58 protein-coding genes (1 of these 58 running past the window's edge) are annotated in these 57,671 nt (G+C 34.0%); 57 read left to right on the top strand and 1 reads right to left on the bottom strand.

The features are described 5' to 3' along the window. The 57 genes from JK636_RS18460 to JK636_RS18180 form a co-directional block, all read left to right on the top strand. Positions 1 to 376: the final stretch of an ROK family protein gene (locus JK636_RS18460; protein WP_202750458.1), read on the top strand. 575 nt of this gene lie to the left of the window's left edge; only the last 376 of its 951 coding nucleotides appear in the window; its start codon lies beyond the left edge, outside the window; its stop codon occupies positions 374 to 376. Between the two features lie 406 nt (positions 377 to 782). Then, positions 783 to 2,732 (top strand): OPT family oligopeptide transporter, encoded by a 1,950-nt coding sequence (locus JK636_RS18455; RefSeq protein ID WP_202750457.1) that lies wholly within the window; start codon positions 783 to 785, stop codon positions 2,730 to 2,732. A gap of 266 nt (positions 2,733 to 2,998) precedes the next feature. Then, positions 2,999 to 4,903 (top strand): OPT family oligopeptide transporter, encoded by a 1,905-nt coding sequence (locus tag JK636_RS18450; RefSeq protein ID WP_207751779.1) that lies wholly within the window; start codon positions 2,999 to 3,001, stop codon positions 4,901 to 4,903. Positions 4,904 to 4,997: 94 nt separating this feature from the next. Further along, a complete protein-coding gene (locus JK636_RS18445; RefSeq protein ID WP_202750456.1) occupies positions 4,998 to 5,387 on the top strand; it encodes a PqqD family protein in 390 nt (129 codons plus the stop codon). A gap of 183 nt (positions 5,388 to 5,570) precedes the next feature. Then, positions 5,571 to 8,027, top strand: coding sequence for a hypothetical protein (locus JK636_RS18440; RefSeq protein ID WP_202750455.1), 2,457 nt, complete (start codon positions 5,571 to 5,573; stop codon positions 8,025 to 8,027). Further along, positions 8,027 to 8,956 carry an ABC transporter ATP-binding protein gene (locus tag JK636_RS18435; protein WP_202750454.1) on the top strand — a complete coding sequence of 310 codons (930 nt, stop codon included), beginning with the start codon at positions 8,027 to 8,029 and terminating at the stop codon, positions 8,954 to 8,956. Before JK636_RS18440 ends, JK636_RS18435 begins: the two co-directional genes overlap by 1 nt. A 2-nt stretch (positions 8,957 to 8,958) precedes the next feature. After that, entirely contained in the window at positions 8,959 to 9,891 is a 933-nt protein-coding gene (locus tag JK636_RS18430; RefSeq protein WP_202750453.1) for an ABC transporter permease, read from the top strand. 34 nt (positions 9,892 to 9,925) lie between these two features. Beyond that, entirely contained in the window at positions 9,926 to 11,542 is a 1,617-nt protein-coding gene (locus tag JK636_RS18425; protein ID WP_202750452.1) for a hypothetical protein, read from the top strand. 20 nt (positions 11,543 to 11,562) lie between these two features. Further along, positions 11,563 to 12,549, top strand: coding sequence for an AAA family ATPase (locus JK636_RS18420; RefSeq protein ID WP_202750451.1), 987 nt, complete (start codon positions 11,563 to 11,565; stop codon positions 12,547 to 12,549). Positions 12,550 to 12,556: 7 nt separating this feature from the next. Continuing rightward, entirely contained in the window at positions 12,557 to 13,444 is an 888-nt protein-coding gene (locus JK636_RS18415; RefSeq protein WP_202750450.1) for a DUF58 domain-containing protein, read from the top strand. Positions 13,445 to 13,484: 40 nt separating this feature from the next. Next, complete coding sequence (locus tag JK636_RS18410) at positions 13,485 to 14,039, top strand: histidine phosphatase family protein (RefSeq protein ID WP_202750449.1); 555 nt, start codon at positions 13,485 to 13,487, stop codon at positions 14,037 to 14,039. Positions 14,040 to 14,080: 41 nt separating this feature from the next. Beyond that, positions 14,081 to 14,479, top strand: a complete 399-nt coding sequence (locus JK636_RS18405; RefSeq protein ID WP_202750448.1) for a VOC family protein — start codon at positions 14,081 to 14,083, stop codon at positions 14,477 to 14,479. A 160-nt stretch (positions 14,480 to 14,639) separates the two neighbouring features. Next, positions 14,640 to 15,452 carry a VanW family protein gene (locus tag JK636_RS18400; protein ID WP_202750447.1) on the top strand — a complete coding sequence of 271 codons (813 nt, stop codon included), beginning with the start codon at positions 14,640 to 14,642 and terminating at the stop codon, positions 15,450 to 15,452. Between the two features lie 9 nt (positions 15,453 to 15,461). Continuing rightward, complete coding sequence (locus JK636_RS18395) at positions 15,462 to 16,658, top strand: hypothetical protein (protein WP_202750446.1); 1,197 nt, start codon at positions 15,462 to 15,464, stop codon at positions 16,656 to 16,658. Between the two features lie 17 nt (positions 16,659 to 16,675). Then, positions 16,676 to 17,395: a hypothetical protein gene (locus JK636_RS18390; RefSeq protein ID WP_202750445.1), complete on the top strand. Its 720-nt coding sequence runs from the start codon at positions 16,676 to 16,678 to the stop codon at positions 17,393 to 17,395. 18 nt (positions 17,396 to 17,413) lie between these two features. Next, positions 17,414 to 17,698, top strand: coding sequence for a ribosomal protein L7/L12 (locus JK636_RS18385; RefSeq protein ID WP_202750444.1), 285 nt, complete (start codon positions 17,414 to 17,416; stop codon positions 17,696 to 17,698). Positions 17,699 to 17,721: 23 nt separating this feature from the next. Next, positions 17,722 to 18,327: an NUDIX hydrolase gene (locus JK636_RS18380; protein WP_202750443.1), complete on the top strand. Its 606-nt coding sequence runs from the start codon at positions 17,722 to 17,724 to the stop codon at positions 18,325 to 18,327. Then, entirely contained in the window at positions 18,317 to 18,886 is a 570-nt protein-coding gene (locus JK636_RS18375) for a GNAT family N-acetyltransferase (protein ID WP_202750442.1), read from the top strand. The genes JK636_RS18380 and JK636_RS18375 overlap by 11 nt, the downstream gene beginning before the upstream one ends. Positions 18,887 to 18,909: 23 nt before the next feature. Further along, positions 18,910 to 19,320, top strand: a complete 411-nt coding sequence (locus tag JK636_RS18370; RefSeq protein WP_202750441.1) for a YkvA family protein — start codon at positions 18,910 to 18,912, stop codon at positions 19,318 to 19,320. 85 nt (positions 19,321 to 19,405) lie between these two features. Further along, positions 19,406 to 20,014: an HD domain-containing protein gene (locus JK636_RS18365; protein ID WP_202750440.1), complete on the top strand. Its 609-nt coding sequence runs from the start codon at positions 19,406 to 19,408 to the stop codon at positions 20,012 to 20,014. A gap of 14 nt (positions 20,015 to 20,028) precedes the next feature. Beyond that, positions 20,029 to 20,550, top strand: a complete 522-nt coding sequence (locus JK636_RS18360; RefSeq protein ID WP_202750439.1) for a 2'-5' RNA ligase family protein — start codon at positions 20,029 to 20,031, stop codon at positions 20,548 to 20,550. Positions 20,551 to 20,570: 20 nt separating this feature from the next. After that, positions 20,571 to 21,347, top strand: a complete 777-nt coding sequence (locus JK636_RS18355; protein ID WP_202750438.1) for an rRNA adenine N-6-methyltransferase family protein — start codon at positions 20,571 to 20,573, stop codon at positions 21,345 to 21,347. 13 nt (positions 21,348 to 21,360) lie between these two features. Beyond that, complete coding sequence (locus tag JK636_RS18350; RefSeq protein ID WP_202750437.1) at positions 21,361 to 21,783, top strand: NUDIX hydrolase; 423 nt, start codon at positions 21,361 to 21,363, stop codon at positions 21,781 to 21,783. A 58-nt stretch (positions 21,784 to 21,841) separates the two neighbouring features. Then, on the top strand, positions 21,842 to 22,498 hold the full coding sequence (locus tag JK636_RS18345; RefSeq protein WP_202750436.1) for a hypothetical protein: 657 nt from the start codon (positions 21,842 to 21,844) through the stop codon (positions 22,496 to 22,498). Between the two features lie 44 nt (positions 22,499 to 22,542). Then, entirely contained in the window at positions 22,543 to 23,070 is a 528-nt protein-coding gene (locus JK636_RS18340; protein ID WP_202750435.1) for a GNAT family N-acetyltransferase, read from the top strand. After that, positions 23,063 to 23,965: a class I SAM-dependent methyltransferase gene (locus JK636_RS18335; protein ID WP_202750434.1), complete on the top strand. Its 903-nt coding sequence runs from the start codon at positions 23,063 to 23,065 to the stop codon at positions 23,963 to 23,965. Before JK636_RS18340 ends, JK636_RS18335 begins: the two co-directional genes overlap by 8 nt. A 173-nt stretch (positions 23,966 to 24,138) precedes the next feature. Continuing rightward, positions 24,139 to 24,606 (top strand): YdeI/OmpD-associated family protein, encoded by a 468-nt coding sequence (locus JK636_RS18330; RefSeq protein ID WP_202750433.1) that lies wholly within the window; start codon positions 24,139 to 24,141, stop codon positions 24,604 to 24,606. A gap of 78 nt (positions 24,607 to 24,684) precedes the next feature. Beyond that, positions 24,685 to 26,487, top strand: coding sequence for a vWA domain-containing protein (locus JK636_RS18325; RefSeq protein WP_202750432.1), 1,803 nt, complete (start codon positions 24,685 to 24,687; stop codon positions 26,485 to 26,487). A 24-nt stretch (positions 26,488 to 26,511) separates the two neighbouring features. Then, the gene (locus JK636_RS18320) at positions 26,512 to 26,832 is read left to right on the top strand and encodes a putative heavy metal-binding protein (protein WP_021655675.1); all 321 of its coding nucleotides are present in this window, start codon (positions 26,512 to 26,514) and stop codon (positions 26,830 to 26,832) included. A gap of 134 nt (positions 26,833 to 26,966) precedes the next feature. After that, a complete protein-coding gene (locus tag JK636_RS18315; protein ID WP_202750431.1) occupies positions 26,967 to 29,726 on the top strand; it encodes a VWA domain-containing protein in 2,760 nt (919 codons plus the stop codon). Positions 29,727 to 29,741: 15 nt separating this feature from the next. Beyond that, positions 29,742 to 30,536: an SDR family oxidoreductase gene (locus JK636_RS18310; protein ID WP_202750430.1), complete on the top strand. Its 795-nt coding sequence runs from the start codon at positions 29,742 to 29,744 to the stop codon at positions 30,534 to 30,536. 127 nt (positions 30,537 to 30,663) lie between these two features. Beyond that, positions 30,664 to 31,368 carry a superoxide dismutase gene (locus JK636_RS18305; protein ID WP_202750429.1) on the top strand — a complete coding sequence of 235 codons (705 nt, stop codon included), beginning with the start codon at positions 30,664 to 30,666 and terminating at the stop codon, positions 31,366 to 31,368. Between the two features lie 94 nt (positions 31,369 to 31,462). After that, positions 31,463 to 32,164, top strand: coding sequence for a DUF1287 domain-containing protein (locus JK636_RS18300; RefSeq protein ID WP_202750428.1), 702 nt, complete (start codon positions 31,463 to 31,465; stop codon positions 32,162 to 32,164). Between the two features lie 137 nt (positions 32,165 to 32,301). Next, positions 32,302 to 33,537 carry a competence/damage-inducible protein A gene (locus JK636_RS18295; protein WP_202750427.1) on the top strand — a complete coding sequence of 412 codons (1,236 nt, stop codon included), beginning with the start codon at positions 32,302 to 32,304 and terminating at the stop codon, positions 33,535 to 33,537. A 117-nt stretch (positions 33,538 to 33,654) separates the two neighbouring features. Further along, positions 33,655 to 34,887, top strand: coding sequence for an MDR family MFS transporter (locus JK636_RS18290; RefSeq protein WP_202750426.1), 1,233 nt, complete (start codon positions 33,655 to 33,657; stop codon positions 34,885 to 34,887). A 210-nt stretch (positions 34,888 to 35,097) separates the two neighbouring features. Then, positions 35,098 to 36,174: an NAD(P)H-dependent flavin oxidoreductase gene (locus JK636_RS18285; protein WP_202750425.1), complete on the top strand. Its 1,077-nt coding sequence runs from the start codon at positions 35,098 to 35,100 to the stop codon at positions 36,172 to 36,174. Between the two features lie 23 nt (positions 36,175 to 36,197). Continuing rightward, positions 36,198 to 36,665, top strand: a complete 468-nt coding sequence (locus JK636_RS18280; protein WP_202750424.1) for a MarR family winged helix-turn-helix transcriptional regulator — start codon at positions 36,198 to 36,200, stop codon at positions 36,663 to 36,665. Continuing rightward, complete coding sequence (locus tag JK636_RS18275; protein WP_202750423.1) at positions 36,665 to 37,642, top strand: beta-ketoacyl-ACP synthase III; 978 nt, start codon at positions 36,665 to 36,667, stop codon at positions 37,640 to 37,642. The genes JK636_RS18280 and JK636_RS18275 overlap by 1 nt, the downstream gene beginning before the upstream one ends. A gap of 122 nt (positions 37,643 to 37,764) precedes the next feature. Then, the gene (acpP, locus tag JK636_RS18270) at positions 37,765 to 37,989 is read left to right on the top strand and encodes an acyl carrier protein (protein ID WP_202750422.1); all 225 of its coding nucleotides are present in this window, start codon (positions 37,765 to 37,767) and stop codon (positions 37,987 to 37,989) included. A gap of 14 nt (positions 37,990 to 38,003) precedes the next feature. Then, positions 38,004 to 38,936, top strand: a complete 933-nt coding sequence (fabK, locus tag JK636_RS18265; protein WP_021655651.1) for an enoyl-[acyl-carrier-protein] reductase FabK — start codon at positions 38,004 to 38,006, stop codon at positions 38,934 to 38,936. Positions 38,937 to 39,043: 107 nt separating this feature from the next. After that, positions 39,044 to 39,985, top strand: a complete 942-nt coding sequence (gene fabD, locus JK636_RS18260) for an ACP S-malonyltransferase (protein ID WP_202750421.1) — start codon at positions 39,044 to 39,046, stop codon at positions 39,983 to 39,985. Positions 39,986 to 39,988: 3 nt separating this feature from the next. Then, a complete protein-coding gene (gene fabG, locus JK636_RS18255; RefSeq protein ID WP_202750420.1) occupies positions 39,989 to 40,729 on the top strand; it encodes a 3-oxoacyl-[acyl-carrier-protein] reductase in 741 nt (246 codons plus the stop codon). Positions 40,730 to 40,752: 23 nt separating this feature from the next. Beyond that, positions 40,753 to 41,994, top strand: coding sequence for a beta-ketoacyl-ACP synthase II (gene fabF, locus JK636_RS18250; protein WP_202750419.1), 1,242 nt, complete (start codon positions 40,753 to 40,755; stop codon positions 41,992 to 41,994). A 12-nt stretch (positions 41,995 to 42,006) separates the two neighbouring features. Further along, on the top strand, positions 42,007 to 42,477 hold the full coding sequence (gene accB / locus JK636_RS18245; protein WP_202750418.1) for an acetyl-CoA carboxylase biotin carboxyl carrier protein: 471 nt from the start codon (positions 42,007 to 42,009) through the stop codon (positions 42,475 to 42,477). A gap of 13 nt (positions 42,478 to 42,490) precedes the next feature. Then, positions 42,491 to 42,913, top strand: coding sequence for a 3-hydroxyacyl-ACP dehydratase FabZ (gene fabZ / locus JK636_RS18240; RefSeq protein ID WP_034570701.1), 423 nt, complete (start codon positions 42,491 to 42,493; stop codon positions 42,911 to 42,913). 44 nt (positions 42,914 to 42,957) lie between these two features. Then, a complete protein-coding gene (locus JK636_RS18235; protein ID WP_202750417.1) occupies positions 42,958 to 44,307 on the top strand; it encodes an acetyl-CoA carboxylase biotin carboxylase subunit in 1,350 nt (449 codons plus the stop codon). A gap of 26 nt (positions 44,308 to 44,333) precedes the next feature. Then, positions 44,334 to 45,224, top strand: a complete 891-nt coding sequence (accD, locus tag JK636_RS18230) for an acetyl-CoA carboxylase, carboxyltransferase subunit beta (RefSeq protein WP_202750416.1) — start codon at positions 44,334 to 44,336, stop codon at positions 45,222 to 45,224. A 12-nt stretch (positions 45,225 to 45,236) separates the two neighbouring features. Beyond that, entirely contained in the window at positions 45,237 to 46,187 is a 951-nt protein-coding gene (locus JK636_RS18225) for an acetyl-CoA carboxylase carboxyltransferase subunit alpha (RefSeq protein WP_202750415.1), read from the top strand. A 130-nt stretch (positions 46,188 to 46,317) separates the two neighbouring features. After that, positions 46,318 to 47,157: a methyl-accepting chemotaxis protein gene (locus JK636_RS23950; RefSeq protein WP_202750414.1), complete on the top strand. Its 840-nt coding sequence runs from the start codon at positions 46,318 to 46,320 to the stop codon at positions 47,155 to 47,157. Positions 47,158 to 47,311: 154 nt separating this feature from the next. Further along, positions 47,312 to 48,553: an aminopeptidase P family protein gene (locus tag JK636_RS18215; RefSeq protein ID WP_202750413.1), complete on the top strand. Its 1,242-nt coding sequence runs from the start codon at positions 47,312 to 47,314 to the stop codon at positions 48,551 to 48,553. Between the two features lie 252 nt (positions 48,554 to 48,805). Then, complete coding sequence (locus tag JK636_RS18210) at positions 48,806 to 49,474, top strand: tyrosine-type recombinase/integrase (protein WP_202750412.1); 669 nt, start codon at positions 48,806 to 48,808, stop codon at positions 49,472 to 49,474. Positions 49,475 to 49,637: 163 nt separating this feature from the next. Beyond that, positions 49,638 to 51,008 (top strand): alpha/beta fold hydrolase, encoded by a 1,371-nt coding sequence (locus tag JK636_RS18205; RefSeq protein WP_243428272.1) that lies wholly within the window; start codon positions 49,638 to 49,640, stop codon positions 51,006 to 51,008. Positions 51,009 to 51,409: 401 nt separating this feature from the next. Beyond that, entirely contained in the window at positions 51,410 to 52,090 is a 681-nt protein-coding gene (locus JK636_RS18200; protein WP_202750411.1) for a hypothetical protein, read from the top strand. A gap of 299 nt (positions 52,091 to 52,389) precedes the next feature. Continuing rightward, the gene (locus tag JK636_RS18195) at positions 52,390 to 53,214 is read left to right on the top strand and encodes a C45 family peptidase (protein WP_202750410.1); all 825 of its coding nucleotides are present in this window, start codon (positions 52,390 to 52,392) and stop codon (positions 53,212 to 53,214) included. Between the two features lie 372 nt (positions 53,215 to 53,586). After that, the gene (locus JK636_RS18190; RefSeq protein WP_202750409.1) at positions 53,587 to 54,888 is read left to right on the top strand and encodes an alpha/beta hydrolase family protein; all 1,302 of its coding nucleotides are present in this window, start codon (positions 53,587 to 53,589) and stop codon (positions 54,886 to 54,888) included. A gap of 389 nt (positions 54,889 to 55,277) precedes the next feature. Next, positions 55,278 to 56,012, top strand: a complete 735-nt coding sequence (locus JK636_RS18185) for a TraX family protein (protein WP_202750408.1) — start codon at positions 55,278 to 55,280, stop codon at positions 56,010 to 56,012. A gap of 425 nt (positions 56,013 to 56,437) precedes the next feature. Next, positions 56,438 to 57,181 (top strand): alpha/beta hydrolase family protein, encoded by a 744-nt coding sequence (locus tag JK636_RS18180; RefSeq protein WP_202750407.1) that lies wholly within the window; start codon positions 56,438 to 56,440, stop codon positions 57,179 to 57,181. Between the two features lie 162 nt (positions 57,182 to 57,343). Here JK636_RS18180 and JK636_RS18175 read toward each other — a convergent pair. Next, positions 57,344 to 57,671 (bottom strand): transposase (locus JK636_RS18175; protein ID WP_202750406.1); only part of this gene is annotated, 328 nt, incomplete at its 5' end.

Raw genomic sequence — 57,671 nt, 5'->3', positions numbered from 1 at the left:
TATTGCAAGACAAGCTAGGGAAGCTCTAGAAAACGGTGAAGAAACCTCACTTAAAAACTATGAAAAAGTTACTTCTTATGAGGTGTATAAAGAGGCGGAAAAAGGTGATAAAGTAGCCATAGAAATACTTGATAGGAGCTTTAACTATCTTGGAATTGCTGTAGCAAATACTATAACAAGCTTTGATCCTGAAATGTTTGTAATTGGCGGTGGAGTTTCTCAGATGGGTTCTGTACTATTTGATAAAGTTAAAGAGGTAGTAAATAAAAGATGCTTCAAAGCTATGTCAGAGTTTTGTGAAATTGTTCCTGCTGGATTAGGAACAGATGCCGGAGTAATGGGGGCAGTTGCTTTAGCATTGCTTGAATCAAAATAAGCTTACATTAAAATTTATACAAACTTTGTTTTTAAAGGATACCCTATAGAGTAGATAAATAAAAAGTCTGCTATATAGGGTATTTTTACGTATATGTAAATAAAATAGTGGAAAGATATCTATAATAATATTTTTTGAATAAATATGTGCATAAAATTTTATATAATATTAAGTATAATATAAAATAATATTGAAAATTCTCTAAATATATATAATAATACTATGAAAAACGCAGTGAATTCGTTTAAATTTAATAAAAAATACGAAAATTTAAGAATAATGACGAAAGAACGAATAAAATAGTGTAATTTGAATGAGAATGGATTATTTATAATTATACATAATTTAATAAATTGTTAATTTTATGATAGCATTATAAAGAATCATATATTAAGGAGGTAATTATATGTCAGAGCATAAAGGACTCTCACATACAGCGTATGGTGGAATTAAAGGCGAGGACTATGTTCCTTATATACCAGCAAGTCAAGCCATGCCTGAACTAACCACAGTTTCAATAATAATTGGGTGTTTACTAGCAGCTGTATTTGCGGCAGCTAATACATATCTAGCATTAAATGTTGGTATGACAATAGCAGCGGGAATACCAGCGGCAATACTTGGTACAGGACTCTTAAAGATAATTTTTAGAAAAAATAATATACTTGAAGCAAACTTAATTTCAGGTGTAGCAGCAATGGGTGAATCTTTAGCAGGAGGTATAGTATTTACTATTCCGGCTTTATTCATCTGGGGTATGAATGTTAGTCTAATAACTATTGTTATAATAACTCTTTTAGGAGGACTTCTTGGTATAATTTTTGTTGTTCCGCTTAGAAGATATCTTATAATAGAAGAGCATGGAAAACTTGCTTTTCCAGAAAGTATGGCAGCGGCAGAAGTTCTTGTTACAAGTAATTCTGGTGGAGCTGGCTTTAAGACAGTGCTAACTGGTATACTTGGAGGAGGAGCATACAAGTTTCTTTCAGCAGGACTTTTACTATGGCAGGAAGAGCCAAATTGGAATATAAACATAACTCAAAATAATAAATCTATATTCCAAAGCTTTTTCGGATTTGATGCTATGGCATCACTTGCAGGAGTTGGATTTATAGTTGGTATTGAAGCTTCACTTTATATGTTTGCGGGCGCTTTAGTAGCTACTTTTGGATTAGTGCCATTAATAAAGTTTATTGGAACGGGATCAAGTGCAATATTGTATCCAGCTACAGTTCCTATAGGAGAGCTAAGTGCCTCTGCTATAAGAGGAAACTATATAAGATATATAGGTGCTGGAGCTGTTGCAGCAGGTGGATTTATAAGCTTAGCTAAATCTCTTCCTACAATAGTTAAATCATTCAAATCTGCACTTTCAGGAATTGGCGCAGGTGGAGCTGAGACAAAGAGAACAGATTTAGACATTCCTATGACTTGGGTTATAGGCGGAGCAGCATTAGTATTCTTTTTATCATGGTTTTTACCAATGCTTCAAATTGGATTTGCAGGTGCACTTTTAGCGGTAGTATTTGCCTTCTTCTTTGCAGTTGTTTCTGCAAGGATATGCGGCATTATCGGAGCATCAAATAATCCAGTTTCAGGTATGACAATAGCAACACTTTTATTTGTTACTTCAGTATTAAAGGCTTTAGGAAAGACCGGAAATGGCGGGATGTTTGCAGCACTTGTAACAGGAGCTATAGTATGTGTAGGTATATCTGTTGCGGGCGGTGCAGGTCAGGCATTAAAAACAACTTATATAATTGGTGGTACTCCAAAAAAACTTCAAATAGGAATGTACTTTGGAGTAATTATAGGAGCAGTAGCAGCTGCAGGAACTCTTATTCTTATGATTAACACATACGGATTTACAGGCCCTAAGGCAATAGCTGCACCACAAGCAACACTTATGTCAATGGTTGTTCAAGGAGTTATGACTGCTCAACTTCCATGGTCCCTAGTACTTATAGGAGCAACCTTCGGGGTTATGATAGAACTTTTAGGACTTCCAGTATTACCAGTTGCATTAGGAATATATCTTCCAATACACTTAAGTGCTGGTATACTTGTTGGTGGTATTGTAAGAGTTATCGTAGATAAGAAATTTTCTAAAAATGAAACAGAGCTTAAAGAAAAAACAGAAAAAGGTATACTTCTTTCCTCAGGACTTGTTGCAGGAGATGCAATTATGGGTATAATAGTTGCTTTACTTGCAGCACTTAAGTTAAGCGAGCCAGTAGGAATAGGAGCAAAAATCCTTCCGAATATAACTTCAAGCAACTGGACTGCTACAGTAGTCTATCTGCTCTTAGCTATATGGATTTACAAATTTACTGTGAAGAAAGATAAGAAAGCTTAAGCTAATGCAGAATTTAGAATGTAGAATTTAGAATGTAGAATTAAATCAGAAAATCCCTTAGGGGATTTTCTGATTTATTATTAAAAAGTCCTACGGATTTTTTACATTCATTCTTAATTTTACATTTTACATTCTAGATTGATTTCCCCTTATCCATAAAAAAGAAAATTTTTAATATATCATAATATTCAGTTTACTACAAAATGGAACTGTGATATCATGGTAATGACGGAATTTTCTAAATTTTTATTTTAAGGGGGATTATTATGGAAAAGAAAGGTCTTTCTCACACAGCTTATGGTGGCATAAAAGGAGAGGATTATGTTCCTTACGTGGCAACCAAGGAAGCATTACCAGAATTGACAGTTGTTTCTATCATCGTGGGCTGTTTATTTGCAATTATTTTTGGTGCAGCTAACACATATTTAGGCTTGAAGCTTGGTATGACAGTTGCAGCAGGTATTCCAGCAGCTATACTTGCAACATCAGTATTTAGAAGAGCTACTGGAAATCGTATACTTGAAGCTAATATGATTCAATCAATGGCATCAATGGGAGAATCTTTAGCAGGTGGACTTATATTTATAATTCCGGCAATTATTTTACTTAAACAACAACTCACTTTATTCACAATAGTTGTTACTGCATTATTAGGAGGTTTACTTGGTATAATATTTGTTGTACCAGTAAGAAAGTATCTTATAGTTGAAGAACACGGAAGATTAGTTTATCCAGAAGCAATGGCTGCTTCAGAAGTTTTGGTTTCAGGTACTGCAGGTGGAGAAGGGCTTAAAACAATGATCGCTGGTCTTCTTGCAGGAACTATATTTAAGTTCTTTGGCGGAGCATTTAAGCTCTGGAACGAGGAACCAAGCTGGGCTATAAAGGGAAAAGATTTTAATTCATCTTTCTCACTTAGCGCATCAGCAGCTTTAATGGGTGTAGGCTATATAGTAGGAATAGAAATAGCTTCCTATATGCTTGCAGGTGCTTTAGTTTCATGGTTTGCTCTTGTACCTCTTATAAAATTTATTGCGCCAAATCTTGCATTATCATTATCGCCAGTTAAATATATTGGTGCAGGTGCGGTTGCAGCAGGTGGATTAATAAGTATTATAAAAGCTATGCCTACAATAGTTAAGTCTTTTAAATCAGCTGTATCAGGTATTAGTGCAAAAGGCGGACAAAAGAGAACTGATATAGATGTTCCAATTACTTGGGTTATAGCAGGCGCTATAGTAGTATTTATTCTTACATGGTTAATGCCTAACTTAAGAGGAAATATTATTGCATCAATATTAATAGTTATTTGTTCCTTCTTCTTTGCAATAGTATCCTCTAGATTAGTTGGACTTATTGGTACTTCAAACAACCCAATATCAGGTATGACAATTGCTTCACTTCTTGTTATTGCATCAGTTTTAAAAGCTACAAATCATATAGGCGATGGCGGTATGTTTATAGCTATAATCGCTGGTACGCTTGTATGTGTTAGTGCTGCTATAGCAGGTGGAGCTGCTCAAAGTTTGAAGACTACTTATATTATGGGTGGTACTCCAAAAAGACTTGAAATTGGTATGTATGCAGCTGTTGCTGCTTCATCAGCAGCAATTGGTGGTATTATATTAATGCTTGATAAGGTTTATACAATTGGAAGCGAAGCTATAGGTGCACCACAAGCTAATATGATGACTATGATAGTTAAAGGTATATTTGATTCACAAATACCTTGGGTATTAGTTATAGTTGGTGTTACATTTGCAGTTATGTGTGAACTTATGAAGATTCCAGTACTTCCTTTTGCACTTGGATTATATCTTCCAATGGGATTAAGTACAGGAGTTTTCGTTGGTGGAGCTTTAAGATGGTTATTAGATAGAAAATATAAAAAGGATGAAACCGATCTTAAGGCTAAAACTGAAACTGGAACATTGCTTGCATCAGGTTTAATTGCTGGTGAAGCAATAACTGGTATAGTAATAGCTTTACTTGCATTATTTAAATGGGATGGACCTGTAGGATTTGGAACAAAGATACTTACAACTGTTACAGGAAGTCCATGGACTTCAGCTCTAATAGTTTTAATACTTTGTGCATGGTTCTACAACAAGGTTGTAAGCAATAAGAGCAACACTAAAGTTTCAACAGGAAAGCCTAATGCAAAAGCATAAAATATAAACAGTTTAATAATCGCAGTTGGAGCAATGGTTTCAGCTGCGATTTTAATAAAGTAATGGCAGTATATTTAAATACATGGAGGATACAATGGAAAATAGCAACGCAGAAGTTAATAAAGAAAAAGATAAAAAAAATAAAAAAGAAGATAATTTTTTGATGTACATACCTAAGAGAAAACATGAAACCTTTGAAGTAAATAAAGGTATTGTCAAACTTATTTTTTATCATGATAAGTTTGCAGAAAAACTTATAAGATGGCTCGTAAAAAAACCTTATGTCAGCGATATGGAACTTGATAAGGTTGGATCAAAGGTATGGCTTCTAATAGATGGCAAGAGCTCTGTGTATGATATAGGACAAGGACTTTTAAAAGAATTTGGGAATAGCTGTGAGCCGGTTTATGACAGGCTTATTATGTATTTAAGATTTCTAAACAAAAAAGGCTGGATATCTTTTGAAAGAGGACAACAAGATTAAATTGATATAAGAGCACCAAGAATTTTTCTTGGTGTTTTTTATATATAATGAGATGAAGGTTTTACATTGTATACAATTCTTAAATTTTTCTTACATTGTTAATATTTTGTTGAAAAAGGTATATGCCAATGATATCCTAAAATAGTATATTTAAACTAATAAGAAAGAGGGGATAAAAAAACTATGGGGACAAATAGAAGAATAGCAAGTATTTTTCTAGCAGCTATTATAATGTGTTTTGGAAGTTTTAAAACTGTACAAGCTGCTGAAGAAGATAAACTTAAAGTTTCACATTCTTACGGCTTTGAATCCGTATATAAATGGGGGACCTTGGTTCCAATCACAGTTGAAGTTGATAATAATTTAAAGAATATCGATGGAGAGCTGCAAATTGAGCTTCCTGTTTTTAATCCAGAGATGGGAATAACAAATAATGATAATGTAACACTTTACACTCAAAATATTAATCTTCCATTAAACACTAAGAAAAAGTTTACTTTAAACATACCTATATCAAGAAATATAACTTCTGTAAAAATGAATATAGTGGAAGGTAAAAATACATTATTGTCAAAGGATTTGTCTCTTGGAACAGCACTAAATCCAGAGGACTTTATAATAGGAACTTTAAGCGATGACTTTAACAGTGTAAGTTATATAAATAAAGTATCAATGGATTCAAGCAGTATGGGAAAGAGAAATTTTAATACCAAACTTGTTAAATTAGATGAAAATTCAATTTCAGAGGATGCAAATGTACTAAAGCCTATAAGTGTAATTATAATAAATAATTTTGATACTTCTAAAATAAGCAAAGCCAAATATGAAACTATCAAAAAATGGGTAGATAACGGCGGAATGCTTTTAATAGGTACAGGTCCATCTTACAATAAGACATTGTCAATATTTAAGGATAACTTTATAAGCGGTGATATAGGAAATGTATCATCTATTGAAACAAAAGCTCTATATAAAATGCTTGATAATAACTCTACAAGTTCAATGAAGCTGGATGCTTTAAATATAAATATTAAAGATAGCAATGCAATAATTAAGGAAGGAACTCTTCCGCTTGTACAAAGAATTGAAAAGGGCAAGGGAGTTGTTGCTGTAGCTGCTTTTGATCTAGGATTAAATCCGCTAGTCAGCTGGTCACTAAACAGTACTTTTGGAGAAAGACTTATAGGGAATAATCTTCCTGATTACTATAATGATGGAAATGCTTATAGCAGAATGGTAAACGGAGGAGGTTATAATATAAGCTATGGTCTTGGAAATATCCCGGAACTTCCTATACCAAAAGCTTCAAATTTAATAATAATATTTTTCATATATATAGTAATTGCAGCACCAGTAAACTATATAATACTTAAAAGGAAAGATAGAAGAGAACTAATGTGGGTTACTGTACCTGCGCTTTCAGTAATTTTTGCAATAGTCGTTTATTTTTCAGGATCAACTACAAGAGTAACTAAACCAGTAGCAAATGTCTTGTCCACAATAGTAATTGATGCTAAAGGTAATCAAAATATCCAGAGCTATGGTACTGTAGTTACTCCGAAAAAATCAGATATAAAAATTGAAGCAAAAGATGAAATGAATATAAGACCTATAGTGAACTTAGATTACTATGACAATAAGCAAAATGCTAATAATAGTAAAGGCAGCAAAACAATATATTCAAAGATAACAACTTCTACTAAAACAACAATGGAATTTTATAATACTGGAGTTTTTGGACAGTATAATTTTATTGTAGATAATAACGAGATTAAAAAAGGAGCACTGCAGTCTGAAATTAAATTTAATGATAATAAGATAACAGGCACTATAAAAAATAATACTGGTTTAGATTTAAAAGACTGTTATATTATTACTTCTAGCGCTTATGTAGAAATTGGTGAAATAAAGAACGGTGAGACAAAAAATATAAGTGAACCAATAAAGAACTATGCAGGAAATAGCTATCAGATGCTTGATAATATGTTTGGAAGACAATATGGCGGAAGTGCTATTCAAAGTACAAAACAAATACAGGAAAAAAGAGTGAAAGAGCAGAAGAGAATGCTTATGCAGTCCTACTTTGATTCTTTTGGAGGAAGGGTTACAGACCCAGTAATCACTGCTATAACAGATTCACAGGTAACCAAAGATATACTTGTAAACAATGATGCTGTTAAAAAATACAATAAGAGTCTTGTTGTATCTAATGTTGAATTAAGTTATATAAATGGGGATAAGGCAGAGTATCCGCTAGGCAGTATAGTTCCAAAAGTATCTTCATTAAGCAATAAGTTAGCCTATGACCCAGGCTATGGATTTATTCATGGAGATTCAGGAGAGGTAGAAATAAAATTCCAAGTAGGTGACAAGGTTAAAGTTGAAAGCTTTGAATTGAAACAGAATCAGAGCAATAATCCTAATGGACCAAACTTCCAGCCATTAACTAACAAAGGATATATATTTAATACTGTAAAAAATGCCTATGAAGAATGTGATTACAATAACTTTACAGCAAGTCAGGATAAGGCTTCGCAGTATGTTGATAAAGATAATATTATAAAAATAAAAATTGACACAACAGGATTAAACCAGCCTGGAACAATTCCTCAAATTTCTGTGAAGGGAAGTGTTAAGTAATGCTTGAAATAAAAAACCTTCGAAAGGATTATGGAAAGTATACAGCAGTTAATAATTTAAATTTGACAGTTGAAAAGGGAGAGATTTTTGGTTTTGTTGGTCCAAACGGCGCAGGTAAGACTTCTACAATGAAGATAATAGCAGGACTCATGCCAGCAACCTCCGGTGAGGTTTATGTAGATGGAATAGATGCCTTAAATGAAAGCAGAAAAGTAAAAGAAAAGATAGGTTATATGCCAGACTTTTTTGGAGTATATGATAATTTAAAAGTTATAGAATATCTTGAGTTTTATGCTTCTATATATGGTATTAACGGAGCTGAAAGTAAAAAGGTTTGCGGAGACTTGTTAGAGCTGGTTGATTTAACTTCTAAAGAAAATGCCTATGTAGATAGCCTTTCAAGAGGGATGAAACAAAGACTTTGCCTTGCAAGAAGTTTGGTTCATAACCCGGAACTTTTAATACTTGATGAACCTGCTTCGGGTATGGACCCAAGAGCAAGATTCGAGATGAAAGAGATTTTAAGAAGCTTAAAGGATATGGGAAAGACTATTATTATAAGTTCACACATATTGCCTGAGCTTGCAGAGCTTTGCACAACTATAGGCATAATTGAAAAAGGATCTTTTGTTATAAGAGGAACTGTTGAAGAAATAATGCTTAATGTTTATAATTCAAGACCTTTAAAGATAAAAGTACTAAGTAAGCTTGAAGAAGCAGCAGCTGTTTTGAAAGAAATACCAAAGGTAGACAGGATATCAGCAGAAGGCTCTACTTTAAGTGTAGCTTATTCAGGAACTGAAGAGGAAATGAGCAAACTTCTTGCAACCCTTATAAGCAAAAATATTTCAGTAGTATCCTTTGGACAAAGTGAAGGCAATCTTGAAGAGATATTTATGAAAGTTACTGAAAAGGCAGAGGAGGCGTAAAAATGAGGTTTAATCCAGTTTTATCTAAAGAGCTAAAGGTTAAAATGAGAAATTGGAAGGCTGCAGGAATGATAGGAGCGTATCTATTAGTAATGACCGTTGTAGCTACCTTTATCTTAATGATGATAATGAGTGAAATGTCAGTTACAGGAGCAAATCGTCAAGCATCAACAATAACCTATGGCTTCCTTGCAGCTATACAATTTATGCTTATAATATTTATTGCTCCAGCACTTACTTCAGGCTCAATATCAGGGGAAAGAGAGAGGCAAACCTTAGATCTATTATTATGCACAAAGCTTAGACCAAGATCTATAATATTAGGAAAATTATTTTCATGTTTAAGTCAAGTAATGCTTTTAATAATAGCTTCCTTCCCAATATTCGCTACAGTTTTTGTGTTTGGAGGAATATCGGTAGCAAACTTGCTCCAGTTATTTTTATTCTATTTAGTTGTTGCAGTACTCATGGGATGTATAGGAGTTTTCTTCTCAACAATAATCAAGAAAACTACAACCTCTAATGTTGTTACATATGCTTTTGTTTTATTCCTTTTATTTGGAACATTAATACTTACTGCTATATATATGCAATTATTTGTTTACAGTAAGGCTGCACCAGTACAGCAGCCAGGTATGCCGCCAGCCCAAACAGCTCAAACCTTCTTTCCACTTTTGTACTTCAATCCATTAGTTGGATTTGCTTCACTTTTGGTTGATCAGTTCGGAGGCAGCGGAGCACAGAGTATTCCTATTATTGGTGGTATGCTATCTGGTTTTGGCAAAAGCGGTATGAAGCCTTGGGTTATAAGCACAATAGTAAATTTTGGAATGGCTTGTTTATTATTTTTCTTTAGTTCTTTAAAAGTAAATCCAATAAGGAAAAAGCGAAAGAATAGAGAAAAGACATCTAGACATGCCGTAGTACAAAAATAAAATATAGTTTAAATAAGATTATGGAGGTAGCAATATGAGCAGTGTTGATAAAGAAATTTTGGCTTTCATTAAGAAAATAAAGCTTAGAATTCATCTGAATATAATTATTAATTATATTATTTGGGGAATAATTGGAGCTTTGTTTTGTGGAGCAGCAGTGAGTATTTCAGCACTGCTCTTTCCTCTATATAAAGTATATTTAATTGCACTTAAGCTTGCAGCAATAGGAGCAGGGATTGCATTTTTAGTTAGCTTAACTATGGTTCCTAAGAATTATAAGGCAGCTGCAGCAGCAGATTCTATGGGACTTAAGGAAAGAGCAGTGACTTCTTTAGAACTTATAGGAAATGAAGAAAATTTTGCACTTTTGCAGAAAAAAGATACTTTAAGTAAATTGAGGAAATTAGACTATAAAGAAAAATTAAAATTTAAGATAAACAGAAAGCAAATAATTTTATTTATTGTATTTGTATTCATAATAACAGGAACAAATTTTATACCAACAAAGGCAAAAGACAAAGCACAGCAAAAATATAGGTTTAATATAACTCAAGAAGAAAAAATAGCAAGTATAGAGAAAGTAGAAAAGGATATAAAGAAAAACTCTACTTTAAAAGAAGAAGATAAAAAAGAATTATTAGATAATCTAACTTCATTAAGAAAAGAGATTAAAGAGGCCCAAAGCCTCTCCGAAATAGATAATTCACTAAGCAAGTTTCAAATTAAGACAGATGAAATCAAAGATAAATATAAAGAAAATGATTTGAACAATGTGGCCAGCGGACTTTCGAGAAATAATTATACAAATAATTTGGCAAATGCTATCGAAAGAGGAGATAAAGAAGAAATTGCCCGGGAAATTAGTAATCTGCCACAAACTATGCAGGGGGCTACTGAAGAAGAACAGAAAAAAGTAGGGAAGGATTTTGCAGATACTGCAAAAAATACAGAGGACAGCGAGCTTAAAAAGTCACTTAATGATATAGCAGAAAAACTAGCATCGAATAATCCGGAGAAGCTTAAGGAGCTGGCTAATTCACTAAACAATTTTAATGAATCCTTAGGTAAGCCTATGGACAATAAGTATGCTAAAAATGAATTGAAAGATATTCAAAGCAATTTTATGCCTGAAAATAAAGTTGCTGATAATTCACAGCATCAAAACCAATCTGCACAGACAGGCAATAATCCACAATCAGGTAATCAGCAGGGTCAAAATGGCAGTAATACAGGCAACACATCACCAAATGGTAATAATGAGCAGGGGCAAAAGCCAGGAGGTAATTCAGAGAATCCAGAAAACAAATCAAGTGACAATGAAAATAAATCTGGTGATAATAAAGAAAAGCCAAATCAAAATAATGGCAGCAGCAGTGACAACAGTGGTAAAACTGGTAGCAGCGGCGGAAACAGCGATAAAGGTTCTACAGGTCTAAACAAGACCGAAAATGGTAATGCCGCGCAGGGAGAAGATGTATATCTTCCACCGCCTCCTGATAGTAAGACAGCTGCAGAAAATAGTAAGCCTCAGGACTTAAGTAAAGTTATAGGAAAATATAAAGAAAAAGCTTACGAAAATATGAATTCTTATGTAATACCAGAAGCTATGAAAGATATTATTAAGAATTATTTTACTTCACTGGAACAATAAAAAACGAAAGGGGTATAGTTATGGAAATTGATGAAAAAGTTATACAAGATATAGTTGGGAAAGTAAAAAGTATTGAAGAGGAAGTTGGAAAAGCTATTATAGGACAAAAGGATATTATAAGGCAGGTATTGCTGGCTATTTTTACAGGAGGTAATGTGCTTCTTGAGGGGGCTCCTGGACTTGGTAAAACTCAACTTGTAAAAACTCTTGCAAAGGTTATGGATTTATCATTTTCAAGAATACAGTTTACTCCAGATTTAATGCCTGCTGATGTTGTTGGAACTAATATCATTGTTAAGGATAACAACTCCAATAATAACTTTGAGTTTCAAAAGGGTCCTATTTTTGCAAATTTGGTTTTAGCAGATGAAATAAACAGAGCAACTCCTAAAACTCAATCTGCACTACTTGAGGCTATGCAGGAGAGGACAGTTACTGTTGGTAAAAATACATATAAGCTTTCAGAGCCTTTTATGGTACTCGCAACACAAAACCCTATTGAGATGGAAGGAACTTATCCTCTTCCTGAAGCACAGCTTGATAGATTTTTATTTAAATTAGATGTTAAATTTCCAAACCTTAGTGAACTTCAAGCTATTATGGATGTGACTATAACAAACAGAGAGATTGAATTAAATAAAATAATAGATGGTGAAACTATACTTGAAATGAGAAAGATATTTAGAGAAGTACCAATTTCAAAAGGAGTACAAGAATATGCTCTTAAGGTGCTTCTAGCAACTCATCCCGAAAATGAACATGCTCCTGATATATCAAAAAAATATGTAAGCTACGGTGCAAGTCCAAGAGCAGCGCAGGCTATGATAAGCGCTGCTAAAATAAGGGCTATTATGGAAGGTAGATTTAATGTATCTTTTGAGGATATAAAGTATGTTGCATATCCAGCACTAAGACATAGAGTGTTTTTAAACTTTGACGCCATATCAGATGGTATAACTACAGACGGACTAATAACAGAAATACTTCAAAGCGTTAAGGTAATGTGAGGCAGTTATGGAAGAGAAGAATAAATTATTTGATGCTGAATTTTTTAAAATTCTTCAAAATTTAAATATTAATATTAAAAAAAGCGCAAGTTTTGGTGCTTCAGGAGCAAGAAAATCAAAAGTAAAAGGAACTTCTGTAGAGTTTTCAGATTTTAGAGAGTATGTGCCTGGGGATGATTTTAGAAGAATTGACTGGAATGCCTACGGGAGATTTGATAAGTTTTTTATAAAGCTTTTTATGGAAGAAAGAGAAGCAATGATAAACGTATTTGTTGACAGCAGTAAGTCTATGGGCTTTGGAGAACCATCAAAATCCACTTTAGCATTAAGGCTGGCCGCTGCCTTTTCATATTTAGCTTTAAACAATCTTGATAGAGTTTGTGTAAATACTATGAAAAACAAGGAACTTAAAGCTACTGATGCCTTAAGCGGAAAGCTAATGCTTCAGAGGACTTTGAGTTATTTAAATAATATCGAATTTGAAGGAACAACTGATATTAATGTTTCTGTTATGAAAAAGGATTTTAAAAGCAAGGGAGTATCTATAATTATATCTGACTTCTTTACTGAAAATGGAATAGTAGAGGCAGTAAAATATTTAACTTTTAAAAAACAAGAAGTAATTCTTATACATATTTTATCTCCGGAAGAACTTGAACCTGATTATTATGGTCAGGTAAAACTAATTGACAGCGAAACTAGAGAGGACAGAAATATAATATTAAATAATTCTATTATGAAGGCTTATAAAAAGCAGCTAGGGTTATTTAAAAAGAGCATAATAGATACTGCCGCAAAATATGGTGCTGCATATATTGAGGCAGCTTCTGATGAAGGTATAGAAAAGATAATGTTTGAAAAACTTTCTAGGAGCGGAGTACTTTCGAGCAATTAAGGAAACTCATTAATACTCAATGGTAAATTAGGGGGCAAAGATGTACACAAATATCTATTTTGTAAGGCATGCAGAAGTCAAGTATACACCAGATGAATTTATAAGACCTTTGACAGAAAAGGGACAAGCAGATGCCACAAGATTAGTTAAAGTATTTAAAGATATTAATATAACAAGAGTTATTTCAAGTCCATATAAAAGGGCTGTTTCAACTGTTGAACTAATTGCAAAAGATAAATGTTTAGACATAGAAACTATAGATGATTTTAAAGAAAGAAAGGTATCTGATGCCTATATAGAAGATTTCTTTTCCTTCTCTAAAAGGCAATGGGAGGACTTTGACTTTTGCCTGGATAATGGGGAAACATTGAGAATAACCCAAGATAGAGGCATAAAAGCATTATATGAGGTTCTTAGAAAATATAAGGGTGAAAATATTATAATAGGAACACATGGAACTATATTAGGGGTTATATTGAATTACTTTGATGAAAAATATAATTATGATTTTTGGATTAAGATGAAAATGCCTGATGTATTTAGATTCACCTTTAATGATGAAAAAATTGAGTATATAGAGAATAACGAAATATAAGGTTAATTAAGTTACAAGAGTTAGTAAGAATGAGGAATAAAATGAGTATTAATAAAAATGAAAATTTAATGATTATTATTTATGTAAAGGATCAGGAAAAGAGTAAATTATTTTATGAGGAGCTTTTAGGCTATAAACCTAATTTACATGTACCAGGTATGACAGAGTTCCAGCTTTTAAATAATGCTTTATTAGGTATAATGCCGGAGGAAGGAATAATGAGAGTTCTTCAAAATAAGATTCCAAATCCTAAGGAGGCAAATGGAATTCCAAGAAGCGAAATATACTTGTTTGTAGATGATCCAGATGAATATTATATTAGACTTGTTAATGCGGGTGGAACCGGAATAAGCAAAGCAGAACTTCGAAATTGGGGAGATCATGTTGCTTACGGCTCAGACTTAGATGGTCATATATTGGCTTTTGCAAAGAAGATATAAGAATAATCTGTAGTTAGTTATAGGACTAGTACTATTAGTGACTTGTAAAAGGAAGTCGGTTAGCTGACATTATTAAAAAAGAAATTGTAGTCAGCCATATGGATAAATGTTTATATGGTAAACCATTTCTACATTTTGATGGTATGGGGATGTGTGGAAGATGTATCTAGAAAAAAAGGCAATAAAAAGATCAAAAATAAGATTGCTAATGGGAAAAGCTTATTATACAGCAAAAAGGTATAAGCAGTGGTACTTCAGCGGAAGAGTCTATACTAATAATATAAGTAGAGAACTATATACATATAGAGTGTTTACACATAGCACACCTCTTTTGAGAAAATTAAAGGATGTGGATATGCAGCTTCAATATAATAAAATAACAAATCTTAAAATCGCTATTAAAAAACTAAATGGTATAGTTTTAAAACCGGGAGAAACCTTTTCCTACTGGAAGCTTATAGGCAAGCCTATATATAAAAAGGGATATTTAGATGGATTGGTACTCTGTGCAGACGGCAGCTTTAAGGCTGGAGTTGGCGGCGGTCTTTGCCAGCTTTCAAATCTTATATATTGGATGACTTTGCATACCGGTTTAACTATAACCGAACGATACAGGCACAGCCATGATATTTTTCCAGATGTAAGTAGAACTCAGCCCTTTGGAACTGGAGCAACCTGTTCATATCCTTCCCTAGACCTGCAAATTTATAATGGAACAAATTTTGAGTTTCAGCTTTTATTACATCTAACTAAAGACAATCTAGTAGGTGAGTGGAGGAGTACAGAGGAGTCTATGAATAGCTATGAGCTATATGAAAAGGAACATTCAATTACACCTGCTCTGTTTGGTGGATATGTACGTAATAATATAATTTATAGGAAAACTTATAACAAAAATATTGGTTTGATTAAAGATGAGTATGTTACAGAAAATCATGCTTATATGATATATAATCCATATTTGAATGGATAGGAGAAAAAAATGAAACACAAAAGAGTAAATTTTTATTTCTTTGGAGATACAGGGAGCTATGATGACTATAATCCAGCCTATGTATGCAGTAAGGAATATGTTGCGGAAATAATCTACATAATTGCGAATAACAAGCCTTTTTCAATAACTAAAAATGAAATTATAAAAAGTTTTGCTATTGACGAAAAGAATTTTAATGAAGTAATAGAGAGCCTTAAGCTGATTAATGCAATAGAAGTAAGGGGAGACAATTACAGAATTACTTTCCCAATATTTTTAGAAAAAGATGTTTTTCTTATGGATAAATATCTAAAAAATGTTGGACAAGAAATTGGAACCAGTATAATGGCTTTAGAAGAAGCACTTATAAAAAAAGTTTCTCAGCTAACGGCCAGCAGTTCTTTTAGCTATAAAAGAATTTTATATCATATCATTTGCGATAAGATATTTGATGGATTCGCCTTCAACTTTTTCGAAGAGAAGGATGTATTTTGCACTTCTAAGATTCAACCAGGAAATAGAGACTATATTATTATAGCCTATGAAGAAAGCAAGAATATAGAAAGTTATAGCAACAAGCTTTTGTGCAGCAGTAATAATTATAGATCCTGTGGATATATCTTTAATAGCTTCGGTGATGATAACGGTCAAAGAAAAGATATATTTAGATTTTTTAGGATGACACAAAAATCTCTTGAGGCTGCAACTCCTTTTCATGAATTAAACGTAGCCTATGTGAAACTTATTGATAATATGAACAAAGAAATTGCACAAAGATGTGGAGAATTAATTCTCGAAATAAATAAAGGGCACATCAACTATAATGAACTTTCAGAGTCGGATAGAAATATAGTGGATTTTTTAGAGGAAATGAGCTATTTAAGTTTAAATGATAAAAATGGCGGCGTGGATGTTAAGGTTCCTATCTTTTACTCTAAGGATAATGAAATAGTTAATGAATTGGCAGATATAATTCTTTCAACTATATATCGTATAGTAGAGAAAGTTTTTGAAAACCTAAAAGATCAAATGAGGGAACTAACAGCAATAACACATAGCGTGTCAATTAAAGAGATAGGAAATGAAATATGGCATCAAATTTTCGGACAAACCAATGAGTATCTAGTTAAACAAGGCTTTGTGGAACCGCCACAGAATATAGAGGGCGAGGGCAGGTACTTAAGAAGTCTTTCTACTGATTACTAACGAAATGAGGATATAAAATGGAATTTTACAGGGCGAGAGAGAAAAATGATTATATAAAATACGAAAATAGTTTTATACATAATACTGCATTACTGGCTAGTGAAAATGAAAAGGTTTTTGGAGTATTTGAATATGACATAAAAAACATTTATGAAGCGGAAATTATTAATTTTAGTATTTTCGAAGAATGCGATAAGATGCAATTGCTTAAAGGATTCATTGAGGAACTTGTGTATTGGAATCCATATGTAAAAACAATTTCATATCGAAAGGATGAAAATATATTTAGCTGTGATGAGTTAATACAAGCAGGCTTTAAGAAAAATATTACTTGGATATTGAACTTAGATACTAATATTAACGTCATTAAAATAGATATAAATGACATTGTTCCAGAACAGCTTACTGTGGACATGGTAAAGTTAGATAGGGCATGCTCATGGATAGAGAAGCCTGAAGATGTTGTAGTTACCTGTGTGAAAATTGATAATAAGATAGTTTCAATAGATGGACATTCAAGACTTGTTGCTGCTTTTAACAAAGGCTTTCAATATGTCTATGCGCACTTTGAGCTTGGAAATGCAGATACAGCCTTTTATAGAGTTTGTATGAGCTGGTGCGAAGAAGCCGGAGTTTTTAAGGTTAGTGATTTAACTAAGAGAGTCGTTGCACCAGAGGAGCATGAAAGACTTTGGTACAATAGGTGTCAGGATTATTTGAGAAAACATAGAGATTAACCTGAAAGGGGTAATTAAATGGATATAAATTTAGTTTGGATAATTATAGGTGGAGTAGTATTAATAAGTATATCAAGTTCTATTAGTCAGCTAAGAAGTGACTTAGCACGAATAAATGCAAATTTAGATAGGATTGCCAAGCAGATTGGTGTACCTGATTTAATTACTGATGAACTAGATATTGAGCTAAAACAACTTATTCTAGAAGGTAAAAAGATTGAAGCAATTAAAAAGTATAGAATAGCTACCGGAATTGGACTAAAGGAAGCTAAAGAGCATATTGATAGGCTAAGCCTAAAATAGCAATAATTTTTAGGAGAATTAAGATGTTTGATATAAATCTTTTAAATACGCTTAAAACTGTAGGAGCATTTATTAGGTATCAGGATACTCTTGTATTTATGATAGGACCTGACAGTTCCGGTGAGAAACTTGGTATAGTTCGACTTGGAGGGCATGTGGAACAAGGTGAAAGTTTGCTGCAGGCCTTAGAAAGAGAAATAAAAGAAGAATGCTCGATAGAAGTAAAGCTTATTGACGCTCCATGCATACTCTATAAAAGCAGCTGGGAGGACAGTGATTACTTCGATATAAGTGATCTAATAAATTGGAATGTTAAGCCTTTAGTTATAAAAAAAGATAAATTAAGTTCAACTGCAGTATTTTTATCTTATACTGAAGAAGAGCCAAAACCTTCATCAGAAGCTTATGGATTAGTTTTCTTGAAAGATAAGGACATAATAAATATATGTTCTAATAGATTAACACTAAGAGATTTTATTGACGGCGGTGGAAAGTTCATTAGGCAAAAAGAAATTAACTATGATATGGAAATGTATGCAGGAGTTCATCTTTCTTTCTTGTATAAGTTATTAGAGGACAAAAATGAAGTGGCAATTAAATATATTAAAGGAGATTACAATGAAAGATAATGTTTTATTTGATAGTTTTCCAGTACTTGAATCAGAAAATATTGTTCTAAAAAAGATAGAAGAAATTGACCTTGAAGAATTATTTTCAATATACAGCAATGATAATGTATTTAAATACTGTGGAATAATACCTAAAAAGAATAAAGAGACTGTAAAAAATATGATAGAGCATTTTGAACGGGATTATAATAAAAAATCAAGAATAAAGTGGGGTATTTACTATAAGCAGGACAATATGAAGCTTGTTGGCATCATTGAAGTATTTGATATTAATCAAAAGATTAATATGGTAACTATAGGATATTTTTTAGCAGAAGCATATTGGAAAAAAGGAATTGCTACTGAGTCATTAAAAATACTAGTAAGATATTTATTTGAAAATGTAGGGGTAAACAGAATACAAGCTGAAGTAATGCCTGATAATAATGAGTCAAAAAAAGTTCTTATTAAAAATGGGTTTATAAAGGAAGGTGCCTTAAGACAGGCAAGTTTGTGGTCAGGTAAAGGAGTAGTTGACTTGGAGGTATATGGTTTGCTTTATCAGGATTACAAAATTTAGGCTAACTTATTTCGAGGTAGATTATGGAAAATAAATTACACAGTAGACTTAGAGAATTGTTTTTATTAATTAAGCGTAAGGCTATAAAACTTAAAAGGGAAATTGGAGCGTTATATTTAGCATACAGACGTCAAGATGTACCTTTGTATGCAAAAATAGTTTCACTGCTAGTAGTAGGCTATGCATTAAGTCCAATTGACTTGATACCAGATTTTATACCTGTCTTGGGATATTTAGATGATTTAGTTTTGCTTCCAATTGGTATTGCATTAGCAGTAAAATTGATACCAAGCAATATTATGGCAGAATGTAGAGAGCAGGCCGAAAATATCTTTAGTGATGGTAAGCCTAAGAGTTGGATTGCCGGCGGAATTATAATAAGTATTTGGATTTTAATTATTATAATAATAGCTTTAAAAATTTATGGAGGTTAAAGCCCTAAATGGGCTTTAACGGGTAGTTTGCGAGTGAGAACGAGTAATCTAAACTACCCAGTGTTTCGAGTGAAAGGAGAAAATTATGAGAGGAATACCTAATTTAGAAGAGGCAAAGATAATACTTAATGAGGCAGAAAAATTAAATCCAGGACCTTGGGTTCAACATTCTCTATATGTAGGACAAGCAGCTAAACTAATAGCTGAAAACTGCGAAGGCATGGACCCAGAAGCAGCATATATAGTAGGAATGCTTCATGATATCGGGAGAAGATGCGGAGTTACAAATATGAGACATTGTCTTGATGGATATACCTATGCATTAGAAAATGGATATGATTTTTTAGGCAGAATATGCATAACGCACTCTTTTTCCACTAAAAACATAAAAGAAGCCTTCGGGAAATGGGATTGCAGCGAGGATGAATATGAGTTTGTTGTAAAATATTTGGACTCAATTGAATTGGATGACTATGATAAGTTAATTCAATTATGCGATGCATTAGCACTTCCAGAAGGTTTTACGCTTATGGAAAAGAGAATGATTGATGTTGCTTTAAGACATGGGGTTCATCAACATATCATACCTAAATGGAAAGCAACCTTTGAAATAAAAGACTATTTTGAAAAGCGTATGGGAAAATCTATTTATAGTGTGCTGCCGGGTGTAGTTGAAAATACTTTTAAATTATAGAGTTGGTGATAATTATGATAAAAAGATGCATTATGATTTTTCCTCATTTTGAAAGTGGACATGTTATAGATGAAATAAGAGAAAAATATGATCCTCTTGCTAATCATGTAAGGCCTCATATAACCGTGGTCTTTCCTTTTGAAAGTAACATAACTTCTGAAATGTTAAAGGAACATATAATAAATGTACTATCTGAATTTAAACCTTTTGAGTTAGTTATATCAGGTATAACACCTTCAATAAACTTTGGAAGATATTTATTTTTAAATGTAGCAAAAGGCAGCGAGGAAATAATAAAGATACATAGAAAATTATACACAGGAGTACTTGAAGAATATTACCCTAAGTGGCTGATTGGAAATAAGTTTATGCCTCATATGACTGTAGGAAATTTGGAGGATGAAGAGGCATTTAAAAGAGCGATTAATGATACTAAACATTTTTCTGACAGTTTTAAAACTATAGTTAATAAAGTAAGTGTGGAAATTATTGATGAGAATGAGGATTCTATAATAGAAAATGATATAAGTTTTTAGGTGTACAGGGGATAAAAGTTATGCAAAGAAAATATGCTTTCGATAAAGTTGCTGAGGAATATGACAGAATAAGACCAACGTATCCTATAAAAGTATTTAAAGATATAATTGAGTATTCAAACTTGAAGCAAGATGATAACATAATTGAAATAGGATGTGGTACTGGTCAGGCAACAGAAGGTTTTGTGAATTTGGGATACACAAATATTACTGCTGTTGAGCTAGGAAAAGATTTATGTAAAATTGCGGCTGATAAGTTTAAACATTATAAAAATATTAATATTTTTCATTCGGATTTTGAAGGATGGAAAGAAAAACAAGGACAGAAGTTTGATTTAGCTATATCAGCTACAGCGTTTCATTGGATAAAGCAGAATATAGGATATAAGAAAACAGCAGAATTATTAACTGAAAGCGGAACAATAGGTTTCTTTTGGACACATCATGTTCCCGGAATAGGAGAGATATTTACCGAGATAAGTGAAGCTTATCAGAAATATGCACCTCATCTTGACTATAATAATTCAAATCAGGTCGAAGAAATAATAGAGGAGAGAATAAAATCAATTAATGCAACCTGCTTATTTAAGGATTTGGTTGTGAAAAGATATGAGTGGGTTGATAAGTATTCAAGTGAGGATTACATAGCACTATTTAATACGAATTCTGCACATCAGGTTTTAGATGCAGATATAAAAGATAAGTTGTTTAATAATATTAGAGAAACAATAAAAAAGCATGGTGATCAAATATTAAAGCCCCAATTTGTAGTGCTATACTTAGCGCGGAAGAAATAAGAGAGTTAAAAATATGATTAAGGTTAATTTTTATGATTTAAATACAATAGAAGATGACAAACTTCATTTTGCAGTTATCATGGCAAAATATAGTGGTAAATGGATATTTGTAAAGCATAAGAAAAGAGAGACTTGGGAGATACCTGGAGGACACAGGGAAGAAAACGAAGATATAAACTATACGGCATCTAGAGAGCTAATTGAGGAGACTGGTGCAAAGGATTTTAATATCATACCAATATATATATATTCTGTAGGCAGGGGAGAGGAGGAATCCTTTGGTCAACTATTTTATGCAAAAGTAGAATCATTAGGAGAACTTCTTGATTTCGAAATAGGTGAAGTTAAATTATTTGACAGTATACCTGAGAATTTAACTTATCCTCTGATTCAGCCGTGCTTGTTCGATAAAGTTGAGAAGTACTTGAGATATTAAATTAATTTATGACCGTAAATAATTTAACTTTGAGTTAAATAAGAGGGGAAGTAATATAATGCCTTTTCCAATGACTCATTTGTCTATTGCTTATAATATATTAAAGGATACAACTCAGATTGAGAAACCTTGTGATTTTATGCTTGGTGCTGTTGCACCTGACTCGGTTCACTTTATAGAAAACTATAACAGTGATATGAAAAAGAAAAGCCATCTATGTGTTGGAAATGAAAAATGGGGCAAGATTTCAAATAATGAACAATGGCTAAAAAATGTACTTGCTTTTTTAGAGGAAAACAAGCATACAGAAAAAGCAGACTTCATATATGGCTTTTGTGCACACATACTAGCTGATATACAAAATAATATAAAAATATGGACCCCATTTTTAAAAGAAAATATACAAGCACTAGAAAGCGGAATGGGTAGTATTTATCATAAAGAATCTTATGATCTGGACTATGTACTATATGACTTAAATCCGAATAAAAAAATAATATGGGAAATGCTTGAAAATGCAGAAAGTTACCATGTTCCAAATATTATTGATGAAGATGCAATTAATAAAATGAAAGACAATCTCCTGCATGTTCAATTTTTACCAAGAGAATCTGTAGATGTATCTTGTAATAAATATGCTACTATTTCTCGTATGCAGGATTTTATTTCAGAGGAATCTATTTATATTAATAGTATTTTGTTCGGAAATGATTAGACATTTATATTGATACTAAATTTTAATAAAGCTGGTGATTCAATATGAAAATAGACATCATTCCTGTAGGGTTAGAAGATAAAGAAATACTAAGAAATTTATTAGAGAAATATGATTATGAGTTTTCTCAATATGATGATCGTGATGTAAACAAGCTGGGGTTATATGGCTATGACTATTTGGATAATTATTGGACAGAAAAAAATCGATGGGCATTTTTTATTACTGTAGACGATAAGCTGGCTGGCTTTTCGATGGTGAATGATTTTCCAGAAACAAAAGAAGAGACCGATTACTCATTGGCCGAATTTTTTATTATGTACAAGTATCGCCGCATGGGAGTTGGAAAGTATGCGGTAAAAAGAGTGTTTGATATGTTTAAGGGCAGATGGCAGTTAAAAAGACATCCTAAAAACTTAGCTTCTGTATACTTTTGGGATAACGTAGTAAGTGAATACACAAACAACAATTACAGGCTTGTAAAAGCTTATCCAGAAACGGAATATGCTGATGGAACCTTAGGAGATATATACTTCTTTGACAATTTAAAAGGGTGTGAAAGTTATGAGTGAAGCTTTTTGGAATGAAAGACTTGATTTTTTAAAAGCAATACGTACAGGCTGGTGTAATGAGGATTATATTGAATTTCTAATAGAAAAAGTTTGGAAGATAAAGAAGCCTGTGAATCTAGTTGATTTTGGATGTGGCTTTGGATATGTAGGTCTGTTATTTTTGCCCTTATTGCCAAAGGGAAGTACATATACCGGAGTTGATATAAGTGAAAAACTTTTAAAGGAAGCGGAAAATATTTTTGAGGGTTCGGGCTATACTGTTAAATTTATTAAAGCAGATTTGAATGAATATGAATCGGAAGAAAAATATGATATTGCTCTATCTCAAGCTGTGTTAAGACATATACCTAATGCAGAGAAAGTTCTTGGAAAAATGATACAGGCGATTGTACCTGAGGGCTTAGTTATATGTATGGAATCAGATTTGGAGCTTGAAAAGGCAGGCTGTTATTTCAGTGGTTTAGATTATATTGAACTGGGAATGACAGAGCTTCACAGAAAATTATATAGAACAGAGCTTAAAAACGGTGGAAGAGATTATAGGTTTGCTATGAAAATTCCTATGCTTATGCAGGAATTGGGACTTCATAAGGTTGGAGTAAGAATGAATGACAGTATTAAGTTTATTAATCCTATGGAAGATGAAGAAAAGCATCTTAAACAATTCAAGGCACTCACAGAGGCTTGGGGATGGAATAAACAATTATCAGAAATAGATAAGACAGATTATATTAGTGGACTTATGGGCAGAGGATTAAGCAGAGAAGAGGCTGAAAGCTATGTTGATGGCATTTCAAAAATAAGTGAGTATTTAATGACTAATAAAGATAATGCCTATGTTATTCAAGCACCGGGAACGCTTATATCCTATGGAACAAAGAAGAGTGCATCATAGTTTGGGGTAAATAAAGAGCATGTTAAAAATTTTATATAGCAGATATATGTTCTTATGTTTATATGTTTTTGCGGATGTTGCAGATAATATATAAATAAAATTAACGTTGAGAGCTTTAAAAGTGAAGTTTTGCTGGAGAAAAAGCACCAATAAAAAAAGGAGATTATGGCAATATGAATATTTATGAATTTGACGCAGTAATAAAAAAACATGATGAAATGGATGCAGCATTTATTGAATTTCCTTTTGATGCGGAAAAAGAATTTAAAACTAAAGGGCAAGTAAAAGTTAAGGCATCATTTGATGGATATCAATATAGAGGATCACTTGCTAAAATGGGGCATTACTGCCATTGTATTGGAATAACTCAGAAGATAAGAAAAGAGATTAGCAAACAGGCAGGAGACTCAGTACATGTGATTATTGAAAAAGATGATGAACCTAGAGTTGTTCAATTGCCTGAAGACTTTAAAAAGGTATTGGAGGAGAGTAAAAAGGCAAAAGAGTTTTTTTATTGCTTATCCTATACAAATCAGAAAAAGTATATTGAGTGGATAACAAATGCAAAAAAAATAGACACAAGAGAAAAGAGAATAGAAGAGTCAATAAAACTTCTAAATGATGGAGTGAAGTGTCCGTAATACTAGGTTATTAGAGAAAGGACAGCCTGTTGTTACTGCTGAAACAGAACCTTAGAATTTACAAAAGTAGGTGATTAAATGAGATTTTTTTCGTACTGGCCTTTTTTATTTTTGCTGTTGATTCCACCTGTTGTTATGCTGTATTTTTTAAAGCAAAAACCGGAGGAAAAGGAAGTAGCCAGTTTATATCTTTGGGACAAGGTTTATAAAAGCAAGGAAGTAAATACACCCTGGGAGAGATTTAAAAAGAGCCTGCTTTTATTTTTACAGCTTTTGGCCATTTTACTTTTAATACTGGCATTGACAGATCCTTTCTTAAATTTTAGGGGGAAAGATTATCAGAATGTGATTCTTGTTATTGATAATACAGGAAGTATGGAAGCTAAATATAATGATAATACAAGATTTGAGGAAGCGAAAAAGAGGGCAGAAAAGTTTATAGGTTCATTAAGGACAGGAAGCAGAATAAGCATTATATCGAGTGGAAATACTCCTAAGGTTGAGGTGAGCGGAACTACTGATAAGGCTGAGGCGCTTTTAAGGCTTAAGGAAATGCAGCCTATGGATTTGTCAGGAGATATCAACGAAACAGTGTCTCTTGTAAAATCTATGGCCAAGCAGTACGAAAGCTACAGAGCAGTTTTCTATACTGATGGAAATGTTGATATAAAGGATTTAAATGCGGAGGTAGTAAGCCTTACGAGTAAAGGAGACAATGTGAGTCTTGATTACATATCTCACAGCAAGGAAAAGAATGGACTTAAGGTTATGGTGAGAGCAACAAATAGAAGCGATAAGGATTTAAATAGAGAAATCTGCATCTATGGTGATGATAAAGTGCTTGCTGTTAAAAAGGTCGATATTAAGGCAGGAGAAACCAAGACTGTTTACTTTGAAGGTATTGCGATAAAAGGTGATCATTTGAAGGCTCAGATTACTGAAAAGGATGACCTAATGAATGATAATACTGCATATGATGTTATTAAGCAGGGAGAAACTCAAAAGGTTCTGTTAGTTACTTCAAAGAATCTATATATTGAAAAAGCTCTTTCAACTGTAAATAATGTTGAACTTTATAAAGCCAGCAGCATTGATGGGCTTAAGCTTTCAGATAAGTATAATTTATATATATTTGATGGTGTGGTTCCAAGTGTTCTTCCAAGCGACGGAAGTATTCTATTTGTTAATCCTCCTGATAACTCGCTTTTCCAGGTAAATTCAACTGTGGAAGGCGGACTTGGTGAGGTTGTAGAAGATAATGTAACAAAGTATGTAACTGGAGCTATTTTTAATGTTGAAAAGCAAAGAGATATGGTTATTCCTAAATGGGGTAAACCTATTTTAAAGGTAAATGATAAAGTTGCAGCCTTTGTAGGAGAATATAAGAATAAAAAGTATGCAGCTATAGGCTTTGATCTTCACAAGACAGATTTAGTTTTGAATGCTGAGTTTCCAATACTTATGCATAATTTATGCTCTTATCTTGTTGATACAGGACTAATGGTTAAGACTGATTATCTTTGCGGCGATGGAGTTGAGGTTAATGCACAGGCTGATGGAGGAGATTTAACCGTGGATACTTCCTATGGCACAAAGGAAATAATACCTTTGAGGTATCCGCTAAAGAATTTTTCAGCAACCTACAAGCCTGGAGTTTATAAGGTAACTCAAAAGTTTGGAGATGCTGAAAAAAGCAATATATTTGCTGTAAATTTCCCGACGGATAAGGAATCAAATATAAATGTACAAGTGAGCAATACAGATGCAAAAGCTAAAACAGCATTAAGCAAGATGTCAGGAATAGTTCTTCAGCTATATTTAATTATGGGGCTAATTGCACTTATGGCTCTTGAATGGATTGCATATGTAAGAAGATATTAAATTTATTATAAATGGAGGTTTATTATGATAGTTACAACAACAAACAATATCGAAGGAAGAAAGATAGTTGAATACAGAGGAATAGTTTGCGGAGAAGTTATATCCGGAGTCGATTTTATAAAAGACTTTGCAGCAGGACTCACTAACTTCTTTGGAGGAAGATCAAAGTCCTATGAGGATGAGCTTATTCTGGCTAGAGAAAATGCATTGGAAGAACTTAAAGAGCGTGCATCAAGGCTTGGCGCAAATGCTGTTGTAGGAATCGATATTGACTACGAGGTACTTGGTCAAGGAGGCAATATGCTTATGGTTACTGCATCAGGTACTGCTGTAGTTATTGAGTAGGGCCTGCCTTAAAACAGTCTAAACCTATCGCGTGTTATTTGAATTTTAGGGACCCCTTACTTAAATAGCACGCTAGGCTTAAGCTGTTTTATAACAGTCCATTATACATAAGACACCACTTGGAGGTGATAAATTTGACCTTAGAAATATTAAGACCGTACGCATTAATTATTATTCCTTTAGCTATAGTTTTTACATTTGTAATGACTCGTTTCATGATAAGAATGACGAGAAAAAAGAAAATATCTGTACTTACTGCAAGAATATTGGTTTTTACGTTTTTGGCATTGGCTCTTGCAGGTATAAGTATAAAGTGGAAGATAGATACTACCACAACTATGTTTGTTGTAGACTCCTCAGACAGTACGGCTCTTCATAAAGATGAAGAAGAGAAGTTTGTCAAAGATGCACTGCTTCAAAAGCCAAAGAAGGATAAGATGGGTATTATAACCTTTGGCAGTGACAGTTTAATTGACCAATTTATTTCGAAAAATAACTCCTTTAACAAAATAGAGACTAAACCAGTAGGTACATATACAAATATTGAAAATGGATTAACAACGGCATTGTCACTTCTTCCTCAGAATAATAAAAAAAGGGTTGTACTTATAACTGATGGAGAGGAAAATGAGGGCAGCGCCTATAAAATAGCACCATCGCTACTGGAGCAGAATGTAGATTTTAAGGTGTACAAAATCGAAAAGCCACAGGGTGATGAGGTGGCTGTTGACAATATAAGCATACCTGAAAAGATAAACCTTGGAGATGAATTTACCGTAGTTGCTAATATAACAAGCACAGTAGGCACTTCAGCAAAGGTTACCCTATACAGCGGAAGAGAAAAAAGAGGGGAAATGAATGTTGAGCTTCAAAAGGGCAGCAATAAATTCGTTTTTAAGGATACAGCTGACAGCGGTGGATTCAAAAGCTATAAGGTTGTTGTAGAGCCAAACAAGGATACTGAAGTTAAAAATAATGAATACTCTTCTTTTACCAATGTTCAGGACAAGCCCAAAATACTTCTAATTGAAGATAAAAATGGAGAAGCAAGTGAATTAGAAAAAATGCTTATTGCTTCAAAGATGGATTATAAAAAAATTAATGCCGCAGCTGCACCAAGAAATATTGAAGAGCTTAATCAATATAAGACCATAATTACCTGCAACGTCCATGTTGAAAGCTTAAATAAAGGTTTTTTAAATGCTTTAGAGCCTTATGTTAAAGATTTTGCAGGAGGTTTTATAGCAACAGGAGGAGATGAAGGCTTTATATTAGGAGAATATCTGAATACTCCTCTTGAAAAGGTACTTCCTGTATATATGGACATGAGAGGCAAGAAGGCAATACCTGAGATGGGGCTTGTTCTTGTTATAGACCACTCCGGAAGTATGAGCGGCGGAAATCAAAATGTTAAAAAGATAGATTTGGCTAAAGATGCAGCTCTTAAAGCTGCGGATACACTAAGAGATGTTGATGAGCTTGGAGTTATAGCTTTTGATGATCAAGTAACTTGGGCTGTATCAAGACAAAAAGCTTCCAATAAGACTGAAATCAAAAAGAAAATAGGAGCAATAGGCATTGGCGGAGGAACAACAATACTTCCTTCACTTGAAGAAGCTTATAAATCACTAAAAGAAAGTAAAACAAAAATCAAACATGTAATTCTTTTAACCGATGGTCAGGCCGAACAATCAGGCTATGATCCTTTAATAGAAAAAATGAAAAAAGAAAAGATAACTGTTTCTACTGTTGCAGTTGGTAAAGATGCTGATACTAAGCTTCTTCAGGGAATAGCTAAAAAGGCTGGCGGACGATATTATTACACTGATGAAAACACAAATATACCTAGAATATTTGCAAAAGAGATATTTATGGCCGCTAACGTTTATTTGAATGAAAGAGAATTTACTCCAAGAGTAGTAAGCAATCATCAGATTTTAAACGGAGTTTTAGTAGATGGAAAGCTTCCTAATTTGTTTGGATATGTTGCCTCCTCACCAAAGGAAACAGCAAGAGTTATTCTGCAAAGTGATGAGGAAGATCCTATATTATCTGTATGGCAGTACGGGCTAGGCAAGGCTGTAGCCTGGAACTCAGATATGAATGGAAAGTGGAGCAAAAATTATGTAACCTGGGATAAAAATTTAAAGCTGTGGCAGAACATAATAAATTATACAGTAGAAAACTACGGTGATGAAAGTGGACATGTAGATGTGAAAAATTCCGGAAGCAAGGGTGAGATAAAGCTTACAACTAAGAATGCGGGTGAGGATTTAACGGTAAATGCTGTAGTAATGGCACCAGATTCTACCAGCAAGGAAGTAAAGCTAAATCCGACGTCACCAGGTGAGTATACAGGAAGCTTTGATATGAAACAGACCGGGGTATACATGGTGAGTGTAAGACAAAATAAGGGAGATCAGGTCTTGGCGGCAATAAATTCTGCAGCGGCTCTTCAGTATTCACCAGAGTATAAAATCTCAACGCAAAATAGTTCTTTAGATAAAATGCTTACTGAAATGGGAGTAAGTTATATAAAAAGTCCTTCAGAGGTTTTTTCAGGGGATTTAAAAGCGGTAATAAGCAAGACTCAGCTGACACCATACTTTTTAAGTTTAGCTTTGCTTTTATTCTTTATTGATATTGTTCAAAGAAAATTAAATATATCTTTTAAGGATTTATTTAAGAAAAGAAAAGAAGATAAGAAGTTACAGGAAGCTGTTGAACCAACTGTGAAGAAGGAGTATGTTGATTATGAAAAATCTTCAGAGACACCTTTAGAAACTGAAAAACATGAAGAAAAAGACTCTAAGGATAAAAAATCTAAAGATAAGGAAGATAATAAATTAGATACCGGTGCTCTTCTAGATAAGAAGAAGAATAGATACTTTTAAGGTAAGGTGACAAATATGGATAATTTAAGCATCAACTATGGCTCTTTAAAGGGAAAACTTGCATTGGTTACCGGAGCAAGCAGGCTTAAGGGAATAGGAGCTGCAATATGCAGAGAACTTGCTCTTAGGGGAGCAGATGTATTTTTCACATATTGGACTAATTACGATAACTGCCTTTCTGTTGGCGTAAAATCAGATGAGCCTTACAGCCTTATTGAAGAATTAAGAGGATTTGGAATAAGAGTTGAAAGCATGGAATTAGATTTGTCAGATATAAATTCTTATTCAAAGCTTCTTAATAGGGTTAAAGAAACATTAGGTTATCCTGATATTTTAGTGAATAATGCCTGCTATTCTGTTAATGATAATTTTGAAAATATTACAGCAGAAAGTCTTAATGCTCATTACATTATAAATATAAGGGCAAATACCTTATTGAGTACTGAGTTTGCAAAAGGCTTTAATAAAGGCTCGGGAGGAAGGATTATTAACTTAACCTCCGGTCAGTCACTTGGACCTATGCCTGATGAACTGTCCTATGCAATTACTAAAGGAGCTATAGAAACAATTACATACACACTTTCTGCTGCAGTTGCTTGCAAGGGAATAACTGTTAATGCGGTTAATCCGGGACCAACAGATTCGGGATGGATTACTGAAGAATTAGAAAAGGAAATTATTAAAGCATTTCCTTTTGGAAGGATAGGTAAACCAGAGGATGCCGCTAGATTAATAGCATTTTTGGCAAGTGATGAGGCTCAGTGGATAACGGGGCAGGTAATACATTCCGAAGGCGGCTTTAAAAGGTAGGAAGCAATGTTAGGGTTATGATAAACGACTAAATAGCTACTTAACTAAGGATTTTTATAATATAAAACAGTTTTGGGTATAACTATAACGTGAATTTAATTAAATTTTTACGAAAGAAGGGATATCCATGAGTATTTTAAGAATCAAAAAGTTGTTTTTCATACTATGCGGGGCACTAGCTATTGCATTAATACCTATTAGCTCTGTAAGAGCAAGTGAGCCTGCAGGAGGACCTTTTAAGCTTCCCGACCTTCCCTACAGTTATGATGCTTTAGAGCCGTACATAGATACTCAAACTATGATGATACATCACGACAAACACCATGCAGCCTATGTTGAAAAGCTTAATGAAGCTGTAAATAAATATCCAGAGCTTAAGGATAAATCTCTTGAATATCTACTAAGTAATCTAGATAAGCTGCCTAATGATGTAAAAGAAACCATAAGAAATAATGGAGGCGGACATTATAATCACAGCCTGTTTTGGACTATAATGGGCAAGGACAAAGGTGGAGAGCCTAAAGGAAAGCTAATGGAAGACATAGTAAAGAACTTTGGAAGTTTTGATAATTTTAAAAAAGAATTTAAAACAGCAGCTTTAAACAGGTTTGGAAGCGGATGGGCATGGCTTATAAAAGATAGAGATGGAAAACTTAAAATTATATCCACACCAAATCAGGACAGTCCAATAATGGTTGGAATAACACCTATAATGGGCCTTGATGTCTGGGAGCATGCTTATTATTTAAAATATCAAAACAAGCGAGGAGACTATATAGATAACTGGTGGAAGGTTGTAAACTGGGATGAAGTTGAAAAAAGGTATAAATAAAATGTAAATTGAAGCACCTAGTAATTTCAAGATTAATTTTAAATTGCTGGGTGCATTTTGTGTTTAAAATGGTAATAGGGTATGGGGGAAGGATATGAAAAGACTTATTTATGTTTTGATAGTACTGCTGATTATAGCTTGTGCAGGGATTTATATCATAGTTAAATATGATATAAATATTAAATATTATCTGGAGCTGGGGCTTAAGCATGCGAAAAATATTAAAGGAGTAGAAGTGCCAGAGGAGTACTCCAATGCAGATAACAATAAAAACGGAACTCCTGACTGTATAGATGTAGTTAATGCAGCTAGAAAAGAAGCAGAGAACGAGACAATATATAAGGATGCATATTATGTTGGCGGATATCCTCCAGAAAATGAAGGTGTATGCACAGATGTTATTTGGAGAGGGCTTAAAGGTGCAGGGATAGATTTAAAGACCATGGTAGATAAAGATATTAAGCAAAATATGAATCTATATCCAAGGGTAAATGGAAAACCAGATCCCAATATAGATTTTAGAAGGGTTAAAAATCTTGATGTATTTTTAAAGAGAAATGCCGAAAATTTAACTAAAGAGCTTAAGCCCTTTGATGTAGATAATCTTAAGCAGTGGCAGCCTGGAGATATAGTTATTATAATGCAGCCTTTTGAACATATAGCCATTGTTTCAGATAAAAGAGATAAGGATGGAGTGCCTAAAGTAATTCATAATACAACACCTCACGCTAAAGAAAGCAGTAGTTTGGTTTATTGGGCACCTAATATTTATGGACACTATAGATGGAAGTATTAATTAAATAAAGAATTAAGAATGAATAATGAAGAATTAAATTGTATAGCAACGATATTTGCTATACAATTTTTATATATAAATATAAATAATATAGCTGCTATGCATAATACAAAAGAATATAGGAAGGAGATTTGCTTATGAGAGCAGAAATTTTAGCTGTAGGAACAGAGATACTGTTAGGTGATATCGTAAATACAAATGCTCAGTATCTTTCTAAAAGACTAGCTGATTTAGGAATATCGGTTTACCATCAAACTGTGGTTGGAGATAATGAGGAAAGACTTTTAAAGGCTTATACGCAAGCTTTTGAAAGAGCTGACATAGTAATAGCAACAGGCGGCTTAGGACCTACAAAGGATGATTTAACAAAAGAAATAGGTGCAAAGTATTTTAATAAAGAGCTGGTTTTACATAATGAATCACTAGAGTACATAGAAGATTATTTCAAAAGATTAAACAGAACTATGAGTGAAGGCAACAGAAAACAAGCACTTATTCCTGGAGGAGCTACAGTCCTTCCAAATCCTAATGGAACTGCACCGGGATGTATAATAGAAGGGAATAATAAGGTTTTAATAATGCTTCCTGGACCACCAAAGGAAATGATTCCAATGTTTGATAATCATGCAGTAAGATACTTGCAAAAGTTTTCGGATGGGATCTTAGTTTCAAAAATATTGAGGGTTTCTGGACTTGGAGAAAGTGCAATGGCAGAGAAGGTCCAGGATATTATAGATAAGCAGACAAATCCAACAGTTGCACCCTATGCAAAGGATTTTGAAGCAATACTTAGAATAACAGCTAAAGCAAATACTAAAGAGGAAGCAGAAAAACTTATTGTTCCTATGGAAAAAGAAATACGAGAAAGACTTGGAGATAATATTTATGCTGAAGGTGAAACCTCTTTAGATTTTGTTGTAGGAGAAATGCTGGTTAAGAAAAATTTAACTATATCTACAGCAGAGTCTTGTACAGGAGGACTACTTGCGGGAACATTAATAAATTATCCAGGAATCTCAACAGTTTTCATGGAAGGTGCTGTGACATACAGCAACGAAGCTAAGATGAAAAGGCTTGGAGTTAAGGGAGAAACACTGAAAAAATATGGTGCAGTAAGTGAAGAAACCGCTAGAGAAATGGCAGTTGGAATTGCAAGAGCTGCCGGAACAAATGTAGGAATATCTGTAACAGGAATAGCAGGACCAGGCGGAGGAACTGAAGAAAAGCCTGTAGGCCTTGTTTATGTAGGAATGTATATAAATGGTGAAACTAAGGTTAGAGAGCTTAATATGTCTGGAGACAGACAAAAGGTAAGAAATCGTACAGTAGTAAATATACTAGACTGGCTAAGAAGAGAGCTTTTAAATAGGTAAGTGCTTAAAACTTCTATGAATTTTCATAGAAGTTTTTTTATTATTCAGAAAATATCATTGCTATTACTTTGAGATTAAAGTATTCTAACAATATATGGATTGATAGGGGGAGAAACTATGGGGAAGATAAAGAGGCTTTTTGATCCTTACAAAGGTATGCCTAAAGAGATATATGTTATTTTTATATCCAGAGTTATAAACAGTATTGGAGCTTTTGTTTATCCTTTGCTGGCACTTATATTAACTGAAAAAATCGGTCTTTCAAAAGGAGAAGCAGGCACTTACATAACTATACTTAGCCTTCTTGGTGCACCAAGTATGATTATTGGGGGGAAATTAGTTGATACAATAGGCAGAAAAAGAATAATTATAATTTCCCAAGCACTTGGTGCAGTGGCAGTAATTAGCTGCGGTTTTATGAAGCCGAATATGACAATGACTTATGTGCTGGCTTTGTCGTCGCTTTTGTATGCGTTATCTTCACCGGCTTATGATGCATTGCTTGCAGATTTAACAACTCCTGAAAATAGAAAAGGAGCCTACTCCTTAGTATATATGGGGTGGAACTTAGGCTTTGCAATTGGACCTATCATAGGAGGATTTTTATATAAAAAATATCTTCCTTTGGTATTTATCGGGGATGGTTTGACTACAATAATTTCTTTAATTCTTGTAGTAATATACGTTAGGGAAACCATACATGATAAAACTGTTTCAGATACTGAAGAAAACAGGAAGCTTGAAAAGGAAGTTGAAGGCTCTGCATTTAAAGTACTTCTGCAAAGACCTATTCTTATATACTTTTCATTAATATTATTTTGTATTGATTTTGCATATTCACAATGGGGTTTTACACTGCCAATTCAGCTTGGAGAAATGTTTAAAGATAATGGTGCTGCTTACTACGGTGCTTTAGCAAGCTTTAATGGTTTGGTTGTAATATTATTTACTCCTCTTATATCAAAGATAACTCACCATACTAAGCCTATAAAGGTTATAGCCTTAGGAGGGTTATTCTATGGTATAGCATTTGGAATGTTTGCTTTTATAAAGATAATACCTCTGTTTTTCATTTCAATCTTAATTATGACACTTGGAGAAATAATGATATCAATAAATTCATCTACCTTTATAGCTAATCATACTCCAGCTTCTCATAGAGGAAGGATAAGCTCTATATTGCCAATGATTTTTGGAGCAGGTTATACTCTTGGACCTATGCTAATGGGCGGTTTTATTACAAACCATAGTATAGAAAGCGGATGGTTCTTTATCGGAGCATTAGGTGTTGTTTCAGCTGTGCTTATGAGACTTTTGGAGATAATGGACAGCAAAAATGCTGAGAATTAGAATTTAGTACTGGTACTTAAAAAAGTATATAATTAGAAAAAGCACTAATCTTTTATAGGTAAGTGCTTTTATTATTGTTCATAAATCCTTAAAAAGTTTTTTTCTGGAAATAGGTTGACAGTATTTTAACTTTCTTATATACTTTGATTATCAAAATAAATGATTTGATTATCAAAACATTTGAAAATCAAATAAATAGGAGAGGATATTATGAAACTACCTCCTTTAAATATAGGTGAGTTAGTAGCAGCAGTTCCAATAATTCAAGGCGGTATGGGCGTAGGAGTATCCCGTTCAAAACTTGCCTCAGCAGTGGCTAATGAGGGAGGGGTTGGAGTTATATCAAGTGCTCAAATTGGTTTTAGCGAGCCTGATTTTGAGACTAATACTGAAGAAGCTAACATAAGAGCTATGAAAAATGAAATTAGAAAAGCAAGAGAATTAAGCCCTAAGGGTATAATAGCTGTTAATGTAATGGTTGCAATGAATAACTATAAAGAAACGATTGAAGCTGTAGTAGAGGAAAAAATAGATTTAATAATCTCAGGAGCAGGACTTCCAACAGAGCTTCCAAAGCTTGTTAATGGTTCTAGTACAAAAATAGCTCCAATAGTTTCTTCAGCAAAGGCTGCAATGGTAATAACGAAGCTTTGGGATCACAAGTATTCACGCATACCAGATTTGGTTGTTGTTGAAGGACCGGAAGCAGGAGGACACTTGGGCTTTTCTAAAGATGAATTAATTTCAGAAAATAAGCCAAAGTTAATGGATATAGTAAAGAGTGTTATAGAAGTACTTAAGCCTTTTGAAGAAAAACATAATAAAAAAATTCCAGTAGTTGCTGCTGGAGGAATTTATACTGGTGAAGATATAGCAGAGGCTATAAAAGAAGGTGCAGCTGGAGTTCAGATGGCTACAAGATTTGTTGCTACAGAAGAATGCGATGCTGATATAAAATATAAAATGGCATACGTGAATTCGCGTAAAGAGGATATAAGACTTGTTAAGAGTCCTGTAGGAATGCCTGGAAGAGCTGTACAAAATTCCTTTTTAGAAAAGCTGGATGAAGAGAATATTAAGGTTACAAGATGTTATAACTGTTTAAAACCTTGTAATCCAGCTACAACTCCATATTGTATCTCTAAGGCACTTATTGAAGCTGTAAAAGGAAATATTGAAGAAGGACTTATATTTACAGGAAGCAATGCTTATAGGATTGATAAAATCGTAACTGTAAAAGAACTTATTAAGGAATTGACAGATGAAGCAGAAAAAAACCTCGATTAAGAAGGGGGATATATATATAAATTATGAGTAAAACTATAAATGTAGTAAATGAGCTTTTGGTAGATATTTTTAATGACATCTTAGTAATAGAACAAAGAGCTTTAAGCGAAGGTGAATTTAAAGATCTATCAATTACTGAAATGCATACTATTGATGCAATAGGAATGTATGAAGCAAGAAGTATGTCAGAGGTAGCTTATGATTTAAAGATAACTGTTGGAACTTTAACCACGGCTATCAATAATCTTGTTAAAAAAGGTTATGTAGAGAGAAAGAGAATCGAAGAAGACAGAAGAGTTGTTTTAGTACAGCTTACTAAAAGAGGAAAACTTGCTTATAGAATACATGATAAGTTTCATAAGGATATGGTAAGAGCTACTGTTGAAGGCCTAAGTGAAGAGCAGGAGCAAGTGCTTGTTGGTTCTCTTGAGAAGCTAAATAATTTCTTTAAGTCAAAATACAATTTGACTGAAGGTAAGGGAGAAAGATAATGAAAGAAGTTAAAATATTAGGAATAGGCAGCGCTGTTCCTCAAAGAGTTATGACTAATGAAGATTTATCTAAAATTGTGGATACAAATGATGAGTGGATAACAACTAGAACAGGAATAAGGGAAAGAAGAATTTCTGAAGGTGAAAATACATCAGATTTAGCTTCTAAGGCTGCACTAAACGCTTTAGATAAAGCAGGATTAAAGCCTGAAGATATAGATTTGATTGTACTGGCTACTTCTACTCCTGATGCATTAACTCCTGCAACAGCTGTATTTGTTCAAGAAAAGATAGGAGCTTTTAATGCAGCATGCTTTGATATATCTGCGGCCTGTTCAGGATTTATATATGCTTTAAATACAGCTTCACAGTTTATTAAAACAGGTCAAAGCAAGGCAGCACTTGTTATAGGAGCAGATGTACTTTCGAAAATAACTGATTGGACAGATAGAAGTACTTGCGTACTGTTTGGTGATGGTGCTGGAGCAGCAGTTTTAGTACCTAGTGAAGAAAAAGGAGTAACATCCCTATTTAATGGTGCTGATGGAAGAAAAGCAGGGGTATTGGGAATAAATTGTGTACCTGTTAAAAATCCTTTTGTAACACCAGAAAAGATTGATGATATAAAGATTTTTATGGATGGCAGAGAAGTATTTAAGTTTGCCACAAGCATTATTTTAGAGGCAATCGATAAAGTACTTAAAGACAGTGGATTAAACATTGATGATATAAAGTACATTGTGCCTCATCAGGCAAATTACAGAATTATTGAGTATGCTGCAAGAAAACTTAAACTTCCGGAAGAAAAATTCTTTATGAATCTTCAAAAATACGGAAATACTTCAGCAGCAAGTATTCCTATAGCATTAGATGAAATGCTTGATAAAGGATTAATTAAAAAAGGTGACAAATTAATTTTAGTTGCTTTTGGAGCAGGACTTACTTGGTCTGCAGGACTTGTAGAGTGGCAGTACTAAGAAAAATGAAGAATTAAGAATGAATAATTAATAATCATTGCATAAAATCCCTAACGGGATTTTCATAAATTAATAACAAAGATAAATAATACAAATAAAGATTAAATTGGAGGATGTTAAAAATGATATTTGAAAAGATTAGAGAAGTAATAGGAAGCCAGTTAGGAATTGATGAGGAAGAAATTAAGTTAGAGACAAGCTTTGAAGATTTAGGAGTAGATTCATTGGATCTTTTCCAAATAATAATTGAGCTTGAAGAAGCTTTTAATGTTCAAATTGAAGATGCAGAGAGCATCAAAACTGTTGAAGATGCAGTTAAGTATGTGGAAGCAAGAGTAGAAAATTAAGCTTGGAGGTAGCTATGTTTAAATCAGCTTTATGCGACATGATAGGAATAAAGTACCCTATTATTCAAGGGGGAATGGCTTGGGTTGCAGATAGCTCTTTAGCTGCAGCAGTATCAAATGCCGGAGGCTTAGGTCTTATAGCAGGAGCTAATGCGCCGGTTGATTATATAAGAGATGAAATAAGAAAGACCAAGGCTTTAACTGATAAGCCTTTTGGAGTTAACATAATGCTTTTAAGTGACAATGCTGAAGCTTTAGCTAAGCTTGTTTGCGAAGAAGGAGTCAAGGTAGTAACCACAGGTGCAGGAAATCCAGGCAAGTACATAGAGATGTGGAAAGCCCATGGGATTATAGTTATTCCTGTTGTTCCATCTGTAGCTTTAGCTAAGAGAATGGAAAGAACAGGGGCCGACGCTGTTGTGGCTGAAGGCTGTGAATCAGGAGGACACATTGGAGAGCTTACTACAATGTCCTTAGTTCCTCAAGTAGTCAGCGCAGTAAATATACCTGTAATTGCGGCTGGCGGAGTTGGTGATGGAAGAGGAGTTGCAGCAGCATTTATGCTTGGTGCACAAGGTGTGCAGGTTGGTACTAGATTTTTAGTTGCTGATGAATGTAATATTCATGAAAACTATAAACAAAAGGTTTTAGATGCAGGAGATATAGATACAGTTGTTACAGGAAGAGCAACAGGACACCCTGTAAGAATTTTAAGAAATAAACTAGCTAGACAATTCCAGCTTCTTGAGAAAAACGGTGCAGCTGCAGAAGAGTATGAAGAACTTGGAAGAGGTCGTCTACCTAAGGCTGTAAGAGAAGGAGATACAGACTTCGGTTCTGTAATGGCAGGGCAAATTGCCGGTCTTGTAAATAAAAAGCAAAGCTGCAAAGAGATAGTTGAAGAAATGTTCACTGAAGCAGAAGCAGTAATAAAAAAGTTTGTTTAAGGCCAGGAAATAGGAGGTTAAAGCCCTAAATGGGCTTTAACGAGCAATTAGCGAGCGGAAGCGAGTAATCGTTAATTGCTCAGTGCTTCCGACTGTAAGGAGGAGTTATGGATAAGGTTGCATTTATTTTTGCAGGTCAGGGTGCTCAATATGCGGGCATGGGAAAGGAACTTGCAGATAACATAGAAGCTTCTAAAAAGATATTTGAAGAGGCGGATAAGGCATTAGGCTTTGAAATTAGCAAATTATGCTTTGAAGGACCCAAAGAAAATTTAGATAAGACAGAAAATACACAACCAGCAGTTTTAACAACAAGCATAGCTGCACTTAAGGCATTAGAGGAAAAAGGAATTAAACCTGACTTTACTGCAGGACTTAGCTTGGGAGAATATTCTGCTTTAGTCTGCAGCGGAGTTTTAAACTTTAGCGATGCGGTTAAACTTGTTAGAAAAAGAGGAAGATTTATGCAGGAAGCTGTACCAGAAGGCGTAGGCACAATGGCAGCAATCCTTGGTTTATCTTCTGAGGATGTAAGAGAAATCTGCAGGGAAGCAAGTTCTTTAGGAATAGTTGAACCTGCTAATTTTAATTGCCCAGGACAAATAGTTATTGGCGGAGAAATTGAAGCTGTTAAGGCGGCTTCAGAAAAGGCAAAGGAAAAGGGAGCAAAAGTAATGCCTCTTTCAGTAAGTGCGCCTTTTCATACCTCAATGCTGAAACCGGCAGCTGATAAGCTTGAAGAAGAATTAAAAAATATTGAACTAGGAAATGTTAAAACTCCTATCATAACTAATGTAACTGCTGATTATGTAGGAAGCACAGAAGAAGTCAAAGAACTTCTTAAGAAACAGGTTATGAGTTCAGTGCTTTGGGAAAATACCATAAAGAGAATGCTTGATGATGGTGTTGATACCTTTATAGAGCTAGGACCAGGAAAAGTATTAAGCGGATTTGTTAAAAAGATTGATAGAAAAGTTAAAGTAGTAAATATAGAAGATATGAAGTCTTTAGAAAAGGCTGTAGAAACATTAAATAGTCAGGAGAGATAAGTTATGCTAACTGGAAAGGTTGCAGTAGTAACTGGAGCAGGAAGAGGAATTGGAAGAGCAATAGCTTTGAAGTTGTCAAAGCTTGGAGCCAGTGTAGTTATTAATTATAGAAGCAGTATAAAAGAAGCGCAGGAGCTTATTGACGAGATAAAAAGTAACGGTGGAAATGCAGAGGCTGTTCAAGGAGATGTAAGCAGTCTTGAAGATGCTGAAAAAGTTATAAAGTTTGCTGTAGAGAAGTTTGGAAGATTGGATATACTTGTTAATAATGCAGGCATAACAAAAGATACTCTTTTACTTAGAATGAAGGAAGAAGATTTCGACAAAGTATTGGAAGTAAATCTAAAAGGCGTGTTTAATTGTACAAAACATGCCAGTGCCATAATGCTTAAGCAAAAGAGCGGAAGAATAATAAACATTTCTTCAGTAATCGGTCTTATTGGTAATGCAGGTCAGGCGAATTATGCTGCAGCAAAGGCGGGCATAATTGGTTTTACAAAATCTATTGCAAAGGAATTAGGCGGCAGAGGAATAACAGTTAATGCAATAGCACCAGGCTTTATATCTACTGATATGACTGAAGTTTTATCAGATAAAGTTAAGGAAAAGCTTTTGGAAAACGTGCCGCTTAGAAAACTTGGAAGTCCTGAAGATGTAGCTAATTTAGCAGGTTTTTTAGCCTCTGATAATGCAAGCTATATTACAGGTCAGGTTATAAATGTTGATGGCGGTATGGTAATGTAAAAATTTAAGAGGATGGTATCGATATGAAAAATAGAGTAGTTGTTACTGGAATGGGAGCGATAACTCCAGTAGGTAATGATGTTAATAGTTTTTGGAAGGGTATTAAAGAGGGAAAGTGTGGAGTAGATTTTATTACACACTTTGATACAGAAAAATTTAAGGTTAAAGTTGCAGCTGAGGTTAAGGATTTTAAACCTGAAGATTATGTTGACAGAAAAGAAGCAAGAAGAATGGACAGATACTGTCAATTTGCGATGGCAGCAGCTAAAGAGGCTGTTGAAGACTCAGGACTCGATTTAGAAAGTATAGATAAAGAAAGATTAGGAGTAGTTGTTGGTTCAGGTATAGGTGGACTTTCTACAATAGAAAAGGAAGTTAGAAACTTAGTTGAAAAAGGACCAAACAGGGTATCACCTTTATTTATACCAATGGCAATAAGCAACATGGCTGCAGGTAATATTGCTATAAAATACGGAGCAAAGGGTATGTGTACTTCCGTAGTTACAGCTTGTGCTACCGGAACCAATGCTATTGGAGATGCCTTAAGACTTCTTCAGCTTGGAGCAGCAGATGTGATTATAGCTGGAGGAGCAGAAGGCTCTATTACTGAAATAGCAGTTGCAGGTTTTACAAATATGACTGCATTAACTAACAGCAATGATCCTAAAAATGCTTCAACTCCTTTTGATGCAAACAGAAGCGGTTTTGTAATTGGAGAAGGTGCTGGAATTTTAATTTTAGAAACACTTGAGCATGCACAAAAAAGAGGAGCAAAAATTTATGCTGAGCTTGTTGGCTACGGATCAACCTGCGACGCTTACCATATGACAGCACCAGCACCAGATGGTGAAGGCGGTGCAAGGGCAATGAAGCTTGCTATAGAAGATGCAGGAATAGAACCTTCTGAAGTTTCATATATTAATGCTCATGGAACAAGTACTCCTTTTAATGACAAATTTGAAACTATGGCTATTAAAACTGTATTAGGTGAATATGCTTATAAAGTACCTGTAAGCTCAACGAAATCTATGACTGGACATTTATTAGGAGCAGCAGGAGCTATTGAAGGTATTGTATGCATAAAGGCAATAGAAGAAGGTTTTGTGCCTCCAACTATAGGCTACAGTACACCTGATCCAGATTGTGATTTAGACTATGTTCCAAACACAGGCAGAAAAGCTGAAGTAAAATATGCAATGTCCAACTCTTTAGGTTTTGGCGGGCATAATGCAACTGTTGTTTTTAAAGTTTGGAATGAAAAATAAGGAGAGAAAATTATGGATTATAAAGCAATCCAAGAATTGATAAAGACAGTAAGCGATTCTAAATTAACTCTTGTAGAACTTGAAACAGAAGGTATAAAGATAAAGCTTGAGAAAAAGCAGGAGACTGCAGTAGAAAAAATTACTGAAACTATTAAAAAGGTTTCAGTGGAGGAGATACCTCAAGCGGCAGCTGAGCTCATGACTTCAGAAGAAAAAGTGCAGCCAAGAGTTGAAGAAGTTAAAAAAGAAGGCACTATTGTAACTTCTCCTATAGTAGGAACTTTTTATGCTTCCCAGGGGCCAGATAAAGAATCTTTTGTAAAAGTAGGAAGCAGAGTTAAAAAGGGAGATACTCTTTGTATTATAGAAGCTATGAAGCTTATGAACGAAATAGATAGTGAAGTAGATGGAGAAGTAGTAGAAGTTCTAGTTGAAAATGAACAAATGGTTGAATATGGTCAGCCATTATTTAGAATTATATAATAGGGAGAAGCTTATGTTAAATATAAAAGAAATTCAGGAAATATTACCTCATAGGTATCCTTTCCTTCTTATAGATAAAATCGAGAGTTTAGAACCTGGCATTAAAGCTGTAGGCTATAAAAATGTAACCTTCAATGAATATTTCTTTCAAGGACATTTTCCAGAGGAGCCTGTAATGCCTGGAGTACTTATAATTGAAGCATTAGCTCAGGTTGGAGCAGTAGCAATGTTAAGCCTTGAAGAATTTAAAGGTAAAATAGGCTACTTTACAGGAATAGACAGAGCTAAGTTTAGAAAAAAAGTATTTCCTGGTGATACATTAAGGCTTGAGGTTGAGATTATTAAGAGAAAAGGACCTGTTGGAATAGGAAAAGCAATTGCCTATGTTGATGATAAAAAAGCGGCAGAAGCCGAGTTATCATTTATAGTTCAGTAAAATATTGAACTATTGGCAGGGCGGGTTTATGAGGAGAGAAAAGTATGTTTAAGAAGATACTTATTGCAAACAGAGGAGAAATAGCTGTTAGAATCATAAGAGCCTGCAGAGAAATGGGAATAGAAACTGTTGCCGTTTATTCACAGACTGATAAAGATGCTCTTCATACAGAAATGGCAGATGAAGCTATTTGCATAGGACCAGCAAGGGCAAGAGACAGCTATCTGAATATGCAAAATATTATAAGTGCTACAGTACTTTCTGGTGCTGAAGCTATACATCCTGGTTTTGGATTTTTATCTGAAAACAGTGAGTTTGCTCAGATGTGCAAAGAATGTAATATCACTTTTATAGGTCCTGATCCTGAAAGTATGGATAAGATGGGCAACAAGTCAAAGGCTAGAGAAATTATGATGGAGGCTAATGTTCCTGTTGTTCCGGGGTCTGCCGGGGCAATAGAAACTATTGAGGAAGGGCTTAAGCTTGCTGAAAAAATAGGCTATCCTGTGCTCGTTAAGGCTTCAGCAGGAGGTGGCGGCAGAGGTATAAGAATAGTTAAGTACCCTGAAGAGTTTTCTAAGGCTTTTGAAACTGCAAAGTCTGAAGCTAAAAGTGCTTTTGGCGATGATACTATGTATGTTGAAAAGTTTGTTGAGAATCCAAGGCATATAGAGTTTCAAATACTAGCGGATAACTATGGAAATACTATTTATCTTGGGGAAAGAGACTGCTCAATACAAAGAAGAAACCAAAAGGTTTTAGAAGAAGCTCCATCACCTGTAATGAGTGAGGCTTTAAGAAAAGAAATGGGAGAAGTAGCTGTGAAGGCTGCTAAAGCTGTTAATTATAAAAATGCTGGAACTATTGAGTTTCTTTTTGATAAGCATGGTAAGTACTACTTTATGGAAATGAATACTCGTATTCAGGTTGAGCATCCTATAACTGAAATGGTTACCGGATTAGACCTGATAAAAGAGCAGATAAGAATAGCAGCAGGAGAAAGACTTCAGATTTCTCAGGAGGATGTAAAAATAAGTGGTCATGCTATAGAATGCCGTATTAATGCTGAAAATCCTGAACAGGGCTTCAGACCATCTCCAGGGAAAATCCAGAGACTGCATATACCAGGAGGTCTTGGAGTAAGATTAGATAGTGCTGCTTATCAGGGATATGTAATACCTCCTACCTATGATTCTATGATAGGTAAACTTATCGTTCATGGAAAAACTCGTGAAGAAGCTATTAATAGAATGAAAAGAGCTCTTGGTGAGTTTGTAATAGATGGAATAGATACTAATATAGAGTTTCAATTTGAAATTTTAAGCAATGAAGTATTTGCAAGCGGGAATTTTGACACAGGCTTTATTGCAAATGTGCTTAAAATCAATGTTTAATCTCAATCTGGAAGTTGGTGATACCGATGTTTAACGGACTTTTCAAGAAAACTAAATATATAACAGTAAGTCAAACTCCTGCCGGAAGTGTTTCTAAGAATACTTCTCCAATTGAAAATGAAGAGGAACAAAAGCCCAATATTCCTAATGGAATGTGGGTAAAGTGCGAGTGCTGCGGAAAAGCTATTTATAAAAAAGACTTAGAAAAGCATACGATGGTATGCAAAGACTGCGGGAAACACTTTAGACTGCCGGCTCTAGATAGAATTAATTCAATTATTGATGAAGAAAGCTTTATAGAATTTGATAAAGAACTTTTAAGCAGCAACCCGCTTAATTTCCCGGGATATGAAAATAAGCTGGAGGCTTTAAAAGAAGAAACAGGATTAAAAGAAGCTGTAATTACAGGCAGAGGAAAAGTTAATGGAAATGAATTAGTTATTGGTGTAATGGACAGCCGTTTTATGATGGGAAGCATGGGTTCTGTAGTGGGCGAAAAGCTCACAAGGGCAATAGAATATGCAACCTCTGAAAAACTTCCTGTGGTAATATTTACTGCATCAGGAGGAGCCAGGATGCAGGAGGGAATGTTTTCTCTAATGCAGATGGCAAAGGTAAGCTCAGCTCTTGCAAAACATAATGAAGCAGGTCTTTTATATATCCCGGTACTTACAGATCCAACTACAGGCGGAGTTACTGCAAGCTTTGCAATGCTAGGTGATATTATCTTGGCTGAGCCGGGAGCACTTATTGGCTTTGCAGGTAAGCGGGTAATTGAGCAAACTATAAAACAAAGTCTTCCAGAAGGTTTTCAAACAGCAGAATTTTTGCTTGAACATGGATTTATAGATGCTGTAGTATCAAGAGAAAAGCTTAAGGAAACGCTTGGGCAGATATTAAATCTGCACAGCATTTAGGGTGGTGAGAGTATGGCTGTTTTAGAATTTGAAAAAAATATCGAAGAGCTATCTAAGAGAATAGAAGAATTCAAGTTCTTCTCAAGAGAGCATGGAGTTGATTTGGCTTCTGAGATTGAAAGAATGGAAGCTAAGCTTCAGAACATGAAAAGTCAGGCTTACAGCAATCTGACACCTTGGGAAAAGGTAACTCTTGCTAAACTTATTGAAAGACCTACAGCACTTGACTATATAGAAAGAATTTTTACAGATTTTATAGAACTTCATGGAGACAGAAACTTTAGAGATGACCCTTCCATAGTTTCAGGAATAGGAAAGCTTAACGGAAAAGCAGTTACTATCATAGGTCAGCAAAAGGGAAGAGATACAAAGGAAAATCTAAAGAGAAATTTTGGAATGCCAAATCCTGAAGGCTACAGAAAAGCTTTAAGACTTATGAAGCAGGCAGAAAAGTTTGGAAGACCTGTAATATGTTTTGTAGATACTCCAGGAGCCTTTCCGGGTATAGGAGCTGAAGAAAGAGGCCAGGGAGAAGCAATTGCAAGAAACTTAATGGAAATGGCAAATTTAAAAGTTCCAACTGTTTCTATCGTTATAGGTGAAGGCGGCAGCGGAGGAGCACTTGCAATGGCTGTTTCAGATGAGGTCTGGATGCTTGAAAACTCAATTTATTCTATACTGTCACCTGAAGGTTTTGCCAGCATACTTTGGAAGGACAGCAGCAGAGCCAAAGAAGCAGCAGGTGTTATGAAAATAACTGCCGAAGATTTAAAGGCTTACGGAATTATAGATAGAATAATTAAGGAACCTGCAGGCGGTGCACATAAAAATGTAGATGAGACTGCAGAAAATATTAAAAAGACTTTAGAGGAAATTATACCTAAGCTTTGTGAAAATGAAATAGAGGAGCTTTTGAATAAGAGATATAGTAAGTTCAGAAGCTTTGGAGAATATGAGGAGTAAGACTAGGTTAAAAAGACTTAGTCTTCTTTTTTTACAATTAATTTCAATAGTTGATATATTGATGGAATATTGTTAAAATTAGCTTACGATGTTACAAGTTATATTACTAAAGTAAAAGGATGGGGGATATATGGCTGTAAATTTAAATAATCAGATTAATGTCTTAGATTGTTTTTATATTATATTGGATCAATTACCACTATTGTTTGAGGATGAAATATCATTTTCACTTACAGATAGGGAAAAGTTTATAAAATTTAAAATCAGCGAAAATATGGGGGCTATTGCAAAAGTAGGAGACCCTATTCCAAAAGATGATGTGCTTATGAAAGCTATAAAAAATGATAGGGTCTTTGCAATTACTACAGATAGAGCAACAACAGGATTTAATATAAGGGTAGTTGCCGTTCCAATAAAAGATAATGCCGGAGATATTGTTGGTGCTCTGTCCTATGGCAGAAGTTTAAAAAATAGTAATGATGTGCTTGATTTATCAAAAAAGCTTGTTGATGCAACAATTCAAATAGCAAATACTATTGAAGTTATAAATAAGCAGACTCAAAATATAGTGAAGACAAACAGCAGTATACAAACTGATATAGAAGAGACCTTAGAACAGTCGAAAAAGACAGATGACATAATAAGAATTGTAAATCAAATATCATCTCAGACTAATTTACTGGGACTAAATGCTGCTATCGAAGCTTCAAAGGCCGGAGAATATGGAAGAGGTTTTTCTGTAGTTGCCACAGAAGTAAGAAAACTCTCTGTTAATAGCAAAAGTTCTATTAATGAGATAAACGTTATACTGAATACAATAAACAACTCTATTGTAAAAATAGAAAAAAATATTGATAATACAATTAATTCCTCGAATGTACAAGCGGATGCTATACAGAATATAACTGAATCAATTAAATCTTTGAAAGAAACAGCTTCTATGCTTGAAAATATGACAAATAGACTTTAAATAAGTGAAATGCTTGGTAGAGTTTTAATATTGATAATTATAAGAATATTGTGTTGAGAGATACTAAAATAAACGATATAATTATTTAAGAGGCTACGGGGATAATAATGGCTTTACTGTAAATTATAATGGGGCACTCAGGAGGGAAAAATAGATGAAAAAAGAATTTTTTATGAAAAACAGAGAAAATATTCTAGAGAGCATTAAAGATAACTCAATACTTATATTATTTGCTGGAGAAGCACCGCAAAAATCCGCGGATGAAGCCTACAGCTTTACTCCAAACAGAAACTTCTACTATATGACTGGTATAAATAGAGAAAAAATGATACTTATGATAACTAAAGTAAATAAAAAAGTAAACCAGACTCTATTTATCGAAAAAGCAGACCCAGTGCTTGAAAAATGGGTAGGAAAGAGAATGACTGTAGAAGAAGCTAAGGAAGCTTCAGGCATAGAAAATATTCAATATCTAGAGGATTTTGAAGACACTATAGCTAGACTAATGTTAAATTATAATATGAAAAAACTTTATTTAGATTTAGAAAGAAGAGGCTGGGATTCGATACCTACAGTTTCAAATATTTTTGCTAAGCTTATTACTGAAAAATATCCTGAGCTTAAGGTTAAAAATATATATCAGGATATTTGCAGCCTAAGACTTATAAAGACAGATGAAGAAATTGCAGAAATTAAAAAGGCTATCGAAATAACTAATGAAGGTATTAAGAGCCTTATGAAAAATGCTAAGCCAGGTATGATGGAATATCAAATTGAGGCTAATTTTGATTATGTTTTAAAATGCAGCGGAGTAACAGATTATGCTTTTAAAACAATCGCAGCATCAGGCATAAATGGAACAGTACTGCACTACTCACAAAATAATTCAAAGACACAAGATGGAGATTTGATTCTATTCGATCTTGGAGCTCAATGGAATTACTACAATGCAGATATAAGTCGTACTTTCCCTTTAAACGGAAAGTTTACTGAAAGACAAAAGGAAATATACAACATTGTTCTTAAGGCTATGTCTGATACAATGGCTGTTATTAAACCTGGTGTTCCATATACAAAGTTAAATGAAACTACAAGAGCTTCTTTAGCTGAGAGCTTAAAGAAAATAGGTCTTATTAAAGAAGATGCTGAGCTTTCAAAATACTATTATCATAATGTAACTCATTATTTAGGACTTGATACTCACGATGTAGGAAGCAGAGAATTAGAACTAAAGCCCGGAATGGTTCTAACTGTTGAGCCAGGACTTTATATCGAAGAAGAAAAAATCGGTATAAGAATCGAAAATGATGTGGTTGTAACTAATGACGGCTGCGAGGATTTGGCAAAGGATATAATAAAAAGCGTAGAAGATATTGAAGCTTTTATGAATAGATAAGATAAAAAAACGTTGAAGGATTCTTCAACGTTTTTTTATTTTATCCTGAGAAATAGATAAATATATAAATATTTAAATATAGAACAAATAAATAAAAGAACATAAGAATATATTGTGTTTATCTAAACAGTTCATTTGTATTTGGAAATTCATGCAGTCTAATAAAGTGTTTGAATAGTCTGCTTTTTTTAGAATAAGGACTGTTGATGAGTTTTGCATTATGATAAGATATACTTATAATAACGGTAAATAATGGCACTATTATCATGTTTGATTAGTCAATCCATAAGCAGTATAAAATTTCTTTTTACTGTTGTATTAAATAGAAATATAAATGAGGTTCAACTTTATAGGCCAAAGAAAGATAAGAGGCTTCCAGAAGTTTTAAGCTATCAAGAAGTTGCTAGAGTACTGCAGAAAACTACAAATATAAAACATAGAGCAATTTTGTATTTGGTTTATTCAGCAGGACTAAGAGTCGGTGAAGTTGTAAACCTTAAAGTTAGTGATATAGACAGCGATAGAATGCTTGTTCATGTTAAGCAAGGTAAAGGAAAGAAGGACAGATATACAGTTCTTTCTCAAATAGCGTTAGATGAATTAAGAATATATGCAAAAAAATACAGGCCTGAGGATTGGTTGTTTGAGGGGGGAGATGGGAAAGGTCATTTGACAGAGCGATCTGTGCAGAAGATTTTTGATAAAGCGTGTACAGCATCTGGAATAAAAAAAGATGTATCAGTACACACTCTGAGACATTCTTTTGCTACTCACTTATTAGAAGGTGGAACAGATTTGAGATATATTCAAGAGCTGCTAGGTCATTCAAGTTCAAAAACCACTGAAATATATACACATGTTACTGAAAAAAGTATTACCAAAATACAAAGTCCATTAGATAGATTAATGGCAGGAAAATAGATATTACACCTAGAGTTAAGAATTAGCGAAAAAGGTTCGTGGGTTTATAGTTAGCAGCAAGAATATTTTATCGGAAGTTTATGTTCCGTTACTAAAAAAGTGATAGTGCGCATCTGTAAAAAATGCGCAGTAAAGATTATTAAGCTTTGTTAAGGAGGATAAGATGAAGTCTACATTAAAAAAAGAAACAATTTTTCACGGAAGGAAAACCTATTGGTTGCTTCAACTACGTTTTCTTTTACCTTTACTCACAGCAGTTATAATAACTTTGTATGCTATTGTTATACGTCCATATCTTATGCCTACGATGAAAACTGTTCCTATAGAATCAGGGTTTGCGTTCATATTGATTCTTTCTCTGGTTGTAACAATAGCAACTCTTTTTATCTCAATTTTGATTACAGTAATTCTTGCTATTTGTACCCGTACAAGAGCAAGAATAACGACCTGGCTTCTGAAACTGCGCAGTCAGTTGATTGTAACAGTAGTATTATTATTTGTGAATGTTATTTCTATACTATGCAGCCAGTGGATGGCATACACTCCACCTATACTTGGGAACAATGGCAAAACAATAGTGGGTAGTATTGCTGTCTTAGAAAAAGTAACTCTAGGTGGCAGTGATCAGTGGATAACTATCCGTGGAAAAAATAGAAATAATCCAGTGTTGCTTTTTCTAGCAGGTGGGCCCGGTGGAACGCAGCTAGCTGCAACCAGAGACCAACTAAAAAAGCTTGAAGATAACTTTGTGATTGTTAACTGGGAGCAACCAGGAGCGGGTAAATCAATTAATGCTGTACCACTTAAATCAATTACCCCTGAGCGATACATTTCTGATGCACATCAACTAACAGAGTATTTGTGCCAGAGATTTAAACAGGAAAAGATATATGTACTCGGTGAATCATGGGGGAGTGCACTAGGTATATGGCTCGTACAACGTTACCCAGAATTATATCATGCTTTTATTGGTACTGGTCAGATGGTTGCATTTGCTGAAACTGAAGTTCGTGACTATGAACTAGCATTAAAGATGGCAAAAGAGCAGGGAGATACAAAACTGGTTGAAAAACTTAAGAAACAAGGGCTGCCACCATACTATGGTAAAGATGTAGTTTGGAAAGTAGCTACCTACAATCAGTACTTAGGTGGTTACATGACAAAAAAACCTGAAATTGAACGACCAGGATATAATACATTTAGCGATCTAGCAGGTCCTGAATATGGTTTATACGATAAAGTAAATTTTCTACTTGGTTTGGTTACTACTTTTAATCATGTCTATCCACAGTTATATAATGTAGATCTTCTCAAACAAGCTATAAAATTAGATGTTCCAGTTTACTTTATTGAGGGCCGCCACGATATCAACGCACCACCAGCATTGGCTGAGGAGTATTTCAATGCACTAAAAGCTCCTCATAAAGAGTTTATCTGGTTTGGACATTCTGGACACAGCCCGTGGATTAACGAACGAGACAAGTTTGTTGATTTGATGGTAAATTTGGTACTGAAGGAAACAAAGATAAAGTAATGGGGAGAGAATACTAATCCTTTAAGGTTATTAAGTCTGGGTGTTATAAAGCTTGATTTTTGTTATAAAAAGCCAACCGCAAAGACAATAAACCTGAAACTAAAAACAATTTATAGAAATATTAATTAATCTAAGTCTAAAATAAGTAGTTTACATCTTTCAAACATTGTGATGCACTAGTAGGAATGAGGAAGTTAAAACTATCAAAAAAGTGATCGCAGAAATATTCCATCTGCTAACAAAAAACTCCCGTTCGTTTTGGCATGAAAAGACTTCCAAAACACATTCTTTCACCAAGTGCGGTCGCGCTAGGGCTCAAGAATGTCGGGAGTTAGCAACGTTATACGTCATGCTAAGTTACATATAAGTAGAAATCATACAAAGAGAATTGAGGGGATAAAATGAAAACTTCAACTGAGAATTTAAAGCTATTACCAAGTATTAATAGTCTGAAAAGAATAAGCCAGTCAATAGCTATGCTAGATGCTATTATTTATCAGGAATGGGAATACAGGTATTATTCCTTCAACTCCAAATGGTCTCAGAATGAAATGATGGCATCTATGAGGGACGGGCAAGGTAGCCATTATTTTATATTATTTTTTATTGACGGAGTAATGATAAAAGGTTATGACATAGATGCACCAATTAACGGATTTACTGATAAAGAATTCTGGAAAGACCAAATGAATCAGATACCAAATCAGTTTGATTCATTTTTAAGCGAACCTGCTTTTGTTACGGATAAAGCTACGTTCTTCATATGGAGACTGAATAGTGATTCTCATTGGAGAACCTTAGATTTGAATTCCTTGATCAAAGAGCAGGATTTAAAGGTGTGTGATTTCGATGGTTCGGAAAATCTTATCAACATCCTAGATGGGCTTCCACAGACATATAAGAGATGGGCAGATGCTTACTACGAAAGTGATTTTGATTTAAGCATCATTGAAAAAATATATAGGCATGAACCATTAACTAAAGAGATTGTAGAGACTCTAAATTCGGATATAGACTATGAAGTGCTAATAGAAGATATAAAAGAAATAGATTATCCATGTGATATAACTATAATTCCGTAGTACCGCACGACGGATAAACAATGTATTCAAGTTCACTTTGGCTAAAACAGGGTCAAGCATTTGAAGTAGCCAAAGTACATTCCTTCACCAAGCCAGGTCTGGCTAGGTTCAGGAACGTCTTGAATGCGAGACGTTAGGCGAAAGACCCTGCATAGGTTGACCGGGCATCCTTGCCCGGATTTTCTGGGGAAGGTATTTGATGGACTTTTATTATATGGAATTATAAAATAGTTAAATGATTCTCTAAATACTCTAAGCATATTATATGCCAAAATTATATATTGAAAGGAAGTTCCAAAATGTGTACAAGTTTTGCAGTATATGGTCAAGAAAAAACTATTTATGGTATGAATTTTGATACTGATGAAATTGATTTAAAACTTAAAGTCATTTGTTATAACGATAAAAACATATTTTACTTTTCAGGCTTATTAGATAACATATACAGGGATATCGCTGGTGTTAATAGCGACGGTCTTTTTATCTGTACTCAAGCAGTAGAATATAGTCCAGGTTTTAAACCAAGTTGTAACGAGAATGATTGGTTTGCTTTTGATATTTTTGATGAAGCGCTAAAGAAAACAAAAAAAGCATCTGAATTTTTTGAAATTCTTAATAAAAGAGTAATCGTGTTTCCTAGAAATCCATTATTTCCGGATTTTGGACTACATACTATTATTGCAGATAAAACTGGTAATGCATTTATTCTGGAAGAAGGAATTGACACAAATATAATAAGTCGGATTAAGAATGATTTTATAATTATGACTAATTTTCCAAATGGGGATTTCAAGGAAACAAATTATGATAAAGTATATGGTTGTGGTGCTGATAGATATATTTGTGCTCATGAATATATCGATAATAATATTCGCAGCTTTGGAATAAATGAAGCTTTTGAAGTTTTAAGAAAAACTAGTCAGGAGAATACTTTGTGTTCAATAGTATTTGAACCATTAAAAAATGAAGTTTATATTAGTTTTAAAATAGATTTAAGTATAAAATGGAAAATTTCTATTATCGAAAAAACAATTCAATCATTAGATGGATTTTTAAGCAACAATAAAATTCAATTTTCTAATGAAGAAATATTTGTGAAGGATCTTATTAGCTTATATAAATGAAAATCATTAAATAAAGAAAATCAATTGGGAAGACAGACTTTTTTAGGGTATTCAAGAAACCGTAGGGAATCGCCGTCCATGGCGATTTCTGAATAACGGGGCATGGTCAATCGCCTAACAATGCGTCTCCGCAGAGGGCTGACCCAAAGCACTGCCAGAGTATGTGGAACTCTTCAAACGGTCAGCCACATCGCTTCACCAAGATAGGAGTTATCTAAGGTTCAGCGACGTCGGAGACGCGGAACGTTATCTGAAAAGCCATGTTTTATTAAGACTCGTTGCCGTTACATAGATAGTATGATAGGACGGATTAGTAAATTTTTACGAAGTAGGATTATGCTTTGCTCAGAAAAAAAAGAGAGGTAAAGAAAAATGGGTATTATTATATTACTGATTGCGATTGTTGTTGAAATCACATTTGCAGTTTTCTGTATTATTACAAAATCTAATCAACAAAAGGTAAGAAACATTATTAGAATTATAGCATTTATAGTCTTTGTACTGTTCAGTACTCTGTCTGTAATTGACTGGAGCTTTCGTTATTATACTTTAGCCACCTTTCTACTTTTACTGGCGATAATCGGAACAGTTGGCTTGATTAAGAAAAAGCAAGGAAAGAGAGCATACAAAGCAGTAAGTGTTATTATGAAAACAATAGGAATAATGGTGCTTATCTTTGTTGTAACTCTACCTTTAATCATATTTCCACAATATGTTCCAATAAAACCAACAGGGAAGTATCAGGTTGAGACTATAAAATACACATACACAGATACAAAACGTATTGAAACCTACATCAATACTGGGGAAAATAGAAAATTGAATGTGGAAATGTGGTATCCCCAGAATGCACAGGGAAAGTATCCTCTTATAGTTTTTTCGCACGGGGCATTTGGTATTAAAACAAGCAATGAAACACTTTTTAATGAACTGGCCAGCCATGGCTATGTGGTATGCTCCATCGACCATACATACCAAAGTTTATACACTATTGGTAATGATGGGCACATGATATGGGTAGACAAGGGTTTTATGAAGGAAATACGGTCTGACGACGTACATTCAAATAAACAGCAAAGTTATGAGTATTATCAAAAGTGGATGAAAATACGCACAGATGACATAAATTTTGTATTAGATTATATACTCGGACAATCTAAGAGCAATACTTCAGATAAGTTATACAAACTTATAGACATAACAAAAATAGGTGTTTTTGGACATTCTCTTGGCGGCTCTTCAGCACTGGGTATCGGTAGAATGAGAAAAGATGTTAGTGCTGTTATTGCATTGGAATCACCATTCATGTGTGATATTGAAGGTGTTAATAACAATGAGTTCATTTTCACAGGTGAGAAGTACCCTATACCTGTACTTAATGTGTATTCAGACAGTTCATGGGGACATTTAGGCGACTGGGAGCAATATGCTGAAAACTATGCCCTGCTTTCCAATACTAATCCAACTGCATTTAATGTCCATATCAGAGGTGTGGGACATTTGACGCTTACTGACCTGGCACTTACAAGTCCATTTTTGACAAGCATACTCAACGGACAAAAATCAATAACAAGCACCGAATACTGCCTCAAAGTGATTAACAAGGTCTGTCTTGAGTTTTTCGATTGCTATTTAAAGGGAGAGGGCAAGTTTATTTCAGATGGGACGTATTAAATTGTGTTCATAATAAATAGTTTAAGGTATGACGCAATCTTCTTAGAAGGCGAATTTAAAGAATAATTTCGAGGTACGGAGTATCGAATGAAGGAAACTGATAAACATGGCTCATCAGATAACAATGCACTCAAATTTGCTTTGGCAGCAAGGGGTCAAGCCAATGTAGAAGCCAAAGCACATGCCTCAGCTAACCGAGCCAGAATTTAGAAAAACTAACATAAGAGCTATGTAAGCTTTTCTAAGTTCCTGTAACGCTGAGGCACGTCTTGAGTGCGGAACGTTAGATGCAATTTTAGATTAGCAGAGCGACAGCTTAAAAGTTATTAATTTTTTATTAAGACGCAATGGTAAAATATGGTGAATTAGTCAATGGGGGAACTTTTTATATGGAAACAATAATTGAGGAATTTAAAAACAAATCTCTTTCAGGAAATACGATTAAAATAATTGCAATTATAGCCATGATAATAGACCATTTGGGGTGGGCCTTTGTTAGTTCTAATACTGTCGGTGGAGCAGTAATGCACACTATCGGTAAAATTACAGGACCGATCATGTGTTATTTTATAGCGGAAGGCAATCATTATTCCAAGGATAGAAAGAAGTACGTAGAGAGATTATTTATCTTCGCTTTAATATCCCATGTACCCTTTAATATTTTTGTAAATGAAGGAAGAATTACTCTGCTTCCTACCAGTGTCATTTTTACATTAATGTGTGGGCTTTTAGCGTTGATAGTATTTGAGAAGATTGAGAATAAGCCGCTTAAGGTTGTTTTAATTTTACTTTTAATCGTGGTTACTTATTGGGCTGATTGGCCAATATTTGGAGTATTGTTTGTCTTGGCCTTTGGTGTTTTTTATGGTAATACAAAAAAACAGATTGGGTCCTTTGCAATTTTAAGTCTGCTTAAATTAGTGGATGTATTATTTGCAGGCGAAGGCTTAAATATTTATCTAATTATTCCTAGGATATTGAGTCCTTTGTTAGTTGTTCTATTATTATACTTATATAATGGTACAAAGGGTGGTTCCAAATATTCTAAATGGGCTTTCTATATTATTTATCCACTGCAATTTCTTATTATAGGAGGAATTGCACTACTATTAGGAAGGGTATGAACAAGAGCTTCAAGTTTCAGCTTGTTACTGTGATTTCTGGTATAATCTTTACTGCTCAATTTTCTTGTAAAAGCGAAGTAAATTTAAAGTTAAAAAGTAGGAGAATAGATTTAACTTAAAGTGTAGTGGGAAAAACTGCATCTAACAAAACACTCAAGTACGCTTTGGCTTGAAAAGACAGCCAAAGCACATTCCTTCACCGGTGCAAGCGCAACCAAGGGATATTCCTCTGGGGTCCGGTTCAGGAACGTCTTGAGTGCGAGACGTTATGCGAAATACCTTTTAGTTAAGCATTATTGTTTAATATGTATGTAAAAAATGATGTAAAAATATACTCAAGAATTGAGAATAACTGTTATATACATAGAGTAATATAAAATTTTAAAATATATAAAGCAGACAAATATAGAGGAGGAATTCTTAATATGATCCAAACTATAAAATATGGTGATCATGAATCTCAAATAGGTGATTTATACATACCATCTAGAAACAGTTTAGGGATTGTTTGTCTATTTCATGGTGGATTTTGGAAAATGCCTTATGACCGTTTTCAGTTTGATGCAGTAGCTAAAGAACTCACAGAAATGGGTTACTGTGTTTGGAATATTGAATATAGGAAAATAGGAGAGAGCGGTAGAGTATGGACTGATACTTTTACTGATGCAATAGCATCGATTCAAGCTCTTTCTTCATGTAAAGATGCATATTCAAATATCAATATTGATAATATCTTCGTGGTAGGTCATTCAGCAGGTGGTCATTTAGCATTATGGCTAAGTTTGCAGGAGATTGCTATAAAATGTACAAGATTTGTAGGATTGGCACCAATTCTTGACCTAAGAAAGGCATTTTATGAAAATATCGGAGGCGATTCAGTTTTTCAATTGCTTGATGGAACTCCTGAAGAGTACCCGGATCGATATAAAAAAGCCTCACCAATAGAAATGTTGCCAAGTTCTGAAAAGCAAGTAATATTCCATGGGGTTGAAGATGAGGATGTTTTTGTGAATTGGAGTAGAGACTATGTAAGTATAGCGAAAAGTCTTGGAAGCGACATAGAATATATCGAAATAGAAAAATGTAAGCACATGGAATTTGTAGATCCTAATAGTGAAGCTTTTAGGAAATTTACGGATTGGTTAAATGAGGCTTTACCAAATAAGTAACGGTATTGCATAAATAAAAACCAACTTCGCATAAACCAGCTAATGTTAGTCAAGTGGTTTAATAAAAAAATTTATATTGGGCAAAATTGAGAATAGCAAAGCTAACCTATAGAGGAAATAGGCTTGTAGACAGGCTTAATTAAAGAATTTATATGTTGAGTGTTAGTTAAAAGTAGTTTTATGTGTTAATATCCCATAAATTATTCTTAAAAGTTTATGCGAAGTAGCTACAATAGCAGACTTAGATGACTTACCTTCACTTAACTTTCTATCGTAAAAATCATAAAGCGTAGCATTCAAGATACCGCTAGATCGTTTACTAATGCCAGCTACAGTGGCTTGATATAACGCTTTTCTAAGATAAGATGAACCAAGTTTAGAAATTTTATTATTCTTAGCCCTGAAGTTCCCAGACTGGTAAACTGAAGGATCTAATCCAGCGTAAGCTGCAAGTTTCTTTGCTGAACTAAATTTAGATATGTCACCAATC

This window comes from Clostridium rhizosphaerae, assembly GCF_016765585.1.
GTDB lineage: Bacteria > Bacillota > Clostridia > Clostridiales > Clostridiaceae > Clostridium_AT > Clostridium_AT rhizosphaerae.
The sequence above is the reverse complement of the archived record's forward strand: the minus strand, read 5'-3'. Positions and strand labels throughout refer to the sequence as shown.

What these genes read in the sequence shown, in the direction of transcription:
- JK636_RS18450 (WP_207751779.1), top strand. Translation starts at nt 2,999, where the DNA reads ATGGAAAAGAAAGGTCTTTCTCACACAGCTTATGGTGGCATAAAAGGA.
- JK636_RS18345 (WP_202750436.1), top strand. Translation starts at nt 21,842, where the DNA reads ATGCCTTTTCCAATGACTCATTTGTCTATTGCTTATAATATATTAAAG.
- JK636_RS18425 (WP_202750452.1), top strand. Translation starts at nt 9,926, where the DNA reads ATGAGCAGTGTTGATAAAGAAATTTTGGCTTTCATTAAGAAAATAAAG.
- fabZ (WP_034570701.1), top strand. Translation starts at nt 42,491, where the DNA reads ATGTTAAATATAAAAGAAATTCAGGAAATATTACCTCATAGGTATCCT.
- JK636_RS18375 (WP_202750442.1), top strand. Translation starts at nt 18,317, where the DNA reads ATGAAAGATAATGTTTTATTTGATAGTTTTCCAGTACTTGAATCAGAA.
- JK636_RS18385 (WP_202750444.1), top strand. Translation starts at nt 17,414, where the DNA reads ATGGATATAAATTTAGTTTGGATAATTATAGGTGGAGTAGTATTAATA.
- JK636_RS23950 (WP_202750414.1), top strand. Translation starts at nt 46,318, where the DNA reads ATGGCTGTAAATTTAAATAATCAGATTAATGTCTTAGATTGTTTTTAT.
- JK636_RS18305 (WP_202750429.1), top strand. Translation starts at nt 30,664, where the DNA reads ATGAGTATTTTAAGAATCAAAAAGTTGTTTTTCATACTATGCGGGGCA.
- JK636_RS18410 (WP_202750449.1), top strand. Translation starts at nt 13,485, where the DNA reads ATGTACACAAATATCTATTTTGTAAGGCATGCAGAAGTCAAGTATACA.
- JK636_RS18400 (WP_202750447.1), top strand. Translation starts at nt 14,640, where the DNA reads ATGTATCTAGAAAAAAAGGCAATAAAAAGATCAAAAATAAGATTGCTA.
- JK636_RS18340 (WP_202750435.1), top strand. Translation starts at nt 22,543, where the DNA reads ATGAAAATAGACATCATTCCTGTAGGGTTAGAAGATAAAGAAATACTA.
- JK636_RS18380 (WP_202750443.1), top strand. Translation starts at nt 17,722, where the DNA reads ATGTTTGATATAAATCTTTTAAATACGCTTAAAACTGTAGGAGCATTT.
- JK636_RS18200 (WP_202750411.1), top strand. Translation starts at nt 51,410, where the DNA reads ATGAAAACTTCAACTGAGAATTTAAAGCTATTACCAAGTATTAATAGT.
- fabD (WP_202750421.1), top strand. Translation starts at nt 39,044, where the DNA reads ATGGATAAGGTTGCATTTATTTTTGCAGGTCAGGGTGCTCAATATGCG.
- acpP (WP_202750422.1), top strand. Translation starts at nt 37,765, where the DNA reads ATGATATTTGAAAAGATTAGAGAAGTAATAGGAAGCCAGTTAGGAATT.
- JK636_RS18225 (WP_202750415.1), top strand. Translation starts at nt 45,237, where the DNA reads ATGGCTGTTTTAGAATTTGAAAAAAATATCGAAGAGCTATCTAAGAGA.
- JK636_RS18435 (WP_202750454.1), top strand. Translation starts at nt 8,027, where the DNA reads ATGCTTGAAATAAAAAACCTTCGAAAGGATTATGGAAAGTATACAGCA.
- fabG (WP_202750420.1), top strand. Translation starts at nt 39,989, where the DNA reads ATGCTAACTGGAAAGGTTGCAGTAGTAACTGGAGCAGGAAGAGGAATT.
- JK636_RS18335 (WP_202750434.1), top strand. Translation starts at nt 23,063, where the DNA reads ATGAGTGAAGCTTTTTGGAATGAAAGACTTGATTTTTTAAAAGCAATA.
- JK636_RS18180 (WP_202750407.1), top strand. Translation starts at nt 56,438, where the DNA reads ATGATCCAAACTATAAAATATGGTGATCATGAATCTCAAATAGGTGAT.
- JK636_RS18235 (WP_202750417.1), top strand. Translation starts at nt 42,958, where the DNA reads ATGTTTAAGAAGATACTTATTGCAAACAGAGGAGAAATAGCTGTTAGA.
- JK636_RS18205 (WP_243428272.1), top strand. Translation starts at nt 49,638, where the DNA reads ATGAAGTCTACATTAAAAAAAGAAACAATTTTTCACGGAAGGAAAACC.
- JK636_RS18420 (WP_202750451.1), top strand. Translation starts at nt 11,563, where the DNA reads ATGGAAATTGATGAAAAAGTTATACAAGATATAGTTGGGAAAGTAAAA.
- JK636_RS18370 (WP_202750441.1), top strand. Translation starts at nt 18,910, where the DNA reads ATGGAAAATAAATTACACAGTAGACTTAGAGAATTGTTTTTATTAATT.
- JK636_RS18350 (WP_202750437.1), top strand. Translation starts at nt 21,361, where the DNA reads ATGATTAAGGTTAATTTTTATGATTTAAATACAATAGAAGATGACAAA.
- JK636_RS18355 (WP_202750438.1), top strand. Translation starts at nt 20,571, where the DNA reads ATGCAAAGAAAATATGCTTTCGATAAAGTTGCTGAGGAATATGACAGA.
- JK636_RS18195 (WP_202750410.1), top strand. Translation starts at nt 52,390, where the DNA reads ATGTGTACAAGTTTTGCAGTATATGGTCAAGAAAAAACTATTTATGGT.
- JK636_RS18275 (WP_202750423.1), top strand. Translation starts at nt 36,665, where the DNA reads ATGAAAGAAGTTAAAATATTAGGAATAGGCAGCGCTGTTCCTCAAAGA.
- JK636_RS18330 (WP_202750433.1), top strand. Translation starts at nt 24,139, where the DNA reads ATGAATATTTATGAATTTGACGCAGTAATAAAAAAACATGATGAAATG.
- JK636_RS18320 (WP_021655675.1), top strand. Translation starts at nt 26,512, where the DNA reads ATGATAGTTACAACAACAAACAATATCGAAGGAAGAAAGATAGTTGAA.
- JK636_RS18310 (WP_202750430.1), top strand. Translation starts at nt 29,742, where the DNA reads ATGGATAATTTAAGCATCAACTATGGCTCTTTAAAGGGAAAACTTGCA.
- JK636_RS18440 (WP_202750455.1), top strand. Translation starts at nt 5,571, where the DNA reads ATGGGGACAAATAGAAGAATAGCAAGTATTTTTCTAGCAGCTATTATA.
- JK636_RS18185 (WP_202750408.1), top strand. Translation starts at nt 55,278, where the DNA reads ATGGAAACAATAATTGAGGAATTTAAAAACAAATCTCTTTCAGGAAAT.
- JK636_RS18415 (WP_202750450.1), top strand. Translation starts at nt 12,557, where the DNA reads ATGGAAGAGAAGAATAAATTATTTGATGCTGAATTTTTTAAAATTCTT.
- JK636_RS18455 (WP_202750457.1), top strand. Translation starts at nt 783, where the DNA reads ATGTCAGAGCATAAAGGACTCTCACATACAGCGTATGGTGGAATTAAA.
- fabF (WP_202750419.1), top strand. Translation starts at nt 40,753, where the DNA reads ATGAAAAATAGAGTAGTTGTTACTGGAATGGGAGCGATAACTCCAGTA.
- JK636_RS18300 (WP_202750428.1), top strand. Translation starts at nt 31,463, where the DNA reads ATGAAAAGACTTATTTATGTTTTGATAGTACTGCTGATTATAGCTTGT.
- JK636_RS18325 (WP_202750432.1), top strand. Translation starts at nt 24,685, where the DNA reads ATGAGATTTTTTTCGTACTGGCCTTTTTTATTTTTGCTGTTGATTCCA.
- JK636_RS18360 (WP_202750439.1), top strand. Translation starts at nt 20,029, where the DNA reads ATGATAAAAAGATGCATTATGATTTTTCCTCATTTTGAAAGTGGACAT.
- JK636_RS18405 (WP_202750448.1), top strand. Translation starts at nt 14,081, where the DNA reads ATGAGTATTAATAAAAATGAAAATTTAATGATTATTATTTATGTAAAG.
- JK636_RS18280 (WP_202750424.1), top strand. Translation starts at nt 36,198, where the DNA reads ATGAGTAAAACTATAAATGTAGTAAATGAGCTTTTGGTAGATATTTTT.
- JK636_RS18290 (WP_202750426.1), top strand. Translation starts at nt 33,655, where the DNA reads ATGGGGAAGATAAAGAGGCTTTTTGATCCTTACAAAGGTATGCCTAAA.
- JK636_RS18395 (WP_202750446.1), top strand. Translation starts at nt 15,462, where the DNA reads ATGAAACACAAAAGAGTAAATTTTTATTTCTTTGGAGATACAGGGAGC.
- JK636_RS18210 (WP_202750412.1), top strand. Translation starts at nt 48,806, where the DNA reads ATGGCACTATTATCATGTTTGATTAGTCAATCCATAAGCAGTATAAAA.
- accD (WP_202750416.1), top strand. Translation starts at nt 44,334, where the DNA reads ATGTTTAACGGACTTTTCAAGAAAACTAAATATATAACAGTAAGTCAA.
- fabK (WP_021655651.1), top strand. Translation starts at nt 38,004, where the DNA reads ATGTTTAAATCAGCTTTATGCGACATGATAGGAATAAAGTACCCTATT.
- JK636_RS18295 (WP_202750427.1), top strand. Translation starts at nt 32,302, where the DNA reads ATGAGAGCAGAAATTTTAGCTGTAGGAACAGAGATACTGTTAGGTGAT.
- JK636_RS18285 (WP_202750425.1), top strand. Translation starts at nt 35,098, where the DNA reads ATGAAACTACCTCCTTTAAATATAGGTGAGTTAGTAGCAGCAGTTCCA.
- JK636_RS18430 (WP_202750453.1), top strand. Translation starts at nt 8,959, where the DNA reads ATGAGGTTTAATCCAGTTTTATCTAAAGAGCTAAAGGTTAAAATGAGA.
- JK636_RS18445 (WP_202750456.1), top strand. Translation starts at nt 4,998, where the DNA reads ATGGAAAATAGCAACGCAGAAGTTAATAAAGAAAAAGATAAAAAAAAT.
- JK636_RS18190 (WP_202750409.1), top strand. Translation starts at nt 53,587, where the DNA reads ATGGGTATTATTATATTACTGATTGCGATTGTTGTTGAAATCACATTT.
- JK636_RS18390 (WP_202750445.1), top strand. Translation starts at nt 16,676, where the DNA reads ATGGAATTTTACAGGGCGAGAGAGAAAAATGATTATATAAAATACGAA.
- accB (WP_202750418.1), top strand. Translation starts at nt 42,007, where the DNA reads ATGGATTATAAAGCAATCCAAGAATTGATAAAGACAGTAAGCGATTCT.
- JK636_RS18365 (WP_202750440.1), top strand. Translation starts at nt 19,406, where the DNA reads ATGAGAGGAATACCTAATTTAGAAGAGGCAAAGATAATACTTAATGAG.
- JK636_RS18215 (WP_202750413.1), top strand. Translation starts at nt 47,312, where the DNA reads ATGAAAAAAGAATTTTTTATGAAAAACAGAGAAAATATTCTAGAGAGC.